Consider the following 56,494-nt stretch of genomic DNA (forward strand, 5'->3'; position numbering starts at 1 on the left):
GGCAACCCCGCTCTGATCACTCCCGACATGGTCAAGCCGGGTGCGGCGGTCCTCGACGTCGGCATCACCCGAACCGACGAGGGCCTGGTCGGCGACGTGCACCCGGAGGTCCGGGAGGTCGCGGGCTGGCTCGCACCGATGCCGGGTGGCGTCGGCCCGATGACGGTCGCCATGCTGCTGACGAACACGGTCGAGGCGGCGGAACGGCAGGCGCTGTGACCACCCCGCACCGGCGCAGGCATCCGGTCCTGGCGCACCTGCCGTTCGGGATGGTCCTCGCGGTGGTGGCGCTCGGGCTGCTGCGGATCGTGCTGTACCACTGGCGGCAGGGAACCGTGCTCATCGGCATAGCCCTGTTCCTGGCAGCGGGGCTACGCGCGTTGCTGTCCGACGAGCAGGCGGGCCTGATCCTGATCCGGGGCAGGGGAGTGGATGTGCTGACCTACTCCGCGTTCGGCGCCTGCATGATCCTCGTCGCCATGACGATCGAGGGCGGACCGCTCGGCAACTGAGGGAAGGTCAGGACGGGCCCACCGGGATCTTTGGAATCTCGCACAGCAATTCCCGACCCCGAATGGGCCAGCTCGACGCAGTTCTCTTTGGCGGAGACGCTGCTTCGTTTCCAGTTCAAGGTCACTCCACGGGTTGACTACTCCGGGCTCGACGCCTGCGCGATCCTTGCCGCCATGACGATCGAGAGCGGGCCGCTTGGCAACAGCGGAAAGATCAGGGCAGGCCCACTGGGATTCTTCGAGTCCCGCACTCCGATCGAGGCGCCGGAACAGGCCACCTCAACACAGTTTTCTTTTCCGCTGAAGCTGCTCTTCTGCCAGTTCAAGGATCACTCCAAGGTCGCGGCCATCTCGGTCACCAATCTTACGGAGTCCGCCTCGCTGATCGCCAGGTCGAGCAGCTGATTGATGGCCTGATCGTAGGCGGCGGTATCGCTGTGCTCCTCCAGGAAAAGGCTTGAGGTCTGGTTCTCGAAAAACACCACATTGGGCCGGTCTGCGAAGCGCATGCGGAGGAAACTTCCCAGCAGTCCCGGATGACCACCGATCATGGTCGGCACTATCCGCAGGGTCACGTTGGCTCGCTTGGTGATCTCGGTGAGATAGCGGAGCTGATCGCGCATCACCTCGCGACCGCCGACGAAGTTACGCAGGGCCGACTCGGCCAGAATCGCCGTCAGCTGGGGAGCGTCGATCTTGCGCAGAACTCCTTGCCGGTGGACTCGCCCAATCACCCAGTTGTCGATCTCCTTTGGCTCGGTCACCATGCAGACTTGCTCGACCATGGATCTGGCGTAGGGCATCGTCTGCAGCAGTCCCGGCACTATCAAGGGCTCGAAACTCACGAGGCTGGTTGCCCTCGATTCGAGGAGTTTCAGGGTGGCGAACCGCGTCTCGGCCGAGGTGTCGCGTTGCCAGAAACCCGGTTGGTTGGACCGCTTCGCGAGGGTCAGCAGCTCCAAACGCTGGTCACCCTTGACCCCGTAGACCACCAGCAGCGCCGACACGTCCTCCGGGCTCGGCACCCGCTTCCCCTTCTCCATCCTGGAGAGGTACGACTCGCTGATCCCGATCCGCGACACCACCTCGGCAAGCGTCAACCCGCAGGCATCCCGCAACCGGCGTAGTTCCTCACCCAGCACCTCAACCCGCACGGTCGAGTCAGAGGCAGACAACATCATGGTCATGGGCCACATCCTTGCCCCCTGACCAGCGCTTTTCCTCCTCCAACCCCGCAACTGCACCCGAAGGACTGCGGTATTGCCACCTTGGCAACCCGCCGCCGTGCACTATGTGTCGAAGATTCGGAACTGGGGGTTCACCAATGCGTTTCACCGATGCCAAGGGTCGAGAGTGGACGGTCGAGTGGCGGTTCGCGCCATGGCGGCGGGTACTCCGGTTCTTCGCGCTGGCGGCGGGTCGCTATCGCTACGGCCGGTGGCCGCACGGTGACGGAACCAGCTCCCTCGACGCCGAAGGCTCGCTCGTCGTCCTCCTCTACGGCAGCCTCCTCGGCATCGTCCTCTCACCGCTGACCCTCCTGGAGCTGCTCGCGCAACTGACCTCCGGCGCCGTCCTCGCCGCCCTGCGGGCCGCCGGCCTGGCCAGGTACCGAGTGGACGTCCGGGCACTCTCGGACCACTACCTGCACTCCGAGACCGTCCTCTACGTGCGCGGCGGCGACCGGGCAGGGTGGCTGACCAGCGCGATCGGCGACGAACGGCAAGGCGCCGAGCAGGCGTTCCGGCCGGACTGGCTGCCGGACGACGTCGAGGTCCGCACGCACCGCAGCCTGTGGCAGTCGACGGCGGAATGGGTGTAATCCAGACCGCACTGACTCCCTGCTCACAAGCGGCCCCACCGCTCCCGTCCCTGCTTGATAGCCTCCGGGACACCGAATCTCTCTTCTCAGTCGGGAGGATCTTCCCCGTGGCAAGCAAGGCTGCCGTCAAGGTCACCGTCACCGGTGCCGCCGGCCAGATCGGTTACGCACTGCTGTTCCGCATCGCCTCCGGGCAGCTGCTCGGGCCCGACACGCCCGTCCGGCTGTCGCTGCTGGAGATCACCCCGGCACTGAAGGCCGCCGAGGGCACCGCCATGGAGCTCGACGACTGCGCGTTCCCCCTCCTGTCCGGCATCGACATCACCGACGACGCGAAGCGTGCCTTCGACGGCGTCAACGTCGCACTGCTCGTCGGCGCCCGCCCCCGCACCAAGGGCATGGAGCGCGGCGACCTCCTCGAGGCCAACGGCGGCATCTTCAAGCCGCAGGGCGAGGCCATCAACGCAGGCGCGGCCGACGACGTCAAGGTCCTGGTCGTCGGCAACCCCGCCAACACGAACGCGCTGATCGCCAAGTCGCACGCGCCGGACGTCCCCGCCGAGCGGTTCACCGCGATGACCCGCCTCGACCACAACCGCGCGCTGTCGCAGGCCGCGGCCAAGCTGGGCGTGCCCGTCACCGACATCTCGAAGCTGACGATCTGGGGCAACCACTCCGCGACGCAGTACCCGGACCTGTTCCACGCCGAGGTCGGCGGGCAGAGCGCCGCGGCTGCCGTCGACGACGACGCGTGGCTGAAGGACACCTTCATCCCGACCGTCGCGAAGCGTGGTGCCGCGATCATCGAGGCCAGGGGCGCGTCCTCGGCCGCGTCCGCCGCCAACGCCGCGATCGACCACGTCCACGACTGGGTGCACGGCACCGACTGGACGTCGATGGCGGTCGTGTCCGACGGCTCGTACGGCGTCCCGGAGGGCCTCATCTCCTCGTTCCCGGTCCGCACGTCCGGCGGTCAGTGGGAGATCATCCAGGGGCTGGAGATCGACGAGTTCTCACGTTCCCGGATCGACGCCTCGGTGGCCGAGCTGGCCGAGGAGCGCGACGCCGTGCAGCAGCTGGGTCTTATCTGAGAATCCGCAGGTCAGAGACCTGCCGTGTGTCGGCCGTCATACCTGATGGGCTGAACATCCGGCGTTGGTCGTCAGACCTGGGCCCCCTCCGCATCTCATCCTCGACCGATGACCGTGTCGAGACCGAGGAGGGGGCCAGAGATGACCACCGAAGCTGTTCACGCAGAACTCGTCGCGCTTTACGACGGCACCACGCCCGTCCGTTCCCGCTGGTCCTACCGCGCCGACTCACCGTTCACGGTGACGGCGTCGTTCCAGACCGACCGGGACCGCTGGGTCGAATGGGTCTTCTCCCGCGAGCTGCTCGTCGACGGCCTCGAGGACTCCGCGGGCATCGGCGACGTCCGGTTCCGCTCGCTGGAGGAGCGGGGCCTGCGCATGCTCGTCGTCGAGATCGAGTCCCCGGAGGGCTACGCGCTGCTGGAGCTGGACCACGAGGCCGTCGCCGGGTTCATGGGCGAGACCGACGAGCTGGTCCCGATCGGCAGCGAGGAAGAGCACTTCGACGTCGACGCGCTGATCGAGGAACTCACCAGGGTGTGACCTGGCGCGGTGGCGGTGTGCCTCTCGGGCGCGCCGCCCGACCGCCTGCACAGTGCAACTCCCACCCGGCCCGGGTGCGGACGGCCCGGCCGACCCTAGTCTGTCGGGATGGGTTCGCAGGTCCTCGCACGAGTGGTGGGAGTGTGCGGCGAGCTGGTGCTGCGCCGGTCGGGGCCCCACCACGAGATCATCGCCAACGGCACCTTCCTGATGGACACCCGGAACGGTGAGTCCGAACGGTTGCTCGTCGACGCCGCCGCGGACCGGATGCCGGTCGGTGGCCGACTACTGGTCGGGGGGCTCGGCGTCGGGTTCTCGCTGCGGGCCGCGTTGGCCCATCCCTCCGTCGGTGAGGTCGTGGTCGTGGAACGCGAGCCCGCCGTGATCGAGTGGAACACCACCCATCTGGGTAACGCGGACGTGCTCGCCTCTCCCCGCGTCCGGGTGGTGGCCGAGGACCTGCTGGAGTGGCTGCCGGCCGCGGGCACGTTCGCCGCGCTGTGCCTCGACGTCGACAACGGTCCGGAGTGGACGGTCGACGACGGCAACGCGGCGCTCTACGGTCCCGAGGGGCTGGACATGCTCGCGGGCGCGCTCGTGCCGGGTGGGGTGCTCGCCGTGTGGAGCTCCGGCGCGGCGCCCGCCTTCGTCGCCGCGCTGACCGAACGGCTCGGTCCGGTGGAGGTCCTGGAGATCCCGGTGTCACGCGGGGAGCCGGATCTCGTGTTCCTGGCCAGGCGCTCAGGCGGGTGAAGTCGCTGGACCGATTGGGCGCACTTCGTGGACTGAAAAAGGCAAATCTGACGGCCTGCGCGGCCTTTCTACCAGCGCAGGTGCAGATGCATGGGCATTTGCGGAGATCGTCACCCGCGTTTACCTCGTCCGCGAGCGTCGCTAACCTGAGTTGGTTTTCAGCCGACACTGCCGTCTGTGAGGTCGTCATGTCCGAGACCGCGTCCAAGTACGACGCGCCGAGTATGGTTCCGGTCGGCGTGGACCCGACGAGGGCGAGCATCGCCCGGGTCTACGACGCTTTCCTTGGAGGCAAGGACAACTACGCGATCGACCGCGAGGTGTTCGACCAGGTGCTGCAGGTGGCGCCCGAGGCGAGGGACCTCGCGTGGTCGAACCGGAACTTCCTGACCCGAGCGGTTCGGTTCCTGACCGACCAGGGCGGCATCCGCCAGTTCCTCGACTGCGGATCGGGTCTGCCGACGGCCGAGAACACCCACCAGATCGCGCAGCGCATCGACCCGGAGGCACGGGTCGTCTACGTCGACAACGACCCGGTGGTCATCGCCCACGGCGAGGCTCTGTTGGAGGAGAACGACTTCACGCACTTCGTGGCGGCGGACATCTTCCAGCCGCAGCAGGTGCTGCAGAACCCCCAGGTGCGGAAGCACCTGGACTTCGAGCAGCCGATCGCGCTGCTGCACGTCGGCACGCTGCACCACTACACGGCGGACAACGGCGGCGAGTTGATGCGGGAGTACATCGACGCGCTGGCGCCCGGCAGTTTCGTGGCGATCTCGCACTTCCTGAACCCGGAGACGCCGGAGCACCAGGCTCTCGCGACCCGCATGGAGGACGTGTTCATCCACAGCCCGATGCGCTCCGGCCGCTTCAGGACGAAGGCGGAGCTGCGGAAGTTCCTGCCAGGGCTGGAGATCATCCCGCCGGGGCCCGGCGCGGAGCCCGACTTCACGCTGTCGGACATGTGGTGGCCGGACGGCCCGCGCCTGCGCCCGCTGAGCCCGGTCGAGGAGTGCAGTGCCGCGGCCGTGGGCCACAAGCCGCTCTGACCTCGTGCGGTGACGGGCCGTTCGCTCCCGGGTGAGCGGCGGCCCGTTCCGCGCGTGGTTGTCGGTGACTACCGGTAGCGTCGCGCTCGTGCCAACCTTCTTCGAGTTGCAGGACGACGCCGCGCTGCTGTCGTTCGAACACCAGCTTCACCTTTCCGAGACGATCGGCGAGCACGCCTGGGAGACCGACCTGGCCGAGCCCAGGTTCTCGTTCACCGGCTCGCACCCGCTGACCTGCACGCGGGTGCACCTGCTCGGCAGCGCGGCACCCGGCCCGAAGTCCTGGCTGTGGGCGTGGGCCAACCCGTCCGGCTACCGCGACGAGATCATCGAGCTGGCGTTGGCCGTGCGTGCCTTCGGCGAGGAGCACAACGTGCCGGAGCTGTCCCAGGCGGAGATCCCGTTCGACGCGATGCCGGGCTCCCCGACGGACCCGGCCCACGTGACGGCGCTGATGATGGAGGCAACGAAGGCCGTCACGAAGCAGTGGACCGGCTACCAGGGGCCCGTCGGCGGCGGGACCAGGGCGGGTTTTCTGATCGAGCACCCGGAGTTCGTGCTGCCTGCGCCCGCCGGGCCGCGGGTGTCGCGGGTGCTGCAACAGGGTCTGGCGGACCTGCACCTGTACGACCACCGCCGCGCCTTCCACGCCTACGCGGTCAACCGCGGCCTCGGCGCGCAGCACAACGGGCCGCAGATGTACATCTCCGGCCCGGGCTTCTCGGTGTCGGTGCAGTTCAACCCGCAGAACCTCGTGACGGCGATGTCGGTGAACATGGGGCAGCAGTGAGGCTGGCGGCCATCTACACCCAGGTCACCGATGTCGTCAGCCCATTGGGTGAATCCGACCTGGGACGTCCGAGCCGCTGCGCGGGCTGGACCGTGGGTGACGTGCTGTACCACCTGCTCCTGGACGCGCGCCGCGCGTTGGTGACGTTGGCCAGCCCCTCGGACGGCGACCCGGACGTGGACGAGGTGACGTACTGGCGGTCGTTCCGGCCGGGCGGCGAGGGCTACGACAACCACGCCGAACACGTTCGCCAGGTGACCGCGGCCTATCCGCCCGGCGCCCTGGGCCGCGAGTGGCGGGACACGGCCGCCGCCGCGGTGCGGGCGGCCCAGGCGTGCCTGTACGAGAAGGTGACGACGCAGGGCCATGTCCTGCGCACGGAGGACTTCGTCTCGACCCTGGTCTTCGAGGCGGCGATCCACTACCTGGACATGACGGTGGACCTCCCCGGCGCGCCACCGCCGGACCTGACCCCGACCCGCGCGGTGCTGGACGGTCTGCTCGGCGCGACGGTCGGCTGGGACGACGAGACCTACGCGTTGAAGGGCACCGGTCGACTACCGCTGTCGCCGGCGGACGAGGCGGAGCTGGGCGAGCTGTCCACCAGGTTCCCGCTGACGGGTTAGGCCTCCGCCGCCGCCTTGGCGGCCGCCTTCATCTGCTTCTTGTAGGCACGCACCTTCTGCAGGCTGGCCTCGTCGGTGATGTCCGCGACCGAGAGGTGACTCCCCTTCTTCGCGAACTCACCGGCGGCCTTCTGCCACCCCTTCGCGGTCAGGCCGCGCTGCTTCCCGAGCAGGGCGAGGAAGATCCGCGCCTTGACCTCACCGTAGCCCGGCAGTGCCTTCAACCGCTTCAGCACCTCGGCCCCCGAGGGGTCGCCTGCGGTCCAGACACCGGCCGCGTCACCGTCGTACTCGGCGACGAGACCCTGGCAGAGCGCCTGGATCCGCTTGGCCATCGACCCGGGAAACCGGTGGATGGCAGGCGGCGTCGAGCAGAGCGCGGCGAACTTCTCCGGGTCGTACTCGGCGATGGTGTGGGCGTCCATCGACCCGATGCGGTCGAGGATCTTCTTCGGGCCGAGGAACGCGACCTCGATCGTGATCTGCTGGTCCAGCAGCATGCCGATGAGCAGGGCAAGAGGCTCGCGTTCGAGCAGCTCGTTGGCCTCGGAGTCCGTGGTCAGCCAGATCGCCATGGCGTCATCATGGCACGCGCGACGTACGTCGCGGAGCGTAGCCGCGTGGGTGCCCGTACCGCCGAAGGCGCACCCGGGAACGCTCTCGCGTGACGACGACACAGCGTGAGCCGAAAACGACCATACAAGTCATGACAGTCACGACAGAACGACCCACGCGGCGCCTGACGCCCACCACCCGCAAGTGGCTCCTGGTCCTGCACGTCGTCGCGTCGGTCGGCTGGCTCGGCCTGAACGTCGGCAACCTGACGCTGGAGATCACCGGCCTCACCACGGACGACCCGACGACACAGCACACCGCGCTCGGTGCCCTGTACCTGATCGGGGGACCACTGCTGATCCCCGTGAGCCTCCTGGCGTACCTCTCCGGCATCGCGCTCGGCTTCTACAGCAAGTGGGGCGTGGTCCGGTACCGCTGGGTCCTCGTCAAGTTCAGCCTGACGACGGTGGCCGTGGTGCTCGTGCCGCTGTCACTGCTGCCCGGCCTGCGTGAGCTGTCGACGCTCATGGCCGGCACCCCGACCGACCAGCTCGCCGACCTGGGCGGCATCGGGTCGGACATGCTGGCGGCAGGACTCGTGTCGACCGGCATGTACCTGACGAACGCAATACTGTCCGTTCTCAAACCGTGGGGCCGGACGCGTGCCGTGAGCTAGCGTGGCGAGCGTGCTCCGACCTGACTACCCGATCAAGACCGACCGACTGGTCCTCCGCCCGTTCGCCGCCGACGACCTCGACGCCCTGGTCGCCTACCAGCAGCTTCCCGACGTCGCCCGCTTCCTGATGTGGCCGCCGAGGGACCGCGCACAGGCGGAGGCCTCGCTGAAGTACCGGATCGAGCACCCGACGCTCGAGAAGGAGGGCGACGTCCTGGTCCTGGCGGTCGAGCTCCAGGACACGGGCGCGCTGATCGGTGACGTCAACCTGTCGTGGATGTCGGAGTGGGACCGGACCGGCGAGTTCGGCTTCGTGTTCGACCCCGCCTACCACGGCAGGGGCTATGCCCGGGAGGCGGCGACCGAGGTCCTGCGGCTGGGTTTCGAGCAGATGGGCCTGCACCGGATCATCGGCCGCGCCGACGCCCGCAACGACGCGTCCGCCGCGCTGATGACGAGGTTGGGGCTGCGCAAGGAGGCCCACTTCGTCAAGAACGGGCGCGTCAAGGGCGAATGGACCGACGAGGTGGTCTTCGCGATGCTGTCGGAGGAATGGCCGGACCACAGACCCTGAGATGATCTCGGGCTCTTCCCCGATGTCGCAGGACTTCCTGGCCGCGAGGCTCTGGAGCATGAAGACGATCATCGCCGTGGTGGCTGCCGCTGCCCTGACGCTCGGCTCCGGCGCGACCGCGTCCGCCGCCGAGCCACCGCTCGACCCCGCCAAGCTCGCCGCAGCCATCGCGGGCCTCCCGAACGACGACGCCAGCGGCGCACTGCTCCAGGTCCGCGGCGCGGACGGCCAGTGGCAGGGCACTTCCGGCGTCGCGAACCTCCACACAGGACAGCGCGTCCCGATCGACGGCAGGTTCCGCATCGGCAGCATGACGAAGTCCTTCACCGCCACAGCGGCACTTCAGCTCGTCGCGAAGGGCAGGCTCGACCTGAACCGGACCGTCCAGTCCTACGTGCCGGACGTCCTGCCCACGTCCTACCCGCCCATCACGATCGACCAGCTGCTCTCCTACACCTCAGGTCTCCCCGGCTCGGACATCGACCACAAGGACCCCACCTGGTTCCTCGCCCACCGCTTCGACACCTGGACGCCCCAGCAGCTGTTCCGAGTTTCCTTCCACAACGAGGACGGCTCCGTCAAGCCACTGCACTTCACCCCGGGCACGATGCAGAACTACGGCAACATCGACTACCTCGTCCTCGGCGCGGTCATCGAGAAGGTCACCGGCCGTCCCTACGGAGAGGCCATCGAGAACGGCGTCATCCGGCCGCTGCACCTCACCGCCACGACGGTTCCCGGCACGAACACCGGAATCCACGGGCCGCACGCGCACGGCTACGAGCTGCGGGGCGACGGGTCCTGTGTGGACATCACCGACGCCAACCCGACCTACCAGTGGGCCGCCGCGGAGATGATCTCCAACGCCCCCGACCTCGACCGGTTCCTCGTCGCGCTCATGTCCGGCCGCCTGCTGCCGCCCGCGCAGACGCGGCTGCTCTTCGAGATCCCCGACGTGGACGTCCTCAACCCGGGCGAGGGCGAGCCGACACACGCCTACCTCGGCCACGGTCTCGCGAGCTTCCCCACCGGCGACCTCGTCTTCTGGGGCAAGACCGGAGACCGCCCCGGCTACAACAACGGGATGGCCGCCACCAGGGACCTGACCCGACGTGCCGTGTTCTCCGTGAACACCCTTCACATGGGCGGCAGCACGCAGCCGGTGACCACGCGGAAGATCATCGCGGCGGTGGCGGGGCTCGCGTGAGCGCGGCTACCCGTACGCGTGTACTGTTTGGGCGGGTTGAAGCAGACGAACGCGCGCGCAATGAAGACGCGAGAGGAGCATCCCGAGCACATGGCCAAGATCAAGGTCCAGGGGACCGTCGTCGAGCTCGACGGCGACGAGATGACCCGCATCATCTGGCAGTTCATCAAGGACAAGCTGATCCACCCTTACCTGGACATCAACCTTGAGTACTACGACCTGGGCATCGAGCACCGGGACGCCACCGACGACCAGGTGACCGTCGACTCGGCGAACGCCATCGCGAAGCACGGCGTCGGTGTGAAGTGCGCCACCATCACGCCGGACGAGGCGCGGGTCGAGGAGTTCGGCCTGAAGAAGATGTGGCGGAGCCCGAACGGCACGATCCGCAACATCCTCGGCGGCGTGATCTTCCGCGAGCCGATCGTCATCTCCAACGTCCCCCGGCTGGTGCCCGGCTGGACCAAGCCGATCATCATCGGCCGTCACGCCCACGGTGACCAGTACAAGGCCACCGACTTCAAGGTTCCGGGCCCGGGCACGCTGACCATCAGCTACCAGCCCTCCGACGGCGGCGAGCCGATGGAGTTCGAGGTCGCGAACTTCCCGGAGGGCGGCGGCGTCGCGGTCGGGATGTACAACTACCGCAAGTCGATCGAGGACTTCGCGCGTGCCTCGATGCGGTATTCGCTCGAACGCGAGTTCCCGCTGTACATGTCGACCAAGAACACCATCCTCAAGGCATACGACGGCATGTTCAAGGACGTGTTCGCCGAGGTCTTCGAGGCCGAGTTCAAGGCCGACTTCGACGCCAAGGGCCTCACCTACGAGCACCGCCTGATCGACGACATGGTCGCCGCGGCGCTCAAGTGGGAGGGCGGCTACGTCTGGGCCTGCAAGAACTACGACGGTGACGTCCAGTCGGACACGGTCGCGCAGGGTTTCGGTTCGCTCGGACTGATGACCTCCGTCCTGATGACGCCGGACGGCAAGGTCGAGGCCGAGGCCGCGCACGGCACGGTGACCAGGCACTTCCGCCAGCACCAGGCGGGCAAGCCGACGTCGACGAACCCGATCGCGTCGATCTTCGCCTGGACGCGGGGGCTCGAGGCCAGGGGCAAGCAGGACGGCACCCCCGAGGTCATCGGCTTCGCCGAGACGCTGGAGAAGGTCGTCATCGAGACCGTCGAGAGCGGCAGGATGACCAAGGACCTGGCCCTGCTGATCGGCAAGGACCAGGAATGGCAGACCACGGAGGACTTCCTCGCGACACTTGACGAGAACCTCCAGAAGAAGATGGCATCTGCCTGATTTCTTTTGACAAATGCCGTGCCCACGCTTTGTGTGGGCACGGCATTTCTCTGTACGGAGCGTGGTTGTCCGTACCCGCTGGCTGGTTCCGGAGAGTGGTTCGTTCGCGGAACTCTTTCAATTCTCCAGCGGCCTGGGCTATACCTGACAGTGGAATGGTTCGCGCGGCCTGAGGAGTGTTAGCGGTGGCACTCAAGTTGACCGGCAAACGGACGGTGGTCACGGTCGCGCTGCTGGCCGGCGTCGGCGTGCTGTACGTCCAGGGCAAGGACGAGCAGCACCAGAAGCAGGGGCCCGCGTCCGTCGACACCACCATCTGCCGGGTGGCGTCGACCGAGGACGGGGTCCGCGTCCGCTCGGCCCCGGCCATCGACCCGGCCAACATCGTCGACGAGCTGGCGCAGGGCGAGGAGGCCGACGCGAGCAACGTGATCCAGAACGGCTTCCGCAAGCTGAGCGAGGGCCACTGGGTGTCGGTGGACTACATCCGCCCGCTCGCGGGGCGCAAGTGCTGAGACCCGCGTCAGTCGAGGTCGACTACCAGGCCTTCTTCCGCGGCGAGTAGCTCCCCGTTGAACTCCGACGCCGCCTGCCGCAGCGACACGCCCCGGTCGTTGCCGGGCCAGAAGTGCGTCAGGAGCAGGCGCCGCGCCTCCGCCTCGCGAGCCCAGTAGCCGGCCTCCAGCGCCGACAGGACGTGCCGCTCGCCCTCCGGCTGCGTCTGGAGCGTCGCGTCCATGATGTAGAGGTCCGCGTGCCTGCCAAGCTCCGCGAGCAGCGGGGACGGGCCCGTGTCACCCGTGTAGGCGATCGTCCGGTGACGGGTCGTGGTCAGCCGCACGCCCACGTTCGGCACGTGGTGCGGCAGCTCCATCCCCGTCACCTCGAACGGGCCGATCTTGTACGTGCCGGGCAGCTCCTGGACCTCGAACAACTCGGCCAGGCGTGGTGCCGGCTCCAGGCCGTCCACCAGCGACGCGACCCCCGGCGGACACAGCAGCGGGATCGGGTCGAACGTCCGCTCCCCGTAGTGGCGCACGCGCAGCAGGCCGTTCAGGTCGACGCAGTGGTCGCTGTGCTGATGGGTGATCAGCACGGCGTCGACCGCCCCGTTCGGGCACAGGGACAGCAGGCGGGGCAGTGTGCCGAAGCCCAGGTCCATGACCAGGCGAAACCCGGCGTGCTCGACCAGGAACCCGGCGCACGCACGACCAGGCTCCGGCCACGCGGCGCAGCTGCCGAGCACGGTGATCTTCACGACCGGGCAGCCTAACGTCTCCGCATGTGTGACAGGGTCGCCCGCGTGGAGGAACCTTTGCTCGTCGAGCGTCGCCCGCTGCCGGTCGAGGGCAGGCTGGGGCGGCAGCTGGCGTTCATCGTCGAGGTGGACCGGCTCAAGACCGTCCTTCGGGCGTCGACCCTCGCGGCCGACGCCAGGCGCGAGAACGACGCGGAGCACTCGTGGCACCTCGCGCTCATGGTGCCGGTCCTCGCGGAGTACGCGGACGAGCCGGTCGACGTCGGCCACACCATCAAGCTCGTCGTCGTGCACGACCTCGTCGAGATCTACGCCGGGGACACGCCGCTCTACGACGACGAAGCCCGCGTCAGCCAGGAGGAGCGCGAGTTGGCCGCCGCCGAGCGGCTCTTCGGGCTCCTGCCGGACGACCAGGCCGTCGAGTTCCGCGCGCTCTGGGACGAGTTCGAGGCGAGGCGCACGCCGGAGGCCCGGTTCGCCAAGGCAGTCGACCGGCTCGAGCCCAACCTGCTCAACTGGATGGCGGGTGGCGGCACCTGGGGCACGCCCGGCGTGACGGGCGACACAGTGCGGGCGCGAACCGCGCACATAGGAGACGCGTCACACGCGCTCGGCGAAGTCATGGTTAGCTTGATCGACAGCGCGGAGCGCAACGGCTGGATCGCTGCTGGTCAGCAGGGTGTGGTCGGCCCCGCGTGACGGCTGGCACAACTGGGGGACTACTCTCCCGCGACATACCGATTGGGCTAACCCGGCAGCACTCACGGTAGGGTTCCCCCGATCTGAAGACCCTAAACGGGGTAACACGATGGTGACGAGCGCAGGAGGCGCACCAGTGCGCAACCGAGTTGCCTTGGCGGTCGCCGGGCTAGTTCGGCTGAGTGTGGTCTTGACCTTGGTGCCGGTCGTTCTTGTGACCGGCACAGTCGCGGCGAACGCGAGCACGGCGGACGGCGTCGCCGCGTCCAACATGCAGTTCCCCATCGGCCCCGTCGGTGTGGCCGCCATCGTCGTCGGACTGGGCGGTCTCGTGACCGGCCTGCTGCGGCACCGCCGCCGCGGGCTCACGGCCGAGAAGCCCAGGGTCGAGCAGCCGGTCGCCGACAAGGCCGCCGCCTGACCTCTGGCAGAATCGCCCCGTGACGGAAACGCAAGATCGTCGCCCGCGCGTCCTGTCCGGGATCCAGCCGACGGCCGACTCGTTCCACCTGGGCAACTACCTCGGCGCCGTACGTCAGTGGGTCGCGCTCCAGGAGACGCACGAGACGTTCTACTGCGTGGTCGACCTGCACGCGATCACCGTCGAACACGATCCCAAGCTGCTGCGCAAGCGCACGCGGGTCTCGGCGGCACAGCTGCTCGCCCTCGGCATCGACCCCGAGCGGGCGGCGCTGTTCGCGCAGAGCCACGTGCCCGAGCACGCCCAGCTCGGCTGGGTCATGCAGTGCCTCACCGGGTTCGGCGAGGCCAGCAGGATGACCCAGTTCAAGGACAAGTCGTCGAAACAGGCGCAGGACCGGATCACGCTCGGGCTGTTCGGCTACCCGTCGCTGCAGGCCGCGGACATCCTCTGCTACCAGGCCACCCACGTGCCGGTGGGCGAGGACCAGCGCCAGCACCTCGAGCTGACGCGTGACCTCGCGCAGCGCTTCAACTCCCGCTTCGGTAAGACGTTCGTGCTGCCGGAGCCGTACATCCTCAAGGACGCGGCCAAGATCTACGACCTGCAGGACCCCGGGTCGAAGATGAGCAAGTCGTCGTCATCTCCCGCGGGCATCGTCGACCTGCTGGACGACCCGAAGGTGTCGGCGAAGAAGATCCGCTCCGCGGTGACGGACAACGAGCGCGAGATCGTGTACGACCCCGAGCGCAAGGCCGGCGTGTCGAACCTGCTCGTCGTCCTGTCGGCGTTCACCGGGCGGACCCCGCTCCAGCTGCAGGACGACTACGTCGGCAAGGGCTACGGCGACCTGAAGAAGGACGTCGCCGAGGCGCTGGTCGAGTTCGTGACGCCGGTCCAGGCGCGGGTGCGGTCCTATCTGGACGACACCGCCGAGCTGGACAAGGTGTTGGCGCGGGGTGCCGAGCGGGCGCGGGAGGTCGCGTCCAGGACGCTCGCGCGGGCGTACGACCGGCTGGGGTTCCTCGCACAACGTGCATGAACCCTGGTGGGCCGTTAGCGTTTGGTCGTGGCGGAATCGTTTCTCACCAGGCAGCGGCATGCCCGGCCCTGGCTGGACCATCTCCTCAGGGCCGGTGAGGCGTTCACCGAACGCTACGGCAACCACTACGCGGCCGCCATCACCTATTTCAGCGTGCTGTCGCTCTTTCCGCTGCTGATGATCGCGTTCGCGGTGGCCGGGTTCGTCCTGGTCGGCAATCACGCGCTGCTGACGGAAATGAAGAACGGAATCACCGAAGCGGTTCCCTCGGGCCTCGGTGAGACGCTCAACAAAGTCGTCGACCAGGCCGTCGAGTCACGGGGAACCGTCGGTGTCCTCGGTTTGTTGGCCGCCCTTTACTCGGGCCTCGGTTGGATGTCCAACCTGCGTGACGCACTCACCGCACAATGGGGTCTGGAACACCAGGACCGGCCATTCCTGAAAACCACGCTCAAGGATTTGCTGTCCCTTTTCGGGCTGGGCCTCGCGCTGGCCGTCTCGTTCGGACTGTCGGCAGCGGGCACCGGTCTCGGCGAGTGGCTGCTGGGGCTGGTCGGCCTCGACGACGACGCGTGGGCGCTGTTCCTGCTGAACGTCGGCAGCATCGTGCTGGCGCTGGCGGCGAACTGGCTCGTGTTCCTGTGGGTGTTGACCCGCCTGCCGAGGGAGAAGGTGGGCGTCCGTTCCGCCATACGTGGCGCCGTCGCCGCCGCGGTCGGTTTCGAGATCCTGAAACAGGTCTTCACGATCTATCTCAGGAGCGTGGTCGACTCGCCGTCGGGCCAGCTGTTCGGCCCGATCATCGGTCTGCTGCTGTTCGCGAACTTCGTCTCGCGGTTCCTGCTGTTCATCACCGCCTGGACGGCCACGGCGAGGGAGAACATGCTGCCCGCCACGCCGGAACCACCCCCACCGGCCGTGATCAGCCCGAGGATGGTCATCCGCAAGGGGCCGTCCGCCCGTGACGCGGCGGGCCTGCTGGGCGTGGGCGCGCTGGTCGGCCTGCTGTGGGGCAACCGGAAGCGCCCGCCACGGGCCTGACGGGGTCAGGAGGAGGCCGTGCGGTTCGCCCTCGCCGCGCGGGCCCTGCGGCGGCGCAGCCACATGCCCGCCGAGCCCAGGATCGCCACGGCGGCCAGGACCACCAGCGGGAGGCCCACGTTGCCGAAGGCCGAGCGGTCCGAGTCGGCCTGCGGCGCGGTGGCCCTCTCGGTCGTCGGCTCGGTCACCGCCTCGTTCTGCTGCTGGCCGGTGTCCTGCTTGGGTTGCGCCTCGGGAGACTTGGCCACCAGCTCACCGACCGGCTTCGCCTTCGCGCCCACCAGGGCGAAGCCGTAGTCCAACAGCTGTGCGCCCTGGTCCGCCAGAGGCGCCGAGCTGCGTTCGCCACGCAGCAGGACCACGGCCAGCCTGCGGCCGTCGCGCTCCGCCCCGCCGACGTAGGTGTGGCGGGCGTCGTCCGTGAAGCCGGTCTTGCCGCCGAGGAAGCCGTCGTACGTGCCGAGCAGCTGGTTGTCGTTGTTGACCTGGAAGCCCGCCTTGCCCGCGTAGCCGGGGAAGTCGATCTTCTTCGTCTTGGCCGCCGCCGCGAACTCCTCGTGCTTCATCGCGGCACGGAAGATCAGGCTCTGGTCGTAGGCGGAGGTCGTCATGCCGGGTCCGTCGAGGCCGGAGGGGGTCGCGGCGCGGGTGTCGAGTGCGCCGAGCTCCTTGGCCAGGGCGTTCATCTTGTCGACGGCCACGCCGGGGCCGCCGAGCGTGCGTGACAGCGCGAACGCCGCGTCGTTGCCGGAGCGCATCACCAGCGCGTGCAGCAGCTGGTCGACCGTGTACTGGCCACCGGGGCCGATGCCGACCTTGGTGCCCTCCTGGTTCGCGTCCTCCTGCGTACCCGTCACGACCGTCTCCGGCCGCAGCTCGCGGATGACGACGATGGACAGCAGCACCTTGATCAGTGACGCGGGGCGCTCGCGGGCGTGGGGGTCCTTGGCGACCAGCACTTCGCCGGAGTCCAGGTCGGAGACCACCCATGTGGCGGCCGTCACAGCCGGAGGCGGAGCGCTGCCCTCGGGCTGAATGACGCCGCACTCACCCATCCGTGTTCCCCCGACCGGGTCCTCCGGTACTGGCAGTGGCTCCGGGCTCGGGCTGCCCGGCGCCGGCTCCTCGGAGGTGTCGATCGGCGGCGGAGGCAGCTCGCGGTGCTCGCACGACCCCTTCGGCGCGTCGTTCGCCCCTGACGTGGGTTGCCCCTGTCGTGCGTTGCGGGCGGCAACGGCGCCTGGGGCGGCGACGATTGCGGTGATGACCAGGGCGCACAGCGACAATACGAAGGCCGGCACGAACCTGGTGGCTGCAAGGCGCACGGAGTGAAGCCTAGGGCTTCTCGGGCACACGGTGACGCCGACCCTCGTGAAAACACGACAAGGGGGCTTTGCTAGCGGGTTCACTTGCAAAGCCCCCTTTCGGGTGAAACCGATCAGGCGTTGGCCTTCTCGTCCGTCTTGTCGTCGATCTCCGCCTCGGCTGCGGCCCGCTTGACCGCGTCGACGCCGTTGATCACGCCGGACTTGGTCTTGTAGCTCTCGCCGGTTGCGACGACCTCGCCGTTGCCTGCCTTCAGGCGGAACCGGAACTCGCCCTTCGCGTCGTTGTAGATCTCGAACTTCGCGGCCATGCGTTTCCACTCCAATGGGTTGTCAATGCGATGACGCCGCGACCCGGTGGGGACCGAGGGACGCGACGGCGCCGCAGTCTACGTCCCGTGTACCCGGACGAGGGTTAGATTGAACATGTGAACGCGGCGAGCACCGGACAGCAGGTGAAGGTCTCCTCGCGGCAGCAGTCGCGCCTGCTCGCGCTGCTCCGCGATGAAGGCCCGATGTCGCGGGTGGCGCTCGGGGAGCGGCTCGACCTACCGAGGGCCAAGCTGACGGGTGAGCTGTCCCGTCTCGTCGACACCGGCCTCGTCGAGATCGGCGGCCCGGCCGCGAGCCGCGGCGGACGTCGCTCCACCCTCGTGCACCTGGCCGACGACCTGCGGTTCATCGCCGCGGACGTCGGTGCCACCTCGATCAACGTCGCCGTCACGGACGGCCGGTGCGAGGTACTCGCCATCGAGAGCGTGGACTGTGAGGTCCGCCTGGGGCCGACGCCGGTGCTCGGCAGGGTCGTCGACCTCGCCGCCCGTGTCCTGGAGAAGGTGCCGGGGCGGTTGATGGGCGCGGGCATCGGGCTGCCGGGACCGGTCAGCTTCCGCGACGGCATGCCCGTGGCGCCGCCGATCATGCCGGGCTGGGACCGCTACCCCGTGCGCGACGAGCTGGCCGGCAAGTGGGACTGCCCGGTCACGGTCGACAACGATGTCAACGTCATGGCCCTCGGCGAGCGGCACGCCGGTGTGGCCAGGTCTCTCGACGACCTCATCTTCGTGAAGGTCGGTACGGGCATCGGCTGCGGCATCGTCCTCGGCGGCAAGGTCTACCGGGGCGTGGCGGGTACGGCCGGGGACATCGGGCACATCCGCCTCGACGACTACGGCCCGGCGTGCGCGTGCGGGGAGGTCGGCTGCCTCGAGGCGTACTTCGGCGGCTCGGCCCTGGCCCGCGACGCGCTGACCCTCGCACGGTCCGGCCGCTCGTCGATGCTCGCCGAGAAGCTGACCGACCGGGGCAAGCTGTCCGCCCAGGACGTCGGCGAGGCCGCCACGGCAGGCGACTTCGCCGCGGCCAACCTCGTCCGCGAGGGTGGCAGGCGGCTCGGCCACGTCGTCGCGTCGCTGGTCAGCTTCCTGAACCCGGGCATGGTTGTCATCGGCGGCGGCGTGTCGCGGCTCGGGCACCCGTTACTGGCCGAGGTCCGCAGCTCGGTCTACCGCCGCTCGCTCCCACTGGCGACCGGCAACCTCCCGATCGTGCTGTCCGAGCTGGGAGAGATAGCAGGCGTAACCGGCGCCGCCTGGTCGGCCACCGACCGCGCCTTCGCCCCCATGCACTGAAGGACGCCTTCCTAACGCTCACCGCACTGAAGGCGTCCTTCGTGACGCCCGGCGTACTGCGGGCGGCTCGGCGAACACTCCGTGTCATGGGTCACGTATGCCCTGTACACGAATCGCTTGTTCAGTGAACTTCCAGCTGGTTCGACAGTACTTTTGACGATTGAGTCCGAAAGATCGGCCGAAACTTTGCGCCGATCGGACTATTGCGGACCAATGTCCCCCTGAGGCACCTTACTTTGTGAGTTGCAGCACCGGTCTTCGATCGGGCACTCAACGAAGTGGAGCACCGGTGGGCCAGAGCCGCCCGGCAGACCAGGCCGGTCTGCGTCGAGGGAACCTCGCGCTGCTCGTGCGCACCCTCCGGGAGCACGGTGCACTGTCGCGCGCTCAGCTCGCCGTCCGCTCCGGGCTCTCCAAGGCCACCGTCTCGAGCCTCGTCACCGACCTCGAGGCACGCGGGCTCGTGCACGACGCCGGTGTCAGCGCGGGCGGGCAGGGCAGGCCGGGTCAGCTCGTCGACCTGCGGCCGGACAGCGTGTGCGGTGTCGGGCTCGACGTGCACGTCGGACACGTCGGCGCGCTCGTCACCGACCTGAGCGGCGAGGTGCTCGTCCACCGCAAGGTCGTGGTCGACGTCCCCGGGATCGGCCCGGAACGCGCGCTCGACCAGCTCGCGCTGGTCGCCAACGAGGCGATGGCCGGTCTCAAGAACGCCATCGGCGTCACCGTCTCGGTACCCGGTCTCGTCGACACGAACGCGGGCACGGTCCCGTTCTCGCCGAGGCTGCGCTGGCGTGACGTCGCGGTCGCCGACGGCCTGGCCGCGCGCACCGACCTGCCGCTCGACCAGATCGTCGTCGAGAACGACGCGAACCTCGGCGCGATGGCCGAGCTGTCGACCATGGACGTCTCCGACCTCGTCTACCTGACCGGCGACTTCGGCATCGGCGGCGGGGTCGTCGCAGGTGGGCGGCTCGTGCGGGGTGTCGGCGGGTTCGCCGGCGAGATCGGGCACATGGCGATCGACCCGCTCGGCCCGTACTGCTCGTGCGGCCGCCGCGGCTGCTGGGAGACCCAGGTCGGGCTCGGCGCGCTGCTGCACGCGTGTGCCGACCCGGACGACCCGATCCGCGACCCGGCACTCGATCTCGACCAGCGCATGCGCATGATCCGCGCCCGTGCGGGAGCGCAGGACCGGCGCACGCTCGACGCGTTGCACCAGATCGGCGTCGCGCTCGGGCTCGGGGTCTCGTACCTGGTGAACCTGCTCAACCCCTCGGTGGTGGTGCTCGGCGGTTACTTCGCCGCGCTGCCCGAGTGGCTGGTCGAGCCGATCCGCAACCAGGTCGTGGCCCACGTCCTCGCACCGGGCGCGGGTGGCGCGAAGGTCGTCGGCTCGCGGCTCGGCTTCACCGCGGCGACCACCGGCGGCGCGCTGGCGTCGCTTCGCCGGGTCCTGGAGGACCCCACAGTCGTACCTGTTGTCCAGGCCACCGAGGAGGAGGCGCCTGCATGAGCGCAGCTTGCGGAGCGAGTCATCGATGTTCAGGTCGGCACCTCGGCTGCGGAGGGCGCCGGGGTAGCGGAGCCTGCGGAGCGTCCCGGTGTCACGGAGCGGGCGAGGGGTCGGCATGAGTGAAGTCAACGACGAAGCCCTCTTGACGATGGCCGGCATCGTCAAGATCTTTCCCGGCGTACGCGCGTTGGACGGGGTGGACCTGGAGGTCCGCGCCGGGGAGGTGCACTGCCTGCTCGGCCAGAACGGCGCGGGCAAGTCGACGCTGATCAAGGTCCTGTCCGGCGCGCACCAACCGGACGAGGGTGAGATCCGGTGGCGCGGCCAGCCCGCCACGCTCGGCTCGCCGGACGCGGCGCTGCAGCTCGGCATCGCGACCATGTACCAGGAGCTGGACCTCGTCGACGGCCTGTCGGTGGCGGAGAACATCTTCCTCGGTCACGAGCCGTCGAGGTTCGGCTTCTCGAACCGGGGCTCGGCACGCCGCCAGGCCCGTGAGCTGATGCGCCGCCTCGGCCACCCGGAGATCCCGCCGGGCCGCGAGGTGGGCATGCTGTCGGCCGCCGGTCAGCAGCTCGTGTCGATGGCCCGCGCGCTCGCACACGACGCGCGGCTGATCGTCATGGACGAGCCGACCGCCGCACTCGCCGCCGACGAGGTGAACAACCTGTTCCGCGTCGTCGAGGACCTTACCAACGACGGCGTCGCGGTCGTCTACATCTCCCACCGCCTCGAGGAGATCCGCCGCATCGGCGACCGGGTCACCGTCCTCAAGGACGGCCGCACGGTCGGCACGAACCTGGCGGCCGACACCCCGACCGCCGACCTCGTGAACCTCATGTCCGGCCGCATGGTGGAGACGGTGTTCCCGCTCCGCGAGGCGACCACCGTCGACGAGGGGAACGAGGTGCTGCGCGTCGAGGGGCTGTCCCGCAAGGGCGAGTTCGAGGACGTCGGCTTCACCGTGCGGGCAGGCGAGATCGTCGGCATCGCGGGGCTGGTCGGTGCGGGCCGCAGTGAGGTGCTCGAGACCGTCTACGGGGCGCGGAAGTCCGACGCGGGCTCGGTGTGGGTGAACGGGAAGCGCCTACGGGCAGGCAGTGTGGCCGCCGCGGTGCGAGCCGGGGTCGGTCTCGCGCCGGAGGAGCGCAAGAGCCAGGCCCTGCTGCTCGACCAGTCGGTGGCGAACAACGTGACGCTCGCGAGCCTGCCGGAGTACAGCCGGGCCGGGTTCACCGACCGGAGCCGGGAGCTGAAGGACTCGCGTGCCACGCTCGAGCGCCTCGACATGCGACCGGCCGACCCGCGCAGGCTCGTGCGCACGTTCTCCGGCGGCAACCAGCAGAAGGCGGTCGTCGCGCGCTGGCTCGTGCGTGACTGCAAGGTGCTGCTGCTCGACGAGCCGACCCGGGGCGTCGACGTCGGCGCGCGGGCAGAGCTGTACCGGCTGATCCACGAACTCGCCGCGGCCGGGGTGGCCGTGGTGCTGGTCTCCAGCGAGGTGCCCGAGGTGCTCGGGCTGTCCGACCGCGTGCTCGTCATGCGGGAGGGACGGGTGCTCACCGAGGCACCGGCAAAGGATCTCACCGAGGCGTCCATTTTGGACATGGTGATGGAAGGTAGCGAGGTAGTGGTGTGAGTGACGTGAGCGAGAAGTCGGCATCCACTGTGGACGATCGGCCACCCGCGGTGCAGACGGCCCCGCCCAAGAAGTCCGGTGGGTTCCCGCTGGACATCCGGCTGACGATCCTCATCGGCGTGCTCGTCGCGCTGTGCATCGTGGGTTACGCCCTCAACTCGGACTTCCTCGGCGAGACCAACATCTCCATCATGTTGCGCCTGGCGTCGGCGATCGGCGTGGTCTCCGTCGGCATGACGTTCGTGATCATCTCGGGTGGCATCGACCTGTCGGTCGGGTCGATGGTCGCGTTGTCGAGCGTGTGGATGACGACCCTGGCCACGCAGGAGTACGGCCCGTGGATCATGGTGCTGTGCGCGCTGCTGGTGGGCCTCGGCGCGGGACTCATCAACGGCGTGCTCGTCTCCTACGGCAAGATCGTGCCGTTCATCGCGACGCTCGCCATGTACGCGTCGGCACGCGGTCTGGCCGAGCGGCTTTCCGAGCGGCAGACCCAGGTCGTCAGGGAGCAGGGCTTCAACGACTTCTTCCGAGGTGACTTCCTCGGCATCCCGGTGCTGATCTGGATGCTCGCCGTCGTGTTCGCGGTCGGCTGGGTCCTGTTGAACCGCACCACCTTCGGCCGCCGCACGTTCGCGATCGGCGGCAACTCAGAGGCCGCGCGCCTCGCGGGCATCAACGTCAAGGGCCACACGGCGTTGGTGTACGCACTCGCCGGCCTGTGCTGCGGCATCGCCGCGATCATGGTCGTCGCCCGCACCACATCGGGTGCCTCGACCAACGGCATGTTCTACGAACTGGACGCCATCGCGGCGGTCGTGATCGGCGGCACGCTGCTGACCGGCGGTCGCGGCACGCTGATCGGCACTCTCATCGGCGTGCTGATCTTCACCGTCGTGAACAGCATCTTCACCCAGAACAACCTCGAGACCGACATCCAGAACATCGCCAAGGGCGTGATCATCGTCGGCGCCGTGCTGCTGCAGACGCTGACCTCCCGCCGCGGCTCGAAAACGTAGTTCTCCTTCCCCGCCACGAAGAAAATCCCCCGTCCGACCTCAGTACAAGGGAGTACACCCACAATGGACCCATCCCTGGCACGCCGTCGATTCCTGCTCGGTGCGGGCGCCCTCGGCGTCACGGTCGCCGCCGCAGCGTGCACCTCCAACGAGTCCGGCGCCGACGAGCCGAAGCAGGTCGCGCAGGGCGGCACGGACAATGCCAAGAAGGGCAAGCAGGTCACGATCGGCTTCGCCGCCCCCGCGGCCGACCACGGCTGGATCGCGGCCATCACCAAGAACGCCAAGGCGCAGGCCGAGGCGTTCGAGGACGTCACGTTCAAGGCCACCGAGGGCACGAACGACGTCAACCAGCAGATCGCCCAGGTCGAGTCGCTGGTCGCCGACAAGGTCGACGTCCTCGTGATCCTGCCGCACGACGGCAAGGCGCTCACCGCGGCAGGTCAGGAGGCGATGGACGCGGGCGTCCCGGTGATCAACCTGGACCGCGTCTTCGACACCCCGACCGCGTACCGCACGTGGATCGGTGGCGACAACTACCGCATGGGCTACAACGCCGGTCTCTACATCGCCGAGCAGATGAAGACCAAGGGCGTCTCGAGCCCGGTCATCGGTGAGATCGCGGGCATCGACTCGCTGCCGCTGACGCAGGAACGCAGCAAGGGCTACAAGGACGCGCTCACCAAGAACGGGTTCTCGGTCGGCCCGCGTGTCGCCGCGGAGTTCACGGCGGAGTCCGGTGAGAAGCAGACGGCGAACCTGCTGCAGGGCGCCAGCAAGATCGACGCGCTGTGGAACCACGACGACGACCAGGGCATTGGCGTCATGGCGGCGATCGACTCCGCGGGCCGCAGCGAGTTCATCATGGTCGGCGGCGCCGGCTCGAAGAACATGATGGACATCATCAAGGCCGACAACAAGGTCATCAAGGCGACCGTGCTCTACAGCCCGTCGATGGCGTCGTCCGCCGTCTCGCTCGCCCGTCTGCTCGGTCAGTCGAAGGGCCCCGCGGACATGGCCGAGCACGAGATCCCGGCGTTCATCACGACGTACTCGGCCGTCGTCACCAAGGAGAACGTCGACGACTACTCGGACGTCGGCTTCGACTCCTGATCACCGACAAGTAGCGGGTGCGTCAGCGCGTACTTCCTTGATTGACCAACGGAGGGTGAGATGACAGAGGGCAGCGGGGGACGGATCGGGGTCGGCATGGTCGGCCACGCGTTCATGGGTGCGGTGCACTCACACGCGTGGCGGTCCGCGCACCGGTTCTTCGACCTGCCGGTGACACCGGAACTCGCCGTGCTCGGTGGGCGTGACCTCGCGCGCACCAAGGCGGCCGCGGCGAAGTTCGGGTGGACCAGCGTGCAGACCGACTGGCGTGAGCTGGTCAACTCGCCCGGCGTGCAGATCGTGGACGTCTGCACGCCGGGCGACTCACACGCCGAGATCGCCATCGCGGCGCTGGAGGCGGGCAAGCACGTGCTGTGTGAGAAGCCGCTGGCGAACACCGTCGACGAGGCGGAGGCGATGACCGCCGCGGCGGAGGCGGCCAAGGAGCGCGGCGTGCGCTCGATGGTGGCCTTCAACTACCGCCGCGTGCCTGCGATCGCCTACGCACGCAAGCTGATCGAGGCGGGCCGCCTCGGTGAGATCCGCCACGTCCGTGCGCTGTACCTGCAGGACTGGCTCACCGACGCCGACGCGCCGATGACGTGGCGGCTGCGCAAGGACAAGGCAGGTTCCGGTTCGCTCGGCGACCTCGGCGCGCACATCGTCGACGCGACGCAGTACCTCGTCGGCGACCTGCTGACGGGTGTCTCGGCGCTCACGAAGACCTTCGTCGGCAAGCGGCCGGTCGAGGGTGGCTCGGGTGACCTCGATGACGTGACGGTCGACGACGCGGCCGTCTTCTTCGGACGGTTCGCCAATGGTGCGATCGCGACATACGAGGCCACAAGGTTCGCGCTGGGCCGCAAGAACGGCATGTCCGTGGAGATCAACGGGTCCCTGGGCAGCCTTCGGTTCGGCTTCGAGGACATGAACGAGCTGTGGTTCTTCGACGGCGCACAGCCGGCCGACGAGGCGGGCTTCCGGCGAATTCTCGTGACGGAGCCAACACACCCCTACGTCGGCGCGTGGTGGCCGCCGGGACACCTCCTCGGCTACGAACACACATTCACCCACGAAGTGGTCGATTTCCTGCGGGCGATACACGACGGGGTGAACCCAGCACCGTCCTTTGCGGACGGGCTCCAGGTGCAGCGGGTGCTCGGCGCAGTAGAAAGGAGTGCCGAGAACGGTTCACAGTGGACGGAGATTTCCGCATGAACGCGAGTGGAGCCCCGGAGCGGGCGTCGTCTGGACTGAGGAGCGCGCGCAGGCGCGAGGAACGAGTGTCGAGCACGCGACGAGGGAAGACGACGTCTGAGCGCAGGGGCGGAGCGAGCCAATGAACGCGAGTGGAGCCCCGGAGCGGGCGTCGTCTGGACTGAGGAGGGCGCGCAGGCGCGAGGAACGAGTGTCGAGCACGCGACGAGGGAAGACGACGTCTGAGCGCAGGGGCGGAGTGAGCCAATGAGCACCGATTACACCCCACGCCCGGAGCACCGGTTCAGCTTCGGGTTGTGGACCGTCGGCTGGCAGGGTGTGGACCCGTTCGGGGTCGCCACCCGCGAGCCGATGGACCCGGCCTACGCCGTGGAGAAGCTCGCCGAGCTGGGCGCCTACGGCGTCACGTTCCACGACGACGACCTGTTCGGGCTCGGCTCGCCCGAAACCGACCGAGAGGCGAAGATCTCGAGCTTCCGCAAGGCGCTCGACGCCACCGGGCTGATCGTGCCGATGGCCACGACCAACCTGTTCAGCCACCCGGTGTTCAAGGAGGGCGCGCTCACCGCGAACGACCGGGACGTCCGGCGCTACGCACTCCGCAAGGTCCTGCGCAACCTGGACCTCGCGGCCGAGCTGGGCGCCAAGACCTACGTGCTCTGGGGTGGCCGCGAGGGCTCCGAGTCCGACGTGGCGAAGGACGTCCGCGCCTCGCTCGACCGCTACAAGGAGGCGCTCGACATCCTGTGCGCCTACGTGCGCGAGCAGGGCTACGACATCCGCTTCGCCCTGGAGCCCAAGCCCAACGAGCCCCGGGGCAACGTCTTCCTGCCGACGATCGGACACGCGATCGCGTTCATCGGCGAGCTGGAGGAGCCGGACCGGGTTGGCCTCAACCCCGAGGTCGGGCACGAGCAGATGGCCGGTATGTCCGTCGTGCACGGGTATGCCCAGGCGCTGTGGCACAAGAAGCTGTTCCACATCGACCTGAACGGCCAGAACGGCCCGCGCTACGACCAGGACCTGCGGTTCGGCAACGGGGACGTGAAGACCGCGTTCCTGCTGGTCGACCTGCTGGAGCACGAGGGCTACGACGGGCCGAGGCACTTCGACTTCAAGCCGGGGCGGATCGAGGACGAGTCCGGTGTCTGGGAGTCGGCCAGGGCCTGCATGCGCAACTACCTGATCTTCGCGGAGCGCGCAGCGGCGTTCCGGGCGGACCCGGAGGTCGCGGCGGCGTTCGCGGACGCCCGTGTCGGTGAGCTGTCCACCCCGACCCTCGCGGACGGCGAGAGCCTGGCCGACCTGCGCTCGGAGGAGTTCGACCTGGAACAAGCGGCACTTCGCGGTGCGAAGGTGGAGAAACTGGACCAGCTGGCACTAGAGCACCTTTTCGGTACTCGCTGAGACCAGAAAGAAGAATGCGGCGTCGCCCGACCGGCACGTCAGGCGACGCCGCGAACACGGAAAGGAGCCAGTCCTTCTCGCGGTCCCCATTTCGGTGAGACAAGGAGAAAAGTACCAGTGCATCGTCACGGCACGAGTAAGTACACGGTTAAACCACCAGGGGTGAGGCGGGGATTACGCGGAGCGGCCCTTTTCGGGGTCGCGGCCCTCGCGATGTACACCGGCGTCGGGGCAGCGTCGGCCGAACCAGTCTCCGTGCGACACGACACCACTGTCCTGGTGTTCTCCAAGACCGCGGGCTTCCGGCACGACTCCATCCCGGACGGAATCGCCGCCATCCAGGCGCTCGGTGAGCAGAACGACTTCCACGTCGAGGCCACCGAGGACGCCGCCGCCTTCACCACGGACAACCTCTCCCGCTTCGCCGCGGTCGTCTTCCTCTCCACGACCGGCGACGTGCTGAACGCCGAGCAGCAGGCCGCGTTCGAGGGCTACGTCGACGCCGGCGGCGGGTACGCGGGTGTCCACGCGGCCGCCGACACCGAGTACGACTGGCCCTTCTACGGCGAGCTCGTCGGGGCGTGGTTCAAGTCGCACCCCGCGATCCAGCAGGCCACCGTCGACGTGGTCGACCACTCCCACCCGTCCACGGCGTCACTGCCGGACCACTGGACGCGCACGGACGAGTGGTACAACTACCGGACCAACCCCCGCGAGAACGTCAGGGTGCTCGCCGAGCTGAACGAGACCAGCTACAGCCCCGGCGGCGACGCGATGGGCGACCACCCGATCACCTGGTGCCACACCCAGGAGCAGGGCCGGTCCTGGTACACGGGCCTCGGCCACACCAAGGAGTCCTACACCGAGCCGAACTTCCTCGCGCAGCTGACGGGTGGCATCGAGTACGCCGCCGGGCTCGCGCAGGGTGACTGCTCGCCCACCTCGACTGACCCGGCCGAGCCGCCGACCGACGCCGACTTCGACCAGATCACCCTGGCCAAGGGTGAGGAGGTCACCGGTGAGCCGATGGCGCTGGCCGTGCTGCCGGACCGCCGGGTCATCCACACCTCACGCGACGGCCGGATCTGGCTGACCTCCCCGGAGGCCACGACCACGCTCGCGGGCACGATCCCCGTCTACAACCACGACGAGGACGGCCTGCAGGGCGTCGCGATCGACCCGAACTTCGCCGAGAACCACTGGGTGTACACCTACTACGCCCCGCCGCTGGACACCCCGCCCGGCGACGCGCCCTCCGGTGGCACCGCCGCTGACTTCGCGCCGTTCCACGGCTACAACCAGCTGTCGCGGTTCAAGTTCGTCGACGGCGAGAACGGCACCGGCACGATCGACCTCGCCAGCGAGCAGCGGATCATGCAGGTCAACACCGACCGTGGCCGCTGCTGCCACGTCGGCGGTGAGATCGACTTCGACGGCGCAGGCAACCTGCTGATGTCCACCGGCGACGACACCGACCCGTTCGAGTCCGACGGCTTCACGCCGATCGACGAGCGGGCCGACCGCAACCCCGCGTTCGACGCGCAGCGCACGTCCGGCAACACGAACGACCTGCGCGGCAAGGTCCTGCGGATCACCGTCGGCGAGGACGGCAGCTACACGGTCCCGGACGGCAACCTGTTCCCGCCGGGCACCGAGAAGACCCGCCCCGAGATCTACGCGATGGGCTTCCGCAATCCGTTCCGGATGTCCGTCGACAGGACGAACGGGTGGATCTACCTCGGCAACTACGGCCCGGACGCCGGTGCTGCCGACCCGGCCCGCGGTCCTGGCGGCACGGTCGAGTTCGACCTGCTGAAGGGACCGGGCAACTACGGGTGGCCGTACTGCGTCGGTGACAACCAGCCGTTCGTCGACTACGACTTCGCCACCAGCACGTCGGGTCAGCCGTTCGACTGCGCCGCGCCGAAGAACAACAGCCCGAACAACACTGGCCTGGTCGACCTGCCGCCCGCCATCGCGGCGTGGATCCCGTACGACGGCGGCTCGGTGCCCGAGTTCGGCACCGGCGGCGAGTCGCCGATGGGCGGCCCGGTGTACCACTTCGACCCGAACCTCGAGTCGATGACGAAGTTCCCCGAGTACTACGACGGCAAGAACTTCGCCTACGAGTGGGACCGCGGCTGGATCCACACGATCGACGTGGGTCCGAACGGTGAGCACGGCGCGATCGAGCCGTTCTTCGACTCGATGACGCTGACCCGCCCGATGAACCTCGAGTTCGGGCCGGACGGCTCGCTGTACGTGCTCGACTACGGCAGCGGCTACTTCGGCGGCGCGGCGGACTCCGCCGTGTACCGGATCGACTACACCAAGGGCAACCGGACACCGCAGGTGTCGGTGGCGGCGGACAAGACGTCCGGTCCGGCGCCGCTGACGGTGACCTTCACCCCGACGGCCACCGACGAGGACGGCGGGGATCTCTCCTACGCGTGGGACTTCGACGGTGACGGCACCACGGACTCCACCGAGGAGGGCCCGGTCTCGCACACCTACGACACTCCCGGCCAGTACTCGGCGAAGCTGTCGGTGACCGACCCGACCGGGCTGACCGGCGCGGCGAGTGTCGTCGTGACGGCGGGCAACACCGCGCCGACGGTGACCCTGCAGACCCCGGTCGACGGCGGGTTCTTCGGCTTCGGTGACACGGTGCCGTTCACGGTGCAGGTGACCGACCCCGAGGACGGCACGATCGACTGCTCGAAGGTGACCGTGGAGTACATCCTCGGCCACGACAACCACGGCCATCCGCTCTCGCGGGCGACCGGGTGCGAGGGCACGATCACCACGCCGGCCGACGAGGGCCACGGCGCGGACGCCAACGTGTTCGGCGTCATCCACGCGAGCTACACCGACAACGGCTCCGGTGACGCGCCGCCGCTGCTCGGCCAGGACGAGGTCACGCTCCAGCCCAAGCTGAAGCAGGCCGAGTTCTTCACCGAGCACAACGGCATCCAGATCGTCAACGCGGACGGCGCGAGCGGCGGCAAGCGGGTCGGCTACATCGACCCGGGTGACTGGATCAAGTTCGACCCGGTGAACCTGACCGGCGTCGACGCGATCGGCTACCGGGTCAGCGCCGGCGGTCCCGGCGGCACGATCACCGTGCACAAGAACGCGGTGGACGGACCGGTGGTGCAGACGGCGACCGTGCCGCCGACCGGCAGCCCGGACAACTACGTCGACCTCGCACCCGCGCCGATCACCGACCCGGGTGGCACCGGGCCGCTCTACCTGGTGTTCAACGGCAACGGCGGCGGTCTGTTCGACGTGGACGACATCCAGGTCGAGGGTCCCGGCGTCGTCGGCGGCGGCAGCGGGCCGACCGAGTGCCAGCCGTTCACCCCGGAGGACGGCTACACCGCGCTGTTCGACGGCACGGCGGCGAGCCTCGAGAACTGGACGCACTCCGGGCCAGGCAGTTTCGAGCTGCAGGACGACTGCAGCATCCGGACCTTCGGCGGTCTCGGTCTGCTGTCGTACGACGACGAGTTCAACGCCTACAGCCTCAAGCTCGACTGGAAGCTGGCAGGCGACGACAACTCGGGTGTCTTCGTCGGCTACCCCGACGCGAGCACCGACCCGTGGATCGCGGTGAACCAGGGCTACGAGGTGCAGATCGACGCCACGGACGCGGAGGACCGGACCACCGGTTCGATCTACACGTTCAAGGCGGCGGACATCCCGGCCCGGGACGCCGCGCTCCGGCCGCCGGGGCAGTGGAACTCCTACGAGATCGTGGTGGTCGGGCAGACCATCAAGGTCTACCTCAACGGTGCGCTGATCAACGACTTCACCAGCACCGACCCGGCCCGTGATCTCACGCAGGGGTTCGTCGGCCTCCAGAACCACGGTGACGGCGACGACGTGTGGTTCCGCAACGTCCAGCTCAAGGAGATCGTGGACGAGGCGGCGCCGGTCAGCACGGCGACGTTCGCCCCGCCCGCGGCGGGTGGCTGGCACCCGGGCACCGTCCCGGTGTCGCTGACCGCCACCGACGAGGGCCAGGGCGTCGACTTCATCGAGTACAAGGTGGACGGTGGACAGTGGACCCGCTATACCGGCACGGTGAACGTGACCGGCGACGGCGAGCACACGCTGCTGTACCACGCGCTCGACGAGGTCGGGAACTCCGAGGCCGTGAAGGCGGCGACCATCAAGATCGACGGCACGAAGCCGACGCTCATGGTGGCCGGTGTCGCGGACGGGTACATCTACGGTGACGCCTCCGACGTGGTCTTCTCGTGGCACGCGGAGGACGCCACGTCCGGGGTGGCCTCGGTGACCGGTGCCCTCGACGGTTCCGCCGTCGAGTCCGGCCGGCTGGTGGCGCTGTACCAGCTGCCGCTCGGCACGCACGGGTTCGCGGTCTCGGCGACCGACACGGCGGGGAACGTGACGAGCCAGTCGCTCACGTTCGCCACCACCACGTCGACGCGGGACCTCGGGCAGCTGCTGACGCGGTTCCGTGCGACCAACAGGTTGTCGCTGTCGGCGTACAAGCAGCTGAACAGTCTGCTGACCAAGATCCGCAAGGCCGAGGCGAACGGGAACGACGAGAAGGCGACGCGGTTCCTCGGCACGTTCGTCACCCTCGTGACTGACGAGACCCTCGTCGGTGACGCGGACATTCGGACGGTGCTGGAGCGCGACGCGCGCGCGGTCACCGACTCGATCAACGGGACAAGCACTGTTCGAAGCAGGCCGGCGGACCGTGCTTTCCCGAGGTGAGTGATGTTGCCAACGGAGGTCGGCCGCAACTTTGAACAGTGCTTGGGGTGGCGGTATTGCCCCACGCGGTGAACGCCCGTTAACTGGGTGTCGAGACACCTGGTGGGTCGGCAACGCAATGCAGCGGCTGCCGGCCCACCGGGATCACCCTGTAGGAGGATTGATGTCGGGAACGGGTTTGTGGCTGATCGGGGCAAGGGGCTCCGTGGCCACGACGGCTGTGGTCGGCTTACTGGCGTTACGTGCCAAGCTCGTCGAGCCGGTCGGGTGCGTGACGGAGAGACCCGAGTTCGCGGGCGTGCCGCTGCCCGCGTGGGACGAGATCGTCGTCGGCGGCCACGACATCGTCCACACGCCACTGGAGAAACGCGCCGAGCAGCTGGCCGAGGCAGGCCTTGTCCCGCACCGGGTCCTGTCCGCCGTGGCGAGCGGCCTGCGGGCCGTCGACGCCCACATCCGCGACGGCTACCACCCGGCCACCCACACCGGCCCGCAGTCCGATGCCGTGGCACGCCTCGTCGGCGACCTCGAGGCGTTCCGCGCGGCCCATGGTCTGGACCGCGTCGTGGTCGTCAACGTGTCGTCGACCGAACCCCCGGTGCCGTCCGTGCCAGAGCACGCCTCTCTCGCCCTGCTGGAAGAGGCGTTGTCCGACCCGTCCCGGGCGGTGCTGCCACCCAGCTCACTGATGGCCTACGCGGCGCTGCTGGCGGGCTGCGCGTTCGTGGACTTCACGCCGTCGCCGAGCGTCCGCCTGCCCGCACTGCACGAGCTGGCCGTGTCCAAGGGACTCCCGTACGCGGGCTCGGACGGCAAGACGGGCGAGACGCTGCTGCGGACGGTACTGGCACCCATGTTCACGTCCCGGGCGTTGCGGGTCCGCTCGTGGGCGGGCACCAACCTCCTCGGGGGTGGTGACGGCGCCAACCTCGGCGACCCCGAGCAGGCACGCGGCAAGCTGGAGTCCAAGGCACGCGGTCTCGCGGCGCTGCTGGGCGAGGGCGTCACCGCGCCCCTGCACATCGACAACGTGCCCGACCTCGGCGAGCAGAAGACGGCGTGGGACCACGTGTCCTTCGAGGGCTTCCTCGGCGCGCGCATGAACCTGCAGTTCACGTGGACGGGCCTGGACTCCTCCCTCGCCGCGCCACTGATCCTCGACCTGACGCGGCTCGTGGCCGCGGCCCACGCCGACGGGCAGGCCGGTCCGCTGGCCGCGCTCGCCTTCTTCTTCAAGGACCCCGTCGCCACCGACGAGCACCGGTTCGCCCAGCAGACGGAGATGCTCACGAAGTGGGCCCAGGACCTGTCATGAGCGGAGCCACTCGTCGACACTCGGGCCGGAGGCCGGCATGAAGGCCTACCTCCAGCTCGTGAGGGCACCCGCCGCGCTCACCGTCCTCGGCGACACGGTCGCCGGGGCCGCCGCGGCAGGCAGGCCCCTGCGCGGTAGGCGACTCCTCCTCCCTCTCTCCTCGGTCTCCTTCTACTGGGCCGGCATGGCCCTCAACGACTGGGCCGACCGCGAGCTCGACGCCGTCGAGCGCCCCGAGCGGCCCATCCCCTCCGGGCGCGTCAGCCCCGGGCAAGCGCTCGCGGTCGCCGGCGGGCTCACCGCCGCGGGTCTGGGCCTGGCCCGTGCCGCCGGCGGCCGCGGCACCCTCGGGGTGGCCCTTCCCCTCGCGCTCGCGGTCTGGGCCTACGACACCGTCCTCAAGAACACCGCGGCGGGCCCGGCGGCGATGGCCGCGTGCCGCGCGTTCGACGTCCTCATGGGCGCCGACGGCAACACCAGACAGGCCTTGCCCAGCGCCATCGCCGTGGGCGGCCACACCCTCGGCGTCACCGCCCTGTCCAGGGGCGAGGTGCACGGCGCGACCACGGCCACCGCCAACGCCGTGCTCGCGGGCACCGGCATCACCGCGCTCGCCGCCGCCACCGGCGCGCGCACCTGGCGTGACAGGCTCGGCGCGCTCGCGTTCAGCGGGCTCTACGCCAACACGGTCGGCCGCCCGCAGTACGACGCGACACAGGACCCGTCGGCCAAGCGGGTCCGGAAGGCCACGATGGCGGGCATCCACGGCATGGTCCCGCTCCAGGCCGCGCTCGCCGCCCGTCGCGGGTCGCTCCTCGGCGCGCTCGTGGTCGCCTCGGCACTCCCGGTCGCGAAGAAGCTCGCCAGGAAGGTGAGCCCCACATGACCTTCCACCTCGGCTACGGCACCAACGGCTTCGCCAACCACCGACTCGACGAGGCCTTGCGGGTCATCGCCGACCTCGGCTACACCGCCGTCGCCCTCACCCTCGACCACAACCACCTCGACCCCTACGCGGAGGGCACCGACAAGCAGGTCGACCACATCGCCGACCTGCTCGACCGGCTCGGCATGCGCAGCGTCGTCGAGACCGGCGCCCGCTACCTGCTCGACCCCACCCGCAAGCACTACCCGACCCTCGTGTGCGACGAACCGGAACGGCGCATCGACTTCCTCAACCGGGCTATCCGCATCGCGGCGGACCTCGGCGCCGACTGCGTGTCGTTCTGGTCGGGGATCAAGCCGTCCACAGTGGACGACCAGACCGCCTGGCGGCGGATGCTCGACGGCATCGGGGAGGTGCTCGACGAGGCGGACGCCCGCGGTGTCCCAGTCGGACTCGAGCCGGAGCCCGGGATGTTCGTCGAGCACCTGTCCGACGCGTTGCGCCTCCGCGAGGAGCTCGGCGCACCCGCACACTTCGGTATCACGCTCGACGTCGGCCACTGCGTCGCCGTCGAGCCGGTCGACGCGCCGACCTGCATCAGGCGGGCCGCCGACCTCCTCGTGAACGTCCAGCTCGACGACATGCGCACCGGGGTGCACGAGCATCTTGAGTTCGGCGAGGGCGAGCTCAATCTGCCTGCCACCCTTGCGGCGTTGAGCGAGGTCGGTTACACCGGCGTCGCGGCGGTTGAGCTGCCGCGGCACAGCCACGCGGCGCCGGTCGTGGCCTCGCGCGCGCTCACCGCGCTCCGTGCCGCGCTGGCGCCCGATCCGGAATGGGTGAGTAACGTGGACCATCCCTGGTTAGTCGAAGCAGAGCAGAAGGTACGCCGCGAGCCGGCGTCGGTCGCGTCCCTGTTCCCCGCGGTCGGGCGCAAGGTCGGCCGTGCGCCGCTGCGGCCGGAGTCCGATCCCCAGGGCCTCGTCCACGGCAGCGTCGACGACCTGGCCCGCACGCGGCTGCTCGCCGTGCTGGCCGAGGTCCTCGACCCGGCGCCGCTGGCCGAGGAGATCACCCGGCTCTACCGGTACGGCGACGACGCCGAGCGCCGCGGCGTGCTTCGCGGGCTCGCGGCACTGCCCGCGACCACCGTCGACGCCGGGCTCGACCTCGTCAAGGACGCGTTGCGCACCAACGACATCCGGCTCGTCGCCGCCGCGATGGGTGGCTTCGCGGCCCGTCACCTCGACGACCACAGCTGGCGCCACGGCGTGCTCAAGTGCCTGTTCGTCGGCGTGCCGCTCGCCGCCGTGTCCGATGTGGACAGGCGGGCGGACGTCGAGCTGCTGCGCATGGTCGCCGACTACGCCGAAGAACGCAAGGCCGCCGGGCGCGAGGTGCCCGCCGACGCCGTGACACTGCTGGAGGCCCGGGCATGAGGATCTTCGACCCCCACATCCACATGACCTCGCGGACCACCGACGACTACGAGGCCATGTTCTCCGTCGGGGTCCGCGCACTGGTCGAGCCCGCGTTCTGGCTCGGGCAGCCACGCACGAGCGTCGCGTCCTACACGGACTACTTCGACTCGCTGATCGGCTGGGAACGGTTCCGCGCCGCGCAGTTCGGCATCCGCCACCACTGCACGATCGGGCTGAACCCCAAGGAGGCCAACGATCCCCGCTGCCGCGAGGTGCTCGACGTGCTCCCGCGCTACCTCGCGAAGGACGGCGTGGTCGCGGTCGGCGAGCTAGGCTACGACTCGATGACCCCCGAGGAGGACGAGGTCTTCGCGGCGCAGCTCCGGATGGCCGTCGAGCACGAGCTACCCGCGCTCGTGCACACCCCGCACCGCGACAAGCTCGTCGGCACCCGCCGCACGCTCGACGTGGTGAAGGAGTCCGGCATCGAGCCGGGTCGCGTGGTCGTGGACCACCTCAACGAGCCGACGGTCGGCGTCGTCGCGGAGTCCGGCTGCTGGATGGGTTTCTCGATCTACCCGGACACGAAGATGGACGAGGACCGGATGGTCGCGATCCTCAGGCAGTACGGCACCGACCGGATGATCGTGAACTCCGCCGCCGACTGGGGTCGCTCGGACCCGTTGAAGACCTACAAGACCGGGCTCGCGATGCTGGAGGCGGGGTTCACCGAGTCCGATGTGGACAAGGTGCTGTGGCAGAACCCGGTCGAGTTCTACGGGCAGAGCGACCGGCTGGTGCTCGACGAGCTACCCGGGTTCGCGCCGTCGGCGGAGACGTTCGCGGGCAACTCGGTGTTGCGTGGTGGCGGGAACACATGAGCCCACTTTCCTACTGCACCAACGTGCACCCGGCCGAGGACCTGCCGGGCGTGCTGGCGCAGCTCGACCGCTACGCCGAGCCGGTGCGCAGGCTCGTCGGCGTGGACGTGCTCGGCCTCGGTCTGTGGCTGCCCGCCGTCCTCGCGCACGAGCTGGCCGAGTCGCCCGAGCTGCGTGCGAAGCTGCGTGCCGAGCTGGACGCTCGCGGCCTGGAGGTGCGGACCCTCAACGCCTTCCCGTACGGCGGTTTCCACGACGAGGTCGTCAAGCACTCGGTATACCGTCCTGAGTGGACGGACAGGGCGCGGCTCCGGTACACCGTCGACTGTGCCCTGGTACTCGGGGACCTGCTGCCCGACGCAGCGACCTACGGCTCGATATCGACCCTGCCGCTCGCGTGGCGCACGCCGTGGAGCGACGCGGACGACGAGGCCGCGACCGCCGCGTTCGCGGAGCTGACCGGGGCACTGGACGGGATGGCCGCCGCGAGTGGTCGTCCCATCCGGCTCGCGGTCGAACCGGAGCCGGGCTGTGTGCTGGACACCGTCGCGGACGCGGTCGCGTGGCTCGCGCCACGCGTCGACCCGCGTTATGTCGGCCTGTGCCTGGACACCTGCCACCTCGCGGTGTCCTTCGCCGATCCGGCGGCCACGGTCGCGTCGATCCACGCGGCGGGACTGGCGGTCGTGAAGGTGCAGGCGTCGGCCGCGCTGCAGGTCGAGAACCCCGGTAGCGAGGAGGCAAGGGCGGCGCTGGCCGACTTCACCGAGCCCCGCTACCTGCACCAGGTCCGCGAGCGCACGGCGACCGGCACGGTGCTCGCGGCCGACGACCTGCCGGAGGCCATGACAGACCTGCCGGGCAGGGAGCCGTGGCGCGTGCACTTCCACGTGCCGCTGCACGCACGCCCGGCAGCGCCGCTGTCGGCGACGACCGACGTCCTGCGCACGGCGATCGCGGCACTGGAGTCCACAGTGGATGACATGCCGCACGTCGAGGTGGAGACTTACACGTGGAGCGTGTTGCCGGAGACGGCCGGTAACGGCGGCGACACGGCACTGATCAGAGGTATCGCCGCGGAGCTGCGCTGGGCCGGGGCGAACCTGCTCGAGCTGGGAGGAGTTCGATGACACCGCTGGTGGTTGTCGACGTGGTCGGCCTGACCCCGAAGCTGTTGGCGCACATGCCGAACCTGTCGGCGCTCGCGAAGACGGGCTGGCAGGCCGAGCTGGGGACGGTGCTGCCCGCGGTGACGTGCAGCGTGCAGTCGACGTTCCTGACCGGCGCGATGCCCCGTGACCACGGGATCGTCGGCAACGGGTGGTACTTCCGCGAGCTGGGGGAGATCTTCCTGTGGCGCCAGCACAACAAGCTGGTGGCCGGCGAGAAGGTCTGGGAGACCGCCCGTGCCGCGAACCCGGGCTTCCAGGCCGCGAACGTGTGCTGGTGGTACGCGATGGGCGCCACCACGGACATCACGGTGACCCCGCGGCCGATCTACCACGCGGACGGCCGCAAGTCGCCGGACGCGTACGTGCGCCCACCCGCACTGCACGACGACCTGGTCGGCGCGCTGGGCGAGTTCCCGCTGTTCCAGTACTGGGGTCCCACGGCGTCGCTGGCGTCGAGCGAGTGGATCATCGGTGCGTCGCGGCGGATCCTGCGTGAGCACCGTCCGGACCTGCTCCTGGCGTACGTCCCGCACCTGGACTACGACCTGCAGCGCTTCGGCCCGGACGCACCGCAGTCGCTGCGAGCGGCCCGCGACGTGGACGCGGCACTGAAGCCGCTGCTGGACGACGCCAGGAACGCGGGTGCGACGGTGGTCGCGCTGTCGGAGTACGGCATCACGCCGGTGCGGCGTCCGGTGGACGTCAACCGCCTGTTCCGCCGCGAGGGCCTGCTCGAGGTGTACACGCAGGACGGCATGGAGTACCTGGACCCGTGGGTGTCGAGGGCGTTCGCGGTCGCCGACCACCAGGTGGCGCACGTGTACGTGGCGGACCCGGCGGACCTGCCGAGGGTCACCGCGATGCTGGGTGAGCTGTCGGGGGTCGACGAGGTGCTGGACCGCGAGGCCCAGGCCCGTTACGGCATCGACCACGCCCGCGCGGGCGAGCTGGTCGTGACGGCGGAGCCGGACGCGTGGTTCACCTACTACTACTGGACCGACGACGACCGCGCCCCCGACTTCGCGAGGGGTGTGGAGATCCACCGCAAGCCCGGCTACGACCCGGCGGAGCTGTTCTTCAACCCGGCCGACAAGCTGGCGAAGGCGAAGGCGGGCCTGAACCTGGTGCGCAAGAAGGCCGGCCTGCGGTATGCCATGCAGGTGGTGCCACTCGACCCGTCCTACGTCATGGGATCGCACGGCCGTCTGCCGATCAGTGCCGACGACGGCCCGGTTCTACTGTGCTCGGTCCCCGACGCCGAGCCGGGCGGTCGGGTGGCCGCCACGGATGTTCGCAATCTTCTTCTGCAGTTGCAGGGAGTTTCGGAAGGAGCTCGACGATGAGTCGACCAGTCACGTTGTTCACCGGCCAGTGGGCCGACCTCCCGTTCGAGGAGGTGTGCAAGCTCGCCGCGCAGTGGGGCTACGACGGGCTGGAGATCGCCTGCTCAGGTGACCACTTCGAGGTCGACCGGGCACTGGCGGAGGACGACTACGTCCAGAACAAGCTGGACCAGTTGGCGGGCCACGGCTTGAAGGTGTGGACGATCTCGAACCACCTGGTAGGCCAGGCGGTGTGCGACGACCCGATCGACGAACGCCACAAGAACATCATCCCGTCCCGAATCTGGGGCGACGGGGACGCGGAGGGCGTGCGCCAGCGGGCCGCGGCCGAGATGGCCGACACCGCGAGGGCGGCGGCGAAGCTGGGCGTGAACACGGTCGTCGGCTTCACGGGCTCGAAGACCTGGAAGTACGTGGCGATGTTCCCGCCGGTCTCCCAGGAGGTGATCGACGACGGCTATGCCGACTTCGCCCGCCGCTGGAACCCGATCCTGGACGTGTTCGACGAGGTGGGGGTGCGCTTCGCCCACGAGGTCCACCCGTCCGAGATCGCGTACGACTACTGGACCACGAAGAAGACCCTGGCCGCGGTGGACAACCGCGAGGCGTTCGGCCTGAACTGGGACCCGTCCCACTTCATCTGGCAGGACCTCGACCCGGTGGGCTTCATCCTGGACTTCGCGGACCGCATCTACCACGTGGACTGCAAGGACACGAAGAAGCGCTTCGACGGCCGCAACGGCCGCCTCGGCTCACACCTGGCCTGGGCAGACCCGAGGCGCGGCTGGGACTTCGTGTCCACGGGCCACGGCGACGTGCCGTGGGAGGAGTCGTTCCGGGCACTGAACTCGATCGGCTACAACGGCCCGATCTCGGTGGAGTGGGAGGACGCGGGCATGGACCGCCTGCGCGGGGCGGAGGAAGCGATCAGCTTCATCCGCGCTCACCTCTTCGACAAGCCGGAAGGCGCCTTCGACGCGGCCTTCTCCACGAAGGACTGACCTGGAGGCTTGACGGCTCGACGTGGGCGGGTCCACCTGCAGGCCCGCCCACGTTGGGTCGCTCCGCCCTCCAGAGCGACTCCGGCTGGTCTGCCCGCTGTCAGGACGCGAGCCGGCCCCCGAGTACGCAACCTGAGCTGATCGCCTCGAAGACATCAAAGTGTGGTCTCCGGCCTGCGGGTGGTTGGTTTCGGAGTGCCTGATCTGGAGCTGGTCGCTTTGGAGGTGCCGAGTGGTTGCGGCTTCCGGGGTGGTTGGTTTCCGGGGACCTGACCTGGGGTTGGTTGCGTTGGAGGCGTCAGGTGGTTCTGGTCTTCGGGGTCGTTGGTCCCCCGATCGCCCGATCTGAAGCTGGTTGCTTTGGAGGCAACAAGTGTGGTTTCCCGGTCTCCGAGGTGATTGGCCCCACGTACCCAACCCGAACCTGCCAGCCCCGAAGGCGCCAAGCGAGCCCAGTCCCTCGAACTGTTTCGTCCCAAGCACTTCCGACCTACTGATTGATCGTTCCCGAGCGGTCAGGTGTGGCTTCCGGTCCGCGTTGGCTCAGCCCCCGAGTCGACCACGGCCGGAGGCCGGGCCTGGCCTCCGGCCCCCGATTCGATTGTCCCACGGGGCACCGACACTCCCTGCCGTCCTTGCTTCCGGTGCCTTCGCGGACTTGTTCTTCTCCACCAGCGTTTCCTGAACCCTGCTCCGCCAAATGTTCCACTCTCAAAACCCATCGGAGGGATTTGTCGTGGCCATTTCGAGAAGGTCGATGCTTCGTGGTGCCGCTGGAGCGGCTCTCGCTGTCGGGGCGGCTGGGGCGTTGCCCGCCGTCGCTGGTGCGGAGGGGGTCGCGCGGGGTGGTGGGCACGGGCACCTTCGGGTGCGCAAGGACAAGATCAGCATTCAGTTGTACACGCTGCGGTCCGTGCTGGAGGTCGACCTCGAGGGCACGCTCGACGCGCTGGCCGACATCGGGTACCGGAACGTCGAGCTTGCCGGGACCTACGGGCGCACGGCCTCCGAGTTCCGGAAGCTGCTCGACCGCCGTCACATCCGCGCCACCTCCACGCACGTCGGCATCGACGGGGACATCGACCAGGCCATCGCCGACGCGAAGGTTCTCGGGAACCGTCGCAGCAACGTGCCGTATGCGAACTTCGGCACCATTGCCGAGTGGTCAGCTTTCGCCGACCGGCTCGAGGCGGCTGGGAAGGCCTACCGGCGCGCGGGGATCGGGTTCGGGTACCACAACCACAACCACGAGTTCCAGGCCATCGACGGGACTCGGCCCTATGACGTGCTGACTCGGCGCACCACGCGCCGGAACGTGAGCTTCGAGATGGACCTGTTCTGGGTGGTCGCGGGCAACGCCGACCCCGTGCGGGAGTTCTACCGGATCGCCGGGCGGGTGCGGCAGTACCACGTCAAGGACCGCACGCCGGATGGCGGCTTCGCGGACCTCGGCGAGGGCGTCATCGACTTTCCCCGGATCTTCCGCGCGAACTGGCCGCTGGAGGTCGAGGAGTACATCGTCGAGAACGACGAGCCGGTCGATGCCGTGAAGTGCGCCGAGACCGGTTACAACTACCTCGCCGACGTGCGGTTCTGACTCGTCCGGTGCGGCCGGCTACTGCCGGCCGCACGCCGGGCCGTTCTGTGTGACTTCTGTCGGCTATTTCGTGTGCGGTCTGCTCGTTCTGAGTGGTGTTCCCGCCCTAGACTCGATCTCGGAGGTGTTGACCATGCCGCTGGTGGCCGGGGTCGACTCGTCGACCCAGTCCTGCAAGGTGGTTGTGCGTGACGCCGAGTCCGGCGCCCTGGTGCGCAGCGGGTCGGCGCCGCACCCGGACGGGACCGAGGTGGACCCGGCGGCGTGGTGGACCGCGCTGCGGGCGGCCGTCGACCAGGCGGGCGGCATCGACGACGTCGCCGCCGTGTCGGTCGCGGGCCAGCAGCACGGCATGGTGTGCCTCACCGAGGCAGGCGACGTCGTGCGGCCCGCGTTGCTGTGGAACGACACGCGTTCCGCCCAGGCCGCGGCCGACCTCGTCGACGAGCTGGGCGGGCCCGCGTCCTGGGCCGACGCGGTCGGCGTGGTGCCGCTCGCGTCCATGACCGTCGCCAAGCTGCGGTGGCTGCGTGACCACGAACCGGAGTCGGTCGCCAGGACCGCCGCCGTGTGCCTGCCCCACGACTACCTGACGTGGCGCCTGTCCGGCGGCGGCCTCGACCGCCTGACCACAGACCGTGGCGACGCCTCGGGCACGGCTTACTTCTCCGCCGCGACCGGCACCTACCGCACCGACCTGCTCTCGCTGGCGCTCGGCACCACCCCGGCGCTGCCCCGCGTGCTCGGGCCGTCGGACGACTCCGGCCGCACCCCGGCAGGCGCTCTCATCGGCGCGGGCACCGGCGACAACATGGCAGCCGCACTGGGGGTCGGCGCCGAACCCGGCGACGTCGTCGTGTCGATCGGCACGTCCGGCACCGCCTTCGCCGTCGCCGACAAGCCCAGCACCGACGCCTCCGGTCTCGTCGCCGGATTCGCCGACGCGACCGGCCGGTTCCTGCCGCTCGTGTGCACCCTCAACGCGGCCCGCGTGCTCGACGCGGTCGCGCGCATGCTCGGGGTGGACCACGAACAGTTCGCGGAGCTGGCCCTGGCCGCGCCACCCGGTGCCGACGGCCTCACGCTCGTCCCGTACCTGGAGGGCGAGCGCACCCCGAACCTGCCGACCGCGACCGGCGCACTGCACGGCCTCCGCCTGGCCAACGCGACCCCGGCCCATCAGGCCCGCGCGGCTGTCGAGGGCATGCTGTGCGGCCTCGCCGACGCACTGGATGCCCTTGTAGCACAAGGTGTTCGCACTGATCGGGTCCTGCTCGTCGGTGGCGGCGCCCGGTCCGCGGCCGTCCGGCGCATCGCCCCGACCGTGCTCGGCGTCCCGGTACTGGTGCCCGAGCCCGGCGAGTACGTCGCCGACGGCGCAGCCCGTCAGGCCGCATGGACCCTCGCTGGTGGCGACGCACCCCCGACCTGGCGCCTCGGCGCGATGCAACGCGTGTCCGGCGATCCGACGCCCGGCCTGCGTGAGCGCTACGCGCAGGCCCGCGACAAGATCCTCGACCGCCCGGCATGAGCCGGAGGCCCCGCTACTGCTAGAACTGGTCGCACCAACGGGCTGACCCGCGGCCTGGCCGACCCAAGGGAGATCGTTCTCGTGGAGTTCGTGCGCCTCCTTCTGGTGTTCCTGCACCTGCTCGGTATGGCATTGCTGGTGGGCATGTTCCTGGTCCAGCGTCGCCTGCCCGCGAACGCGCCGCTCAACATGGGATGGGTGCACGTCGCCGCGCTCCAGCTGATCACCGGTCTCGCCCTGCAGCTCCTGGCCCCGGCCACGGACCAGGACTACAACGCGGCGAAGCTCGGCATCAAGACGGTCGTGCTGCTGGTGATCGGCGCACTCGCGCTGGTTTACGTGATTCGTCGGGTGCCTGCCCCGAAGTGGTTGCCTCCTACGTTGGTGGGGTTGGTCGTCGTGAACGTGGGCATCGCGGTCTTCTGGACCTGAGGCCTACCGCGCATCGGACTTCGCGTGACCGGAGATGATCAGTGATTCGAGGCGGTTGAACCTGCCGTCGAGCTGGTCGAACCTGCCCTCGAACTTGGTTTCGACCGCGTCGAACTTGGTTTCGAGGGTGCCGGTCCGCGTGCAAAGGTGGCCCACCTCGACCCGGGCGCTGGCCACTTCGGTGCGGACGCCGACTACCTCGGTGTTGAGGTCGCCTACTTCGGTGTGGACGTTGGTCAGTTCGGTGCGGACGCCGGTTACTTCGGTGTTGAGGGTGCTTACTTGGGTGTGGATGTCGGTGACGTCCGTGCGAAGGTCCGCTACTTCGGTGTTGAGGTCGCCAATCTGGGTGTGGACGCTGGCCAGTTCGGTGCGGACGCCGACTACCTCGGTGTTGAGGTCGCCTACTTCGGTGTGGACGTTGGTCAGTTCGGTGCGGACGCCGGTTACTTCGGTGTTGAGGGTGCTTACTTGGGTGTGGATGTCGGTGACGTCCGTGCGAAGGTCCGCTACTTCGGTGTTGAGGTCGCCAATCTGGGTGTGGACGCTGGCCAGTTCGGTGCGGAGGTCGGTTACTTCGGTGTTGAGGTCGCCTACTTCGGTGTGGACGTTGGTCAGTTCGGTGCGGACGCCGGTTACTTCGGTGTTGAGGGTGCTTACTTGGGTGTGGATGTCGGTGACGTCCGTACGAAGGTCCGCTACTTCGATGTTGAGGTCACCCACTTGGGTGCGGACGCCGGCTACCTCGGTCGTGAGACGGGCGACCTTTTTGTTGTTTTTCTTGACTTCCTTGTTCGTGTCTTCGAGGAGGTCGTACAGCGCCTCGATGTCCTTGCGGTTCTGGGAGGTTCTGCGGGTCAGGCTGGCGGCTGGTTCCTGGGAGGCCACGGTTGGATCCTAACTTCGGTTCCAGGTTTGGAAGGCGGTTCGGGTTGGGGGTCGGTAGGGTCGTTACTCGTTGGTAGGTCGGGGTTGTGGAAGGGTGTTTGCCCATGTCAGAGACGCGGGAGTTCGACGTGGTGCTCTTCGGGGCCACCGGGTTCACCGGCGGGCTCACCGCCGAGTACCTGGCCGCGCATGCGCCCAATGGCTGCCGGTGGGCGATTGCCGGTCGGTCGCGGGAGAAGCTCGTGGCAGTGCGGGAGCGGCTTGCCGAAATCAACCCTTCGTGTGCTGATCTCGAGTTGCTCGTCGCTGACGTGACCGACCGCGACTCACTGCGGGCAGTCGTCGAGCGGGCGCGGGTGGTCGTTACCACTGTCGGGCCCTATCTCCGTTACGGAGAGCCGCTTGTGGGTGCTTGTGCCGAGGCAGGCGTCGACTACCTCGACCTCACCGGTGAGCCCGAGTTCGTCGATCGGATGTACCTCGCTTACCACGAGCTCGCGCTCGCCAAGGGCGCGCGGATCGTGCACGCCGCAGGGTTCGACTCCATTCCTCACGATCTTGGGGTTCTGTTCACCGTCGGGCAGCTGCCCGACGGTGTACCGCTGACGGTTTCGGGTTATCTGTCCCTTTCCGGGACGTTCTCGGCCGGGACCTACCACTCCGCCATCACCGCGTTCTCCCGGTTACGGGAGATGGCCGCCGTCGCCAAGCAGCGGCGGCGGGCCGAGCCCAGGCTCGAAGGGCGCGTGGTGACGGGCGTCAGAGGGCGGCCTCGGTACGAGAAGGATGCCGGTGCGTGGGTGCTGCCCGCGCCCACGATCGACCCACTCGTGGTGTTGCGGTCAGCGCGCGCACTCGACCGGTACGGGCCCGGCTTCTCCTACGGGCACTACCTCGCGCTCAGGAGGCTGCCCACCGCGGCGGGAGTCGTCGGTGCACTCGGGGCGGCCGTCGCGCTCGCGCAGGTGCCCCTCACCCGGCAGTGGCTGCTCGGGCGAATGTCCCCTGGGGACGGTCCGTCTCTCGAGCGGCGGGAGAAGGCGTGGTTCCGGGTGCGGTTCGTCGGTGAGGGTGGCGGTCGGCGTGTCGTCACCGAGGTGTCCGGTGGGGATCCCGGGTATGGCGAGACGGCGAAGATGCTCGGGGAGTCGGCGCTGTGTCTGGCCTTCGACGACGTGCCGGAGACAGCTGGGCAGGTGACGACCGCCGTTGCCATGGGGGATGCCTTGATCCGGCGGTTGGCGCGGGAAGGGATGACCTTCCGGGTGGTGGAGTAGTTCATGGGTCGATCGTGCCTGGCGGGCGGGGCTTGCGGCGGTCGGCGAGTGTGAACTGTGGACAACCCGGGTGGCTGTGGACAACTTTCCGGGATTGTCGGTCGTGTGTGGTAGGGGCGTGAGAGGCTGCCCGGCGCGCGTGTACCGAGCGCGCTCGTCCTCGCAGGCGGGCTCCTGTTCGGGGCGGTCACGCCGAGTGCGGCGCAGGGCCAACCATCCCAACTGGACGTCACGCGTGCGCTCGATGCCTTGGCGCACCAGCAGGTCTATCGTGCGCCGGGTGCTGTCGCATGGATCGACGAGCAACGGGTGCTGCCCACGCTCGACGCCGACACCCGGCTGCTCATCGCGCCGTACTCCGGGCCGTTCGGGGCCGGGGGCGACTACGCCGACGCTCACGACGCGCGGGTCGGCAAGCCGCTCGACGACTGGGCCACCTCGCACGAGCGCCAGCTGATCCTTGTCGAGGGGCTGCAGGTCACCGTGTACGGGGCGCGTGGTGCCGGCGTCGGACCGACCACCATTCCCGAGCTGCGGCAGGTGACCGCCCTATCTCGACGTGTCGTCGTCGGTGATCTTCGCGGCCAGGTGCTCCGCCGGGATCGATCGGGACGACGTGGGTGACTTCGACTATCCGGTTGCGACACCTGTGTCTCCTTCGCCGGCTCAGGTCGACGACGTCGCGGGGGAGCCGGCGAGGTTGTCATGGTGGCCAGGGGGCGGTGGCTCGATGTCGCGGCCGGTGCGCAGGCCCAAGGCCGACTCGGCGAGGGACTACGCCTACGGGCGGTACGAGTGGGCCAGCTTCACGCAGGGCAGTCCGATGCAGGACTGTATCGGCACGGTGTTGGAGCGGCTCCAGTTCCTGTTGGGGAATACCGCTTATGGACGGCCGCAGCCGCGGGCCCGGCCGTTCGACGTGCGGCGGACCATCAGTGGGTTCATGCCGTGGGTCTTGGTCGGGGCCGCGCTGGTGTTGGGGTTCGCCGGGATTTACACGTGGCGGCGGGGACTGGTGGTGCGGGCCGACGCGGAGCGGCGGGCCATGCGGCGGGAGCGGGCCGGTGCGATGGCCAGGATCGGGGAGCTGGGGGCTCGGCTGCTCGCGGTCGAGGAGCGTGGGGACAAGGTCGACCCAGCGGCAGCGGAACGGCACGCCACCGCCCGCACGCTCTATGACCAGGCCCTGACCGCGAAGGCGATGGCGGAGGTGGGCGCCATCGCCGACGAGGGACTCGAACTGGTGACGACGGCATGACCGGGCTGAGGGCGGGGTGCGGACCGACCGTTGGCTGGGGCTTGCGGTGGTGGCGGAGCCGGTTGCAGGCCCACTGTTGGTTCGTGGCTGCGCTGACGAGGGGTTCAGGGTGGCGGGGCTGGGGCGCAGTGGCTGGCGGCTGTGATGCCGATGAAGTTGAGATGGTGGTGGCGGGCATGGCTGGGATGAGGGAGTGGTTCGGCTGGTGGCCGCCGTTGCCGATGAGGATTCGGGACGGTTGGTCCGGCCTAGGTTGGGTCGTAGCGGTTGGCGGCTGTGACGCCGAGCAGACGATGACGGACATGACTGGATCGACGGAATGGTTCGGCTGCTGGTGGCGCCGTCGTCGGTGAGGGTGAGGGCATGACCGGCCTGGGAGAACGGTTGCGACCTCTTCCCCCAGGTCGAGGAGTTCGTCTTCGCCTTCGACGAGCAGGCTGCACAGGACTACCCGAACGGGGTACCTCGGCGCGCCCCCGTCATCCCGCCGCCACCCACGCCGGACGCCGTCCAGACCTGGCAGATCGTGCTCTTGATCGTCGGGATCCTGCTCGGCACCATCGCGTTGTTCGTCGCGTTTCGGCTGGTCGGGCAGGTCGTCGTTCGGCGGAGCGGGCGCGTCGCCGACGCCAGGAACCGCGGGGCGGCGATCAGCGCACGGCTCAACCGGCTCGCCGACACCGTGCTTCACCCGACTGCACCCACGAACGCCGCGGACGCTCGGCGGCAGGCTGATCTCGCCAGGCGGTACGTCCTCGTGCTCGGTGAGTTCGAGCGGGCTACCACCCGCGCCAGGCTCACCGAGGTCGACCTGCGGATCAGTGAGCTGGAGGAGGACGTGACCTGGGTCTGGGTCGGTGTCGCGGTGGTACTCGTCGCCGCCGGGGCGCTCGTGCCGGTGCTCGGCGGGCGACGAGGCCGTTGCCGCCCGCTCCCGCTACAACCAGTTGGGGCTGTACGTCGAGGACATGGAGCAGCTCGACGACACGGACGGCCATGGCCAGGCTCCGCACGGCTCGGGAGCGGTACAACACGGCGGGCGCCACCCTGGCCTCGGCGACCACAGAGGACGACTTCACCCTCGCCATGCGGGTCGCCGAGGAGGGGCTCCGGGCCGTGGCGGACGCATATGCCCTCATTGGCAGACCAGGGCCGAAGGTCGCGAAACAAAAGCGTCACAAATGACCGCAACGCACGTGTGTGATCACGTTCAGTGCTATTGGTCACCCGCTCAAGGAACGATTGGGTCACGCGGCTCAACGCGGCGGTAGCACAACCGCGACCGCAGAGTACGGTCTCGCCATCAGTTGGGCGTCCGGCGCGTGGTCGGTCGTCAGGATGAAACGCGGAGGGAGAAAGCCTTGCGCTTCAAGCGGGGAGTCGCGGTCGCCGCGATCGCGCTGACCAGCGTGCTGTCCGTGGTCGGTTGTGCGAAGGACTCGGGGTCCTCGGACAACCCGTCGGGTGGCGACAGCAACGCGGCGGGCTGCAAGACCGTGGACAAGCCGGCGGCAGCGTCGGGTGAGACGACTTCGTCGACGAGTGGTGCGACCGTCGACGGCAGCGCGCTCAAGATCGGGATCGCCTTCGACATCGGCGGCCGTGGTGACGCGTCCTTCAACGACTCGGCGGCGGCCGGCCTGGACAAGGCCATCTCCGACATCGGGGTCAAGAAGGAGAACACCAAGGAGCTCGCCGCGACCGACCAGGAGAGCGAGGACTCCAAGCTCACCCGTCTGCGCCAGCTCGCCACCGAGGGTCGCAACCCGATCGTCAGCGTGGGCTTCGCGTACACCGACGCCACGGTCAAGATCGCGGGAGAGTTCCCGAACACCCAGTTCGCGGTGGTCGACGGCTTCGCCGAGAACGCGCCGAAGAACATCACCTGGCTGGGCTTCGCCGAGCAGGAGGGCTCCTTCCTCGTCGGCGTCATCGCCGCGCTGAAGAGCAAGAGCTGCACGATCGGCTTCGTCGGCGGCGTGAACGTGCCGCTGATCCAGAAGTTCCAGGCCGGCTTCGAGCAGGGCGTGAAGACCGTCGCGCCGGACGCCAAGATCGTCTCGAAGTACATCACCGAGGCGGGCGACCTCACCGGCTTCGCCGACCCGCCGAAGGGCCAGGTCGCCGCGAAGGGCCTGATCGACCAGGGCGCGGACGTCGTGTACCACGCCGCGGGTGCCTCCGGTAAGGGTGTGTTCGCCGCCGCCAAGGACGCGAACGTCATGGCCATCGGCGTCGACTCCGACCAGTACAACCAGAAGACGGTCGCCGACTACAAGGACGTGATCATCACGTCCATGCTCAAGCGCGTCGACGTCGCGGTCTTCGACTACATCTCCGCGGTCGCGACGAACAACCTCGCGGGTCTGCCGCCGGTCTTCGACCTCAAGGTGGACGGTGTCGGCTACTCGACTTCCGGCGGGAAGATCGACGACGAGACCAAGGGCTGGGTCGAGGCGTACAAGCAGCAGATCGTCGAGGGCAAGATCAAGGTCGAGACCACGCCGAGCAGCTGAGCTGACGACTGACACCCGTGGGTGTGTGGCCCGCCGCCACGCACCCACGGGTTCTTTCCTGTGAGGAAGGCCCATGACCGAGGTCGAGACGGAGGCCGCCGCGTCACCCGCGGTCGCTCTCAACGGCATCACCAAACGGTTCCCCGGTGTCGTCGCCAACAGCGACGTGCACCTGACCGTTCACGCCGGCGAGGTACACGCGCTGTGCGGTGAGAACGGCGCAGGCAAGTCCACCCTGATGAAGATCCTCTACGGGATGCAGCCCCCCGACGAGGGCACCATCGAGGTGAACGGCCGCCAGGTCGCCTTCAGATCCCCCTCGGAGGCCATCAGGGCCGGCATCGGGATGGTCCACCAGCACTTCATGCTGGCCGACAACCTGACCGTGCTGGAGAACGTGGTCCTGGGTGCCGAGGGCCTCTACGGCATCGGCAAGGGCGCGCGTCGGCGGATCCAGGAGCTGGCCGGGTCGGTCGGCCTCGACCTCGACCCCGACATGCTGGTCGAACGCCTCGGCGTCGCCGACCGGCAGCGGGTCGAGATCCTCAAGGTCCTCTTCCGCGGCGCGAAGATCATCATCCTGGACGAGCCGACCGCCGTGCTCGTCCCCCAGGAGGTCGAGGACCTGTTCACCACGCTGCGCACCATGCGCGCGGACGGGTACACGTTCCTCTTCATCTCCCACAAGCTCGACGAGGTCCGCGCTATCGCGGACTCGATCACCGTGATCCGCCGGGGCACGACCGTCGGCACGGTCGACCCGAAGACGGTCACCTCCCGCCAGCTCGCCGAGATGATGGTCGGCTCCGAGCTGCCCAGCCCCGAGACCCGCGAGTCGACGGTCACCGACGAGGTCGTCCTCCAGGTCGAGGGCCTCGTCCTCGAGACCGGCGACGGCAGGCGCCTGCTCGACGGGCTGGACCTGGTCGTCCGCTCCGGCGAGGTGCTCGGCATCGCGGGCGTCGAGGGCAACGGCCAGACCGAGCTGGTCGAGACGATCATGGGTATCCGGAAGGCGGCCTCGGGCCGGGTGTCGCTGAACGGCAGGAACCTGACCAGGGCGGGCACGCTCGCCCGCCGCGAGGCCGGCATCGGCTACATCCCCGAGGACCGCACCCGCCACGGCCTGCTGCTCACCGAGCCGCTGTGGAAGAACCGGATCCTCGGCTACCAGACCAGACCGCCGACCGCGCGGGGTGCGTTCCTCGACGTGGCCGGCGCACGCAAGGACACGACGCGGATCGTCGAGCAGTTCGACGTCCGCACGCCCGGCATCGAGGTCGCGGCCGCGTCGCTGTCCGGCGGCAACCAGCAGAAACTGGTCGTCGGCCGGGAGCTGTCCGGCGATCCGAAGCTGCTGATCGCCTCGCACCCGACCCGCGGCGTCGACGTCGGCGCCCAGGCCGCCATCTGGGACCACATCCGCAACGCACGCGCCGCGGGGCTCGCCGTGCTGCTCGTGTCCGCGGACCTCGACGAGCTGATCGGCCTGTCCGACTCGATCAAGGTCATGCTGCGCGGGAAGTTCGTCGCGGACGCCGACCCGGCCACGGTCACACCCGAGGACCTGGGCAGTGCGATGACCGGTGCCGGTCATGTGGACGAGTCGGGTCTGCTGGTCACCGGAGGTGAGGAATGAACGCGCGCTTGCGCTCGTCGTTGATGGCGCCCGTACTCGCGGTCGTCTTCGCCGCCGCGCTGTGCGCCATCGTGCTGGTCGTGTCCGGGGCCAACCCCGGCACGGCGCTCGGCGCGATGATCGGGCAGGTCGGCGAGGGCCAGGTCGCGGTCGACATCGTGAACTCGACCGCCATCTACATGCTGGCCGCGCTGGCCGCCGCCATCGGGTTCCACATGAACCTGCTGAACATCGGGATCGAGGGTCAGTACCGGGTCGGCGCGCTCGTCGCGGCCATCGTCGGCGGCGCGATCGTGCTGCCCGGGATCCTGCACTGGCTGGTGATCCTGGTGGTGGCCGCCGTCGCAGGCGCGCTGTGGGCCCTCCTGCCCGCCATCCTCAAGGTCACGCGTGGGGTCCACGAGGTGATCTCCACGATCATGATGAACGCCATCGCGTTCGGCCTCGCCGCGTTCCTCATCCGCCGTGACCAGTTCGGCATCCTCGTCGGCAACAACGTCACCACCGAGCCGATCCCGACCTCGGGCCAGGTGCCCGGCATCGACCTCGGCGGCCGGGGCACGATCTTCGGGCTGGTGTTCCTGGCGGTCGTCGCGGCGGCGGTGTACGGGGTGGTGCTGAACCGGACCCGGTTCGGGTTCGAGCTGAAGGCGTCCGGCCTCTCGCCGACGGCGGCAGCGGCGGGCGGCGTGAACGCCAAGCGCATGATCATGGTGTCGCTGCTGGCGTCCGGCGCGGTCGCCGGGCTGGTCGGCATGCCGGAGATCCTCGGCCGCGACCATGCCTACACGCTGAACTTCGCGTCCGGGTACGGGTTCGCGGGCATCGGCATCGCACTGCTCGGCCGCAACAACCCGCTCGGCATCGCGTTCGGCTCGCTGCTCTGGGCGTTCCTGGAGAAGGCGAAGGGCGCGCTGGACAACGTGGGCGTGCCGAAGGAGATCGCGACGATCATGCAGGGCGCGATCGTGCTGTCGGTGGTCGTCGCGTACGAGATCGTCAAACGGATGGACCTGGCCGCCGAGCAGCGGCGGGTCGGCAGGGCCACAGGTGCCGCGGTCGAGCCGGAGGCTGCCAAATGAGCATGATCGATGTGCAGCCGGCCGCGTCCGGCATGACGATGACACCGCCGCCGCGCAAGCGGAGGATCCCCGGCTGGGCGGTGTTCACGATCGGCACCGTCGCGGTCGTCCTCGTGCTGGCCATGACCTCGTACCTGACCGGGCAACCGGCGCTGACGTCGTCGTCGACGATGCAGAACACGGTCACCCTCGGCCTGCCGATCCTCCTGTGCGGTCTCGGCGGCATCTGGTCCGAACGCTCCGGCATGATCAACATCGGGCTCGAGGGCATGATGATCCTCGGCACCTGGGGCGCGGCCTTCGGCGGCTACCACTGGGGCCCCTGGATGGCCGTGGTGTCCGGCATGATCTGCGGCGCGCTGGGTGGCGCACTGCACGCGCTCGCGACGGTCACCTTCGGCGTCAACCACATCGTGTCCGGTGTGGCGATCAACCTGCTCGGCGCGGGCGTCACGAAGTACCTCTCGACGCTGATCTTCCAACCGATCTCGGACAACCCGCGTGACTCGCCGCCGATCGAGCAGTTCGACACGTTCTCCGCGCCGGGCCTCTCGGACTGGCTCGGCGACCTGGAGAAGGACCAGCGGGTGATCATCTCCGACGTCGCGGGCCTGCTGCGTGGCCTGGTGACGAGGGTGTCGCCGATGCTGATCATCGCGATCCTGCTGGTCGTCGCCACCTACCTGGTGCTGTGGCGCACCAGGTTCGGCCTGCGGCTGCGGTCGTGTGGCGAGAACCCGGTCGCGGCCGAGTCGCTCGGCGTCAACGTGTACTTCCACAAGTACATGGCGGTGATCGCGTCGGGTGCCCTGGCCGGGATCGCGGGCGCGGCGCTGGTGCTGGGCTCCAGCCCGTCGATCTACCAGGAGGGGCAGACCGCGAACCGCGGCTTCATCGGCCTCGCCGCGATGATCTTCGGCAACTGGCGGCCCGGCGGCACGCTGGCGGGTGCCGGACTCTTCGGGTACGCGGACGGGCTGCGGCTCTCGGCGACCCCCGAGGCCGTGCACGCGTTGCTGTACTCGGCGGTTATCGTGGTCGGGCTGCTGGTGATCTGGCAGCTGTACCGCAGGAAGTGGACGTCGGCCATGTTCGCGGCGATCGGTGCGATCGCGGTGTACGCCCTGTACTACTTCACCGACGAGCTGCCACAGGAGTTCCTGCCCTACACGCCCCACATCATCACGCTGGTGGTGCTGGCCCTGGCCGCCCAACGACTACGTCCGCCCGCAGCGGACGGCATGCCATACAGGCGAGGTGAAGGTGACTGACAGCACCATGGGAACTGACTGGGACAAGCTGCGCACCTCGGCGATCGAGGCGGCTCAGCTCGCGTACTGCCCCTACTCGGGTCTGCAGGTCGGTGCGGCCGCGGTGGTCGACGACGGCCGGGTGATCACCGGCTGCAACGTGGAGAACGCCGCGTACGGGGTCGCCCTGTGCGCGGAGTGCACCATGGCAGGCCAGCTGCGCCTGACCGGTGGCGGCAGGCTCGTCGCGGTGGCGTGCCGCAGCGGTACGGGTGCCCTGCTCATGCCGTGCGGCCGGTGTCGGCAGATCCTGTTCGAGCTGGGCGGACCGGACTGCCTGGTGGACACGCCGGACGGCCCTGCGCCGATGTCGGACATCCTGCGGTATGCGTTCGGCCCTGGCGATCTACCGTGATCGTGTGAACCACACCGCTGTTGACGTCATCAGGACCAAGCGCGACGGCGAGGCGCTGTCGGACGACCAGATCGACTGGGTCGTCGCCGCCTACACCAGGGGCGAGGTGGCGGACGAGCAGATGTCCGCCCTGGCCATGGCGGTGTTCCTCAACGGGATGTCGTTCCCGGAGACGTCCCGCTGGACGCAGGCGATGATCGAGTCGGGGGAGCGCCTGTCGTGGCCGGTCCCGACGGTCGACAAGCACTCGACGGGCGGGGTCGGCGACAAGATCACGCTGCCGCTCGCGCCGCTGGTGGCGACGTGCGGGATCGCGGTGCCGCAGCTGTCGGGCCGGGGCCTCGGCCACACGGGCGGCACGCTCGACAAGCTCGAGTCGATCCCGGGCTGGCGGGCGTCGCTGTCCTCGGACGAGATCCGCGAGCAGCTGCTGTCGGTGGGCGCGGTCGTGTGCGCGCCGACCGAGGGGCTGGCCCCCGCCGACCGGAAGCTGTACGCGCTGCGGGACGTGACGGGCACGGTCGAGTGCGTGCCGCTGATCGCGTCGTCGATCATGTCGAAGAAGATCGCCGAGGGTGCCGGCGCGCTGGTGCTGGACGTGAAGGTCGGCTCCGGCGCGTTCATGAAGACCCTCGACGAGGCGCGTGAGCTGGCGTCGGCGCTGGTCGCGATCGGGATGACGCACGGGCAGAAGGTGACGGCCCTGCTCACGGACATGTCCACGCCCCTGGGCCGCGCGGTCGGCAACGCCGTGGAGGTCGCCGAGGCGGTCGAGGTCCTGCGGGGTGGCGGCCCGGCGGATGTCGTCGAGCTGACGGTCGCCTTGGCCGAGGAGATGCTGGGACTGACCGGCGTCGAGGCGAACCCGGCCGAGGTGCTGGCGTCCGGCGAGGCGTACGAGACGTGGGCCAGGATGATCGCGGCCCAGGGCGGCGACCCGGATGCGGAGCTCCCGAAGCCGAAGCACGTGCACGTGGTGGAGGCTCCGCGCGACGGCGTGCTCGGCAGGCTGGACGCGCTGGGCGTCGGCCTGGCCGCCTGGCGGCTGGGTGCCGGCCGGGCCCGCAAGGAGGACCCCGTACAGGCCGCGGCGGGTGTGCTGTGCCACGTGAAACCAGGGGAAGCCGTGGTCAGCGGGGCACCTCTGCTGGAGCTGCACACGGACACACCGGACGCGGTGGAGGGTGCACTGGCCGCACTGGCCGGCGCCTACGAGATCACGGACGAGGCGCCGGCCAGTACTGCGTTGGTTCTGGAGACGATCCGCGGCTAGGCGAGCGCGGCCAGCGCGGTGTGGGTGAGGACCCGCACGCCGGTCAGGAGCGCACGCTCGTCGATGCGGAACGTCGGCTGGTGGATGTCCGGCTGGGCACCCTCGCCGGACCAGACGCCCAGGCGGGCGAACGAGCCGGAGATGTGCTCCAGGTACCAGCCGAAGTCCTCGCCGCCGGAGGACTGCTTCGTGCTCGTCACCGCGTTCTCGCCGAGTGCGGCCTCGACGCCGGCACGCAGCACGGCCTCGGACTCCACGTCGTTCACCACGGGAGGCACGCCACGCCGGTGCTCCAGCTCGAAGCCGACGCCGGTCGGTGCCAGCAGCGACTCCACGAGCCCGGCCACCAGCGGCTCCAGGTCGGCCCACACCTCGTGGTCGCCGGTCCGGAGCGTGCCGCGCAGCACGCCGTCCTGCGGCACCGCGTTCGGCGCCTCGCCCGCGTGCACCGCGCCCCACACCAGCACCGTCCCCGAGCGGGGGTCGACGCGGCGGGACAGCAGCGCGGGCAGGCCGGTGATGACCGTGCCGAGCGCGTGCACGAGGTCCGCGGTCAGGTGCGGCCGGGACGTGTGACCGCCCGGCGAGGTCAGCCGCAGCTCGAGCAGGTCGGTCGCCGACGTGATGGCGCCGACGCGGGTGCCGACGTTGCCGACCTGCAGGCGCGGGTCGCAGTGCAGGCCGAAGATCGAGCTGACCCCGTCGAGGCCACCGGCGGCGATGACGTCCAGCGCGCCGCCGGGCATGACCTCCTCGGCGGGCTGGAACACCAGCCGCACGCGGCCGGGCAGCTCCGGCGCGGACGCCAGCGCGAGTGCCGCGCCGAGCAGCATGGACGTGTGCGCGTCGTGCCCGCACGCGTGTGCGACGCCCGGCACGGTCGACGAGTACGGCAGGCCGGTCAGCTCGGTCACCGGTAGCGCGTCCATATCCGCGCGGAGGGCGACGCATCTGTCGCCGATGCCGATGTCGCAGGTCAGGCCCACCCCGGTGTCGAAGACCTTCGGCCGAAGACCCGCCGACGAGAGCAGGCCCGCCACCATCTCGGTGGTGTTGTACTCGGCCCTCGACAGCTCCGGGTGCCGGTGGATGTGCCGGTACCAGGCGATGACGTCAGCCGACCCCCTGGTGAGCCACGAGTCGAGCCACTCCGGCCCTCGGCCCGCTCCGATGTCCTCCACACTGGGCATACTGACGCCCTCGTCGGAGATCAGCACGCCGGCCCTGCCATCCCTGGGGGTGTCGGACCGCGAGTCCAGCATGGTCACGCGTTCCTCCCAAGGTCCCCTGTGTTCGCCATGATTCGCCAATCCTGCACCATCGGTGCTTGAGGACCGCCCGAGGTCTGCTGGTGAACCGGCTGCCGGTCCGGCCAGAGCGCCGAGCGGTGCCGGTGTTTCAGTCTCGCTAAACGATCACTGTCGGCCAGCGGTCAGCCGGCCTTCGCCTTCTTCCGCTTGATGCTGCGGCCCCAGATCACGATGCCTACCAGCACGATGGAAGTGACCCCCATGACGATCTTGCGCTTGTTCTCGGACCTGTCCGCCTCGGTCTCGGCGGGGTCGAGGTCGACGGTCGGCGCGGTCGTCGCGGTGGGTTGTCCGGGGGGCGGGGTCGCGGGCGGTTGCCCTGCGACGAGGCCGTACTCGCTGCTCGATGGGTGTGACTCGGCGAACGCGTGAACCGGAAGCAGCGCCACGATGAGGCTCGTGAGGGTCACGACGAGCAGT

General features: G+C 69.1%; 57 protein-coding genes (2 of these 57 cut by a window edge). 47 read left to right on the forward strand and 10 right to left on the reverse strand.

The genetic code is table 11. From position 1 onward, the window contains the following. Nucleotides 1-219, forward strand: the 3' portion of a protein-coding gene (locus CLV71_RS38110) for a bifunctional methylenetetrahydrofolate dehydrogenase/methenyltetrahydrofolate cyclohydrolase (protein ID WP_133907774.1). Its footprint begins 633 nt before the window's first position; 219 of the gene's 852 nt are visible here — the last part of the coding sequence; its start codon lies beyond the left edge, outside the window; the stop codon is at nt 217-219. Continuing rightward, nucleotides 216-512 (forward strand): DUF3017 domain-containing protein, encoded by a 297-nt coding sequence (locus tag CLV71_RS38115; protein ID WP_424923941.1) that lies wholly within the window; start codon nt 216-218, stop codon nt 510-512. The genes CLV71_RS38110 and CLV71_RS38115 overlap by 4 nt, the downstream gene beginning before the upstream one ends. Here the strand turns inward: CLV71_RS38115 and CLV71_RS38120 are convergent. Next, nucleotides 443-637 carry a DUF397 domain-containing protein gene (locus tag CLV71_RS38120; RefSeq protein WP_133907775.1) on the reverse strand — a complete coding sequence of 65 codons (195 nt, stop codon included), beginning with the start codon at nt 635-637 and terminating at the stop codon, nt 443-445. The two genes, CLV71_RS38115 and CLV71_RS38120, sit on opposite strands and share 70 nt — an antisense overlap. On the opposite strand from CLV71_RS38120, the gene CLV71_RS50805 reads away from it, so the two are divergent. Continuing rightward, nucleotides 600-917, forward strand: coding sequence for a hypothetical protein (locus tag CLV71_RS50805; protein WP_424923944.1), 318 nt, complete (start codon nt 600-602; stop codon nt 915-917). The genes CLV71_RS38120 and CLV71_RS50805 overlap by 38 nt on opposite strands. Here the strand turns inward: CLV71_RS50805 and CLV71_RS38130 are convergent. Continuing rightward, the gene (locus CLV71_RS38130) at nt 842-1,699 is read right to left on the reverse strand and encodes a helix-turn-helix domain-containing protein (protein ID WP_166664422.1); all 858 of its coding nucleotides are present in this window, start codon (nt 1,697-1,699) and stop codon (nt 842-844) included. The two genes, CLV71_RS50805 and CLV71_RS38130, sit on opposite strands and share 76 nt — an antisense overlap. Nucleotides 1,700-1,836: 137 nt before the next feature. Here CLV71_RS38130 and CLV71_RS38135 point away from each other — a divergent pair, with 137 nt between their 5' ends. The 7 genes from CLV71_RS38135 (at nt 1,837) to CLV71_RS38165 (ending at nt 7,186) form a co-directional block, all read left to right on the forward strand. Then, on the forward strand, nt 1,837-2,334 hold the full coding sequence (locus tag CLV71_RS38135) for a hypothetical protein (protein ID WP_133907778.1): 498 nt from the start codon (nt 1,837-1,839) through the stop codon (nt 2,332-2,334). 107 nt (nt 2,335-2,441) lie between these two features. Further along, nucleotides 2,442-3,425 carry a malate dehydrogenase gene (locus tag CLV71_RS38140; protein ID WP_243867165.1) on the forward strand — a complete coding sequence of 328 codons (984 nt, stop codon included), beginning with the start codon at nt 2,442-2,444 and terminating at the stop codon, nt 3,423-3,425. A gap of 141 nt (nt 3,426-3,566) precedes the next feature. Continuing rightward, on the forward strand, nt 3,567-3,968 hold the full coding sequence (locus tag CLV71_RS38145; protein WP_133907780.1) for an SsgA family sporulation/cell division regulator: 402 nt from the start codon (nt 3,567-3,569) through the stop codon (nt 3,966-3,968). Between the two features lie 108 nt (nt 3,969-4,076). Beyond that, the gene (locus CLV71_RS38150; protein ID WP_133907781.1) at nt 4,077-4,721 is read left to right on the forward strand and encodes a spermidine synthase; all 645 of its coding nucleotides are present in this window, start codon (nt 4,077-4,079) and stop codon (nt 4,719-4,721) included. Nucleotides 4,722-4,909: 188 nt separating this feature from the next. Continuing rightward, nucleotides 4,910-5,770, forward strand: coding sequence for an SAM-dependent methyltransferase (locus CLV71_RS38155; protein ID WP_133907782.1), 861 nt, complete (start codon nt 4,910-4,912; stop codon nt 5,768-5,770). An 88-nt stretch (nt 5,771-5,858) separates the two neighbouring features. After that, a complete protein-coding gene (locus CLV71_RS38160) occupies nt 5,859-6,560 on the forward strand; it encodes a DUF6882 domain-containing protein (protein ID WP_133907783.1) in 702 nt (233 codons plus the stop codon). Continuing rightward, entirely contained in the window at nt 6,557-7,186 is a 630-nt protein-coding gene (locus CLV71_RS38165; protein WP_133907784.1) for a maleylpyruvate isomerase N-terminal domain-containing protein, read from the forward strand. The genes CLV71_RS38160 and CLV71_RS38165 overlap by 4 nt, the downstream gene beginning before the upstream one ends. On the opposite strand, the gene CLV71_RS38170 is transcribed toward CLV71_RS38165, so the two are convergent. Beyond that, entirely contained in the window at nt 7,183-7,761 is a 579-nt protein-coding gene (locus CLV71_RS38170; protein WP_133907785.1) for an HhH-GPD-type base excision DNA repair protein, read from the reverse strand. The genes CLV71_RS38165 and CLV71_RS38170 overlap by 4 nt on opposite strands. A 131-nt stretch (nt 7,762-7,892) precedes the next feature. On the opposite strand from CLV71_RS38170, the gene CLV71_RS38175 reads away from it, so the two are divergent. The 5 genes from CLV71_RS38175 (at nt 7,893) to CLV71_RS38195 (ending at nt 12,024) form a co-directional block, all read left to right on the forward strand. Beyond that, a complete protein-coding gene (locus tag CLV71_RS38175) occupies nt 7,893-8,417 on the forward strand; it encodes a hypothetical protein (RefSeq protein WP_133907786.1) in 525 nt (174 codons plus the stop codon). Between the two features lie 10 nt (nt 8,418-8,427). Then, entirely contained in the window at nt 8,428-8,991 is a 564-nt protein-coding gene (locus CLV71_RS38180) for a GNAT family N-acetyltransferase (protein WP_133907787.1), read from the forward strand. Between the two features lies 1 nt (nt 8,992). Next, nucleotides 8,993-10,198: a serine hydrolase domain-containing protein gene (locus tag CLV71_RS38185; protein WP_208297957.1), complete on the forward strand. Its 1,206-nt coding sequence runs from the start codon at nt 8,993-8,995 to the stop codon at nt 10,196-10,198. 90 nt (nt 10,199-10,288) lie between these two features. After that, nucleotides 10,289-11,509 carry an NADP-dependent isocitrate dehydrogenase gene (locus tag CLV71_RS38190; RefSeq protein ID WP_133907874.1) on the forward strand — a complete coding sequence of 407 codons (1,221 nt, stop codon included), beginning with the start codon at nt 10,289-10,291 and terminating at the stop codon, nt 11,507-11,509. 185 nt (nt 11,510-11,694) lie between these two features. Beyond that, a complete protein-coding gene (locus CLV71_RS38195; protein ID WP_133907788.1) occupies nt 11,695-12,024 on the forward strand; it encodes an SH3 domain-containing protein in 330 nt (109 codons plus the stop codon). Between the two features lie 8 nt (nt 12,025-12,032). Here the strand turns inward: CLV71_RS38195 and CLV71_RS38200 are convergent, their stop codons facing one another. Continuing rightward, nucleotides 12,033-12,767, reverse strand: a complete 735-nt coding sequence (locus tag CLV71_RS38200) for an MBL fold metallo-hydrolase (protein ID WP_133907789.1) — start codon at nt 12,765-12,767, stop codon at nt 12,033-12,035. Between the two features lie 45 nt (nt 12,768-12,812). Here CLV71_RS38200 and CLV71_RS38205 point away from each other — a divergent pair, with 45 nt between their 5' ends. The 4 genes from CLV71_RS38205 (at nt 12,813) to yhjD (ending at nt 15,970) form a co-directional block, all read left to right on the forward strand. After that, the gene (locus CLV71_RS38205; protein ID WP_243867167.1) at nt 12,813-13,466 is read left to right on the forward strand and encodes an HD domain-containing protein; all 654 of its coding nucleotides are present in this window, start codon (nt 12,813-12,815) and stop codon (nt 13,464-13,466) included. 199 nt (nt 13,467-13,665) lie between these two features. After that, nucleotides 13,666-13,887 (forward strand): hypothetical protein, encoded by a 222-nt coding sequence (locus CLV71_RS38210; protein ID WP_133907791.1) that lies wholly within the window; start codon nt 13,666-13,668, stop codon nt 13,885-13,887. 19 nt (nt 13,888-13,906) lie between these two features. Further along, on the forward strand, nt 13,907-14,929 hold the full coding sequence (gene trpS, locus CLV71_RS38215; RefSeq protein WP_133907792.1) for a tryptophan--tRNA ligase: 1,023 nt from the start codon (nt 13,907-13,909) through the stop codon (nt 14,927-14,929). Between the two features lie 27 nt (nt 14,930-14,956). Further along, complete coding sequence (gene yhjD, locus CLV71_RS38220; protein ID WP_243867169.1) at nt 14,957-15,970, forward strand: inner membrane protein YhjD; 1,014 nt, start codon at nt 14,957-14,959, stop codon at nt 15,968-15,970. Between the two features lie 5 nt (nt 15,971-15,975). On the opposite strand, the gene CLV71_RS38225 is transcribed toward yhjD, so the two are convergent. Together CLV71_RS38225 and CLV71_RS38230 are read right to left on the reverse strand one after the other, a co-directional pair. Further along, nucleotides 15,976-17,025, reverse strand: a complete 1,050-nt coding sequence (locus tag CLV71_RS38225; RefSeq protein ID WP_481734949.1) for a D-alanyl-D-alanine carboxypeptidase family protein — start codon at nt 17,023-17,025, stop codon at nt 15,976-15,978. A 383-nt stretch (nt 17,026-17,408) separates the two neighbouring features. Next, the gene (locus CLV71_RS38230; protein WP_133907794.1) at nt 17,409-17,606 is read right to left on the reverse strand and encodes a YegP family protein; all 198 of its coding nucleotides are present in this window, start codon (nt 17,604-17,606) and stop codon (nt 17,409-17,411) included. A gap of 204 nt (nt 17,607-17,810) precedes the next feature. Between CLV71_RS38230 and CLV71_RS38235 the strand changes: the two genes are divergently transcribed. From CLV71_RS38235 to CLV71_RS38320, 18 genes are all read left to right on the forward strand, one after another. Next, the gene (locus CLV71_RS38235) at nt 17,811-18,926 is read left to right on the forward strand and encodes an ROK family protein (protein ID WP_133907876.1); all 1,116 of its coding nucleotides are present in this window, start codon (nt 17,811-17,813) and stop codon (nt 18,924-18,926) included. Between the two features lie 289 nt (nt 18,927-19,215). Then, a complete protein-coding gene (locus CLV71_RS38240; RefSeq protein WP_133907795.1) occupies nt 19,216-20,442 on the forward strand; it encodes an ROK family transcriptional regulator in 1,227 nt (408 codons plus the stop codon). Between the two features lie 115 nt (nt 20,443-20,557). Further along, nucleotides 20,558-22,081, forward strand: coding sequence for a sugar ABC transporter ATP-binding protein (locus tag CLV71_RS38245; RefSeq protein ID WP_243867171.1), 1,524 nt, complete (start codon nt 20,558-20,560; stop codon nt 22,079-22,081). Nucleotides 22,082-22,131: 50 nt separating this feature from the next. Next, complete coding sequence (locus CLV71_RS38250; protein WP_243867178.1) at nt 22,132-23,100, forward strand: ABC transporter permease; 969 nt, start codon at nt 22,132-22,134, stop codon at nt 23,098-23,100. A gap of 63 nt (nt 23,101-23,163) precedes the next feature. Beyond that, nucleotides 23,164-24,213, forward strand: coding sequence for a substrate-binding domain-containing protein (locus tag CLV71_RS38255; RefSeq protein ID WP_133907796.1), 1,050 nt, complete (start codon nt 23,164-23,166; stop codon nt 24,211-24,213). Between the two features lie 60 nt (nt 24,214-24,273). After that, nucleotides 24,274-25,431, forward strand: coding sequence for a Gfo/Idh/MocA family protein (locus CLV71_RS38260; protein ID WP_133907797.1), 1,158 nt, complete (start codon nt 24,274-24,276; stop codon nt 25,429-25,431). Nucleotides 25,432-25,677: 246 nt separating this feature from the next. Further along, nucleotides 25,678-26,838: a xylose isomerase gene (gene xylA / locus CLV71_RS38265; protein ID WP_133907798.1), complete on the forward strand. Its 1,161-nt coding sequence runs from the start codon at nt 25,678-25,680 to the stop codon at nt 26,836-26,838. 213 nt (nt 26,839-27,051) lie between these two features. Next, entirely contained in the window at nt 27,052-31,587 is a 4,536-nt protein-coding gene (locus CLV71_RS38270; RefSeq protein ID WP_133907879.1) for a ThuA domain-containing protein, read from the forward strand. 163 nt (nt 31,588-31,750) lie between these two features. After that, nucleotides 31,751-32,902, forward strand: coding sequence for an inositol-3-phosphate synthase (locus CLV71_RS38275; RefSeq protein WP_133907799.1), 1,152 nt, complete (start codon nt 31,751-31,753; stop codon nt 32,900-32,902). A gap of 37 nt (nt 32,903-32,939) precedes the next feature. Beyond that, on the forward strand, nt 32,940-33,788 hold the full coding sequence (locus CLV71_RS38280) for an SCO3242 family prenyltransferase (protein WP_133907800.1): 849 nt from the start codon (nt 32,940-32,942) through the stop codon (nt 33,786-33,788). After that, complete coding sequence (locus CLV71_RS38285) at nt 33,785-35,227, forward strand: EboA domain-containing protein (RefSeq protein ID WP_133907801.1); 1,443 nt, start codon at nt 33,785-33,787, stop codon at nt 35,225-35,227. Before CLV71_RS38280 ends, CLV71_RS38285 begins: the two co-directional genes overlap by 4 nt. Continuing rightward, nucleotides 35,224-36,090, forward strand: coding sequence for a TatD family hydrolase (locus CLV71_RS38290; RefSeq protein WP_133907802.1), 867 nt, complete (start codon nt 35,224-35,226; stop codon nt 36,088-36,090). The genes CLV71_RS38285 and CLV71_RS38290 overlap by 4 nt, the downstream gene beginning before the upstream one ends. Continuing rightward, the gene (gene eboE, locus CLV71_RS38295; protein WP_133907803.1) at nt 36,087-37,220 is read left to right on the forward strand and encodes a metabolite traffic protein EboE; all 1,134 of its coding nucleotides are present in this window, start codon (nt 36,087-36,089) and stop codon (nt 37,218-37,220) included. Before CLV71_RS38290 ends, eboE begins: the two co-directional genes overlap by 4 nt. After that, nucleotides 37,217-38,605: an alkaline phosphatase family protein gene (locus CLV71_RS38300; RefSeq protein WP_133907804.1), complete on the forward strand. Its 1,389-nt coding sequence runs from the start codon at nt 37,217-37,219 to the stop codon at nt 38,603-38,605. Before eboE ends, CLV71_RS38300 begins: the two co-directional genes overlap by 4 nt. Continuing rightward, nucleotides 38,602-39,606: a sugar phosphate isomerase/epimerase family protein gene (locus CLV71_RS38305; protein WP_133907805.1), complete on the forward strand. Its 1,005-nt coding sequence runs from the start codon at nt 38,602-38,604 to the stop codon at nt 39,604-39,606. The genes CLV71_RS38300 and CLV71_RS38305 overlap by 4 nt, the downstream gene beginning before the upstream one ends. 757 nt (nt 39,607-40,363) lie before the next feature. Beyond that, nucleotides 40,364-41,203, forward strand: coding sequence for a sugar phosphate isomerase/epimerase family protein (locus CLV71_RS38310; protein WP_133907880.1), 840 nt, complete (start codon nt 40,364-40,366; stop codon nt 41,201-41,203). A 133-nt stretch (nt 41,204-41,336) separates the two neighbouring features. Next, nucleotides 41,337-42,734 (forward strand): xylulokinase, encoded by a 1,398-nt coding sequence (xylB, locus tag CLV71_RS38315; protein WP_133907806.1) that lies wholly within the window; start codon nt 41,337-41,339, stop codon nt 42,732-42,734. 81 nt (nt 42,735-42,815) lie between these two features. Then, nucleotides 42,816-43,166, forward strand: a complete 351-nt coding sequence (locus CLV71_RS38320; protein ID WP_133907807.1) for a hypothetical protein — start codon at nt 42,816-42,818, stop codon at nt 43,164-43,166. A gap of 3 nt (nt 43,167-43,169) precedes the next feature. Here CLV71_RS38320 and CLV71_RS38325 read toward each other — a convergent pair whose 3' ends face one another. Next, nucleotides 43,170-44,054 carry a DUF7121 family protein gene (locus CLV71_RS38325; protein WP_133907808.1) on the reverse strand — a complete coding sequence of 295 codons (885 nt, stop codon included), beginning with the start codon at nt 44,052-44,054 and terminating at the stop codon, nt 43,170-43,172. A gap of 104 nt (nt 44,055-44,158) precedes the next feature. Between CLV71_RS38325 and CLV71_RS38330 the strand changes: the two genes are divergently transcribed. From CLV71_RS38330 to CLV71_RS38340, 3 genes are all read left to right on the forward strand, one after another. Further along, the gene (locus tag CLV71_RS38330) at nt 44,159-45,331 is read left to right on the forward strand and encodes a saccharopine dehydrogenase family protein (RefSeq protein WP_133907809.1); all 1,173 of its coding nucleotides are present in this window, start codon (nt 44,159-44,161) and stop codon (nt 45,329-45,331) included. 249 nt (nt 45,332-45,580) lie between these two features. Next, nucleotides 45,581-45,955, forward strand: coding sequence for a hypothetical protein (locus CLV71_RS38335; RefSeq protein ID WP_133907810.1), 375 nt, complete (start codon nt 45,581-45,583; stop codon nt 45,953-45,955). Nucleotides 45,956-46,061: 106 nt separating this feature from the next. Further along, on the forward strand, nt 46,062-46,589 hold the full coding sequence (locus tag CLV71_RS38340) for a hypothetical protein (protein ID WP_133907811.1): 528 nt from the start codon (nt 46,062-46,064) through the stop codon (nt 46,587-46,589). 447 nt (nt 46,590-47,036) lie between these two features. On the opposite strand, the gene CLV71_RS38345 is transcribed toward CLV71_RS38340, so the two are convergent. After that, on the reverse strand, nt 47,037-47,270 hold the full coding sequence (locus CLV71_RS38345; protein WP_133907812.1) for a hypothetical protein: 234 nt from the start codon (nt 47,268-47,270) through the stop codon (nt 47,037-47,039). A 315-nt stretch (nt 47,271-47,585) separates the two neighbouring features. Here CLV71_RS38345 and CLV71_RS38350 point away from each other — a divergent pair, with 315 nt between their 5' ends. The 7 genes from CLV71_RS38350 (at nt 47,586) to CLV71_RS38380 (ending at nt 54,764) form a co-directional block, all read left to right on the forward strand. Beyond that, on the forward strand, nt 47,586-47,774 hold the full coding sequence (locus CLV71_RS38350; RefSeq protein WP_133907813.1) for a hypothetical protein: 189 nt from the start codon (nt 47,586-47,588) through the stop codon (nt 47,772-47,774). 176 nt (nt 47,775-47,950) lie between these two features. Next, nucleotides 47,951-49,105 (forward strand): BMP family lipoprotein, encoded by a 1,155-nt coding sequence (locus CLV71_RS38355; protein ID WP_133907814.1) that lies wholly within the window; start codon nt 47,951-47,953, stop codon nt 49,103-49,105. Between the two features lie 73 nt (nt 49,106-49,178). Beyond that, nucleotides 49,179-50,744 (forward strand): ABC transporter ATP-binding protein, encoded by a 1,566-nt coding sequence (locus CLV71_RS38360; protein ID WP_133907815.1) that lies wholly within the window; start codon nt 49,179-49,181, stop codon nt 50,742-50,744. Further along, entirely contained in the window at nt 50,741-51,826 is a 1,086-nt protein-coding gene (locus tag CLV71_RS38365; RefSeq protein WP_133907816.1) for an ABC transporter permease, read from the forward strand. The genes CLV71_RS38360 and CLV71_RS38365 overlap by 4 nt, the downstream gene beginning before the upstream one ends. Continuing rightward, a complete protein-coding gene (locus CLV71_RS38370) occupies nt 51,823-53,097 on the forward strand; it encodes an ABC transporter permease (RefSeq protein WP_133907817.1) in 1,275 nt (424 codons plus the stop codon). The genes CLV71_RS38365 and CLV71_RS38370 overlap by 4 nt, the downstream gene beginning before the upstream one ends. A 7-nt stretch (nt 53,098-53,104) precedes the next feature. Then, the gene (locus CLV71_RS38375; protein WP_133907818.1) at nt 53,105-53,491 is read left to right on the forward strand and encodes a cytidine deaminase; all 387 of its coding nucleotides are present in this window, start codon (nt 53,105-53,107) and stop codon (nt 53,489-53,491) included. Continuing rightward, nucleotides 53,463-54,764: a thymidine phosphorylase gene (locus tag CLV71_RS38380; protein WP_133907819.1), complete on the forward strand. Its 1,302-nt coding sequence runs from the start codon at nt 53,463-53,465 to the stop codon at nt 54,762-54,764. The genes CLV71_RS38375 and CLV71_RS38380 overlap by 29 nt, the downstream gene beginning before the upstream one ends. Here the strand turns inward: CLV71_RS38380 and CLV71_RS38385 are convergent. Both CLV71_RS38385 and CLV71_RS38390 read right to left on the reverse strand, forming a co-directional pair. Continuing rightward, nucleotides 54,761-56,032 carry an amidohydrolase gene (locus CLV71_RS38385; protein ID WP_133907820.1) on the reverse strand — a complete coding sequence of 424 codons (1,272 nt, stop codon included), beginning with the start codon at nt 56,030-56,032 and terminating at the stop codon, nt 54,761-54,763. The genes CLV71_RS38380 and CLV71_RS38385 overlap by 4 nt on opposite strands. Nucleotides 56,033-56,196: 164 nt before the next feature. Further along, nucleotides 56,197-56,494 carry the 3' portion of a hypothetical protein gene (locus CLV71_RS38390; protein ID WP_133907821.1) on the reverse strand. The gene runs 17 nt beyond the window's last position, so the window shows 298 of its 315 coding nt (coding positions 18-315); the start codon falls outside the window, past its right edge — the gene reads right to left on this strand; the stop codon is at nt 56,197-56,199.

This window comes from Actinophytocola oryzae, assembly GCF_004364325.1.
Lineage (GTDB): Bacteria > Actinomycetota > Actinomycetes > Mycobacteriales > Pseudonocardiaceae > Actinophytocola > Actinophytocola oryzae.

What these genes read in the sequence shown, in the direction of transcription:
- CLV71_RS38130 (WP_166664422.1), bottom strand. Translation starts at nt 1,699, where the DNA reads ATGACCATGATGTTGTCTGCCTCTGACTCGACCGTGCGGGTTGAGGTG.
- CLV71_RS38135 (WP_133907778.1), top strand. Translation starts at nt 1,837, where the DNA reads ATGCGTTTCACCGATGCCAAGGGTCGAGAGTGGACGGTCGAGTGGCGG.
- CLV71_RS38145 (WP_133907780.1), top strand. Translation starts at nt 3,567, where the DNA reads ATGACCACCGAAGCTGTTCACGCAGAACTCGTCGCGCTTTACGACGGC.
- CLV71_RS38150 (WP_133907781.1), top strand. Translation starts at nt 4,077, where the DNA reads ATGGGTTCGCAGGTCCTCGCACGAGTGGTGGGAGTGTGCGGCGAGCTG.
- CLV71_RS38155 (WP_133907782.1), top strand. Translation starts at nt 4,910, where the DNA reads ATGTCCGAGACCGCGTCCAAGTACGACGCGCCGAGTATGGTTCCGGTC.
- CLV71_RS38170 (WP_133907785.1), bottom strand. Translation starts at nt 7,761, where the DNA reads ATGGCGATCTGGCTGACCACGGACTCCGAGGCCAACGAGCTGCTCGAA.
- CLV71_RS38175 (WP_133907786.1), top strand. Translation starts at nt 7,893, where the DNA reads ATGACAGTCACGACAGAACGACCCACGCGGCGCCTGACGCCCACCACC.
- CLV71_RS38185 (WP_208297957.1), top strand. Translation starts at nt 8,993, where the DNA reads ATGATCTCGGGCTCTTCCCCGATGTCGCAGGACTTCCTGGCCGCGAGG.
- CLV71_RS38190 (WP_133907874.1), top strand. Translation starts at nt 10,289, where the DNA reads ATGGCCAAGATCAAGGTCCAGGGGACCGTCGTCGAGCTCGACGGCGAC.
- CLV71_RS38225 (WP_481734949.1), bottom strand. Translation starts at nt 17,025, where the DNA reads ATGGGTGAGTGCGGCGTCATTCAGCCCGAGGGCAGCGCTCCGCCTCCG.
- CLV71_RS38230 (WP_133907794.1), bottom strand. Translation starts at nt 17,606, where the DNA reads ATGGCCGCGAAGTTCGAGATCTACAACGACGCGAAGGGCGAGTTCCGG.
- CLV71_RS38235 (WP_133907876.1), top strand. Translation starts at nt 17,811, where the DNA reads ATGTCGCGGGTGGCGCTCGGGGAGCGGCTCGACCTACCGAGGGCCAAG.
- CLV71_RS38245 (WP_243867171.1), top strand. Translation starts at nt 20,558, where the DNA reads ATGAGTGAAGTCAACGACGAAGCCCTCTTGACGATGGCCGGCATCGTC.
- CLV71_RS38255 (WP_133907796.1), top strand. Translation starts at nt 23,164, where the DNA reads ATGGACCCATCCCTGGCACGCCGTCGATTCCTGCTCGGTGCGGGCGCC.
- CLV71_RS38260 (WP_133907797.1), top strand. Translation starts at nt 24,274, where the DNA reads ATGACAGAGGGCAGCGGGGGACGGATCGGGGTCGGCATGGTCGGCCAC.
- xylA (WP_133907798.1), top strand. Translation starts at nt 25,678, where the DNA reads ATGAGCACCGATTACACCCCACGCCCGGAGCACCGGTTCAGCTTCGGG.
- CLV71_RS38270 (WP_133907879.1), top strand. Translation starts at nt 27,052, where the DNA reads ATGTACACCGGCGTCGGGGCAGCGTCGGCCGAACCAGTCTCCGTGCGA.
- CLV71_RS38275 (WP_133907799.1), top strand. Translation starts at nt 31,751, where the DNA reads ATGTCGGGAACGGGTTTGTGGCTGATCGGGGCAAGGGGCTCCGTGGCC.
- CLV71_RS38280 (WP_133907800.1), top strand. Translation starts at nt 32,940, where the DNA reads ATGAAGGCCTACCTCCAGCTCGTGAGGGCACCCGCCGCGCTCACCGTC.
- CLV71_RS38285 (WP_133907801.1), top strand. Translation starts at nt 33,785, where the DNA reads ATGACCTTCCACCTCGGCTACGGCACCAACGGCTTCGCCAACCACCGA.
- CLV71_RS38290 (WP_133907802.1), top strand. Translation starts at nt 35,224, where the DNA reads ATGAGGATCTTCGACCCCCACATCCACATGACCTCGCGGACCACCGAC.
- eboE (WP_133907803.1), top strand. Translation starts at nt 36,087, where the DNA reads ATGAGCCCACTTTCCTACTGCACCAACGTGCACCCGGCCGAGGACCTG.
- CLV71_RS38300 (WP_133907804.1), top strand. Translation starts at nt 37,217, where the DNA reads ATGACACCGCTGGTGGTTGTCGACGTGGTCGGCCTGACCCCGAAGCTG.
- CLV71_RS38305 (WP_133907805.1), top strand. Translation starts at nt 38,602, where the DNA reads ATGAGTCGACCAGTCACGTTGTTCACCGGCCAGTGGGCCGACCTCCCG.
- CLV71_RS38310 (WP_133907880.1), top strand. Translation starts at nt 40,364, where the DNA reads ATGCTTCGTGGTGCCGCTGGAGCGGCTCTCGCTGTCGGGGCGGCTGGG.
- xylB (WP_133907806.1), top strand. Translation starts at nt 41,337, where the DNA reads ATGCCGCTGGTGGCCGGGGTCGACTCGTCGACCCAGTCCTGCAAGGTG.
- CLV71_RS38330 (WP_133907809.1), top strand. Translation starts at nt 44,159, where the DNA reads ATGTCAGAGACGCGGGAGTTCGACGTGGTGCTCTTCGGGGCCACCGGG.
- CLV71_RS38340 (WP_133907811.1), top strand. Translation starts at nt 46,062, where the DNA reads ATGTCGCGGCCGGTGCGCAGGCCCAAGGCCGACTCGGCGAGGGACTAC.
- CLV71_RS38350 (WP_133907813.1), top strand. Translation starts at nt 47,586, where the DNA reads ATGGCCAGGCTCCGCACGGCTCGGGAGCGGTACAACACGGCGGGCGCC.
- CLV71_RS38360 (WP_133907815.1), top strand. Translation starts at nt 49,179, where the DNA reads ATGACCGAGGTCGAGACGGAGGCCGCCGCGTCACCCGCGGTCGCTCTC.
- CLV71_RS38365 (WP_133907816.1), top strand. Translation starts at nt 50,741, where the DNA reads ATGAACGCGCGCTTGCGCTCGTCGTTGATGGCGCCCGTACTCGCGGTC.
- CLV71_RS38370 (WP_133907817.1), top strand. Translation starts at nt 51,823, where the DNA reads ATGAGCATGATCGATGTGCAGCCGGCCGCGTCCGGCATGACGATGACA.
- CLV71_RS38375 (WP_133907818.1), top strand. Translation starts at nt 53,105, where the DNA reads ATGGGAACTGACTGGGACAAGCTGCGCACCTCGGCGATCGAGGCGGCT.
- CLV71_RS38380 (WP_133907819.1), top strand. Translation starts at nt 53,463, where the DNA reads ATGCGTTCGGCCCTGGCGATCTACCGTGATCGTGTGAACCACACCGCT.